Annotated in this window: 42 protein-coding genes; 19 read left to right on the forward strand and 23 right to left on the reverse strand. The window is 67.7% G+C overall.

Annotated features, from left to right (window positions below):
- The 5 genes from B2Y21_RS14850 to B2Y21_RS14870 all read right to left on the reverse strand — a co-directional run.
- Positions 1–746 (reverse strand): phosphatase PAP2 family protein (locus tag B2Y21_RS14850; RefSeq protein WP_292060637.1); only part of this gene is annotated, 746 nt, incomplete at its 3' end.
- A gap of 2 nt (positions 747–748) precedes the next feature.
- Positions 749–1252 (reverse strand): hypothetical protein, encoded by a 504-nt coding sequence (locus B2Y21_RS14855; protein WP_292060596.1) that lies wholly within the window; start codon positions 1250–1252, stop codon positions 749–751.
- A gap of 71 nt (positions 1253–1323) precedes the next feature.
- Positions 1324–1644 (reverse strand): ribonuclease, encoded by a 321-nt coding sequence (locus tag B2Y21_RS14860; protein WP_292060597.1) that lies wholly within the window; start codon positions 1642–1644, stop codon positions 1324–1326.
- Positions 1645–1813: 169 nt separating this feature from the next.
- Positions 1814–2866: a 1,9-bis(guanidino)-5-aza-nonane synthase gene (locus B2Y21_RS14865; RefSeq protein ID WP_292060598.1), complete on the reverse strand. Its 1053-nt coding sequence runs from the start codon at positions 2864–2866 to the stop codon at positions 1814–1816.
- A 126-nt stretch (positions 2867–2992) separates the two neighbouring features.
- Positions 2993–4255, reverse strand: a complete 1263-nt coding sequence (locus tag B2Y21_RS14870; RefSeq protein ID WP_200168578.1) for a type III PLP-dependent enzyme — start codon at positions 4253–4255, stop codon at positions 2993–2995.
- A gap of 275 nt (positions 4256–4530) precedes the next feature.
- Between B2Y21_RS14870 and phnC the strand changes: the two genes are divergently transcribed.
- The 4 genes from phnC to B2Y21_RS14890 all read left to right on the forward strand — a co-directional run bounded on the left by phnC (position 4531) and on the right by B2Y21_RS14890 (position 8314).
- Positions 4531–5325 carry a phosphonate ABC transporter ATP-binding protein gene (gene phnC / locus B2Y21_RS14875; protein ID WP_125902035.1) on the forward strand — a complete coding sequence of 265 codons (795 nt, stop codon included), beginning with the start codon at positions 4531–4533 and terminating at the stop codon, positions 5323–5325.
- Positions 5322–6326 carry a phosphate/phosphite/phosphonate ABC transporter substrate-binding protein gene (gene phnD / locus B2Y21_RS14880; protein WP_292060600.1) on the forward strand — a complete coding sequence of 335 codons (1005 nt, stop codon included), beginning with the start codon at positions 5322–5324 and terminating at the stop codon, positions 6324–6326. Before phnC ends, phnD begins: the two co-directional genes overlap by 4 nt.
- A 65-nt stretch (positions 6327–6391) precedes the next feature.
- Positions 6392–7135: a phosphonate ABC transporter, permease protein PhnE gene (phnE, locus tag B2Y21_RS14885; protein WP_292060638.1), complete on the forward strand. Its 744-nt coding sequence runs from the start codon at positions 6392–6394 to the stop codon at positions 7133–7135.
- 105 nt (positions 7136–7240) lie between these two features.
- On the forward strand, positions 7241–8314 hold the full coding sequence (locus B2Y21_RS14890) for a substrate-binding domain-containing protein (RefSeq protein ID WP_292060602.1): 1074 nt from the start codon (positions 7241–7243) through the stop codon (positions 8312–8314).
- A 90-nt stretch (positions 8315–8404) separates the two neighbouring features.
- On the opposite strand, the gene B2Y21_RS14895 is transcribed toward B2Y21_RS14890, so the two are convergent.
- Positions 8405–9490, reverse strand: a complete 1086-nt coding sequence (locus B2Y21_RS14895) for a glycosyltransferase family 4 protein (RefSeq protein WP_292060604.1) — start codon at positions 9488–9490, stop codon at positions 8405–8407.
- A 264-nt stretch (positions 9491–9754) separates the two neighbouring features.
- Between B2Y21_RS14895 and putA the strand changes: the two genes are divergently transcribed.
- The 3 genes from putA (at position 9755) to B2Y21_RS14910 (ending at position 15383) form a co-directional block, all read left to right on the forward strand.
- Complete coding sequence (putA, locus tag B2Y21_RS14900) at positions 9755–12865, forward strand: bifunctional proline dehydrogenase/L-glutamate gamma-semialdehyde dehydrogenase PutA (protein WP_292060605.1); 3111 nt, start codon at positions 9755–9757, stop codon at positions 12863–12865.
- A 259-nt stretch (positions 12866–13124) separates the two neighbouring features.
- Positions 13125–14045, forward strand: coding sequence for a class I SAM-dependent methyltransferase (locus B2Y21_RS14905; protein WP_292060607.1), 921 nt, complete (start codon positions 13125–13127; stop codon positions 14043–14045).
- Positions 14046–14165: 120 nt separating this feature from the next.
- Positions 14166–15383: a tetratricopeptide repeat protein gene (locus tag B2Y21_RS14910; protein WP_292060608.1), complete on the forward strand. Its 1218-nt coding sequence runs from the start codon at positions 14166–14168 to the stop codon at positions 15381–15383.
- A gap of 9 nt (positions 15384–15392) precedes the next feature.
- On the opposite strand, the gene B2Y21_RS14915 is transcribed toward B2Y21_RS14910, so the two are convergent.
- On the reverse strand, positions 15393–16316 hold the full coding sequence (locus B2Y21_RS14915) for a hydroxymethylglutaryl-CoA lyase (protein WP_292060609.1): 924 nt from the start codon (positions 16314–16316) through the stop codon (positions 15393–15395).
- The gene (locus tag B2Y21_RS14920) at positions 16313–18019 is read right to left on the reverse strand and encodes an ArnT family glycosyltransferase (RefSeq protein WP_292060610.1); all 1707 of its coding nucleotides are present in this window, start codon (positions 18017–18019) and stop codon (positions 16313–16315) included. Before B2Y21_RS14920 ends, B2Y21_RS14915 begins: the two co-directional genes overlap by 4 nt.
- A 104-nt stretch (positions 18020–18123) precedes the next feature.
- On the opposite strand from B2Y21_RS14920, the gene B2Y21_RS14925 reads away from it, so the two are divergent.
- Positions 18124–18861, forward strand: coding sequence for a glycosyltransferase family 2 protein (locus tag B2Y21_RS14925; protein WP_292060612.1), 738 nt, complete (start codon positions 18124–18126; stop codon positions 18859–18861).
- Positions 18862–19059: 198 nt separating this feature from the next.
- Here the strand turns inward: B2Y21_RS14925 and B2Y21_RS14930 are convergent, their stop codons facing one another.
- From B2Y21_RS14930 to trhA, 3 genes are all read right to left on the reverse strand, one after another.
- Positions 19060–19425 carry a hypothetical protein gene (locus tag B2Y21_RS14930; protein WP_292060613.1) on the reverse strand — a complete coding sequence of 122 codons (366 nt, stop codon included), beginning with the start codon at positions 19423–19425 and terminating at the stop codon, positions 19060–19062.
- Between the two features lie 7 nt (positions 19426–19432).
- Positions 19433–20014, reverse strand: a complete 582-nt coding sequence (gene phaR, locus B2Y21_RS14935; RefSeq protein WP_292060639.1) for a polyhydroxyalkanoate synthesis repressor PhaR — start codon at positions 20012–20014, stop codon at positions 19433–19435.
- A 121-nt stretch (positions 20015–20135) separates the two neighbouring features.
- Positions 20136–20831 carry a PAQR family membrane homeostasis protein TrhA gene (gene trhA, locus B2Y21_RS14940; RefSeq protein WP_200168554.1) on the reverse strand — a complete coding sequence of 232 codons (696 nt, stop codon included), beginning with the start codon at positions 20829–20831 and terminating at the stop codon, positions 20136–20138.
- A gap of 165 nt (positions 20832–20996) precedes the next feature.
- Here trhA and B2Y21_RS14945 point away from each other — a divergent pair, with 165 nt between their 5' ends.
- Positions 20997–22169, forward strand: a complete 1173-nt coding sequence (locus B2Y21_RS14945) for an acetyl-CoA C-acetyltransferase (protein ID WP_292060614.1) — start codon at positions 20997–20999, stop codon at positions 22167–22169.
- Positions 22170–22387: 218 nt separating this feature from the next.
- Here B2Y21_RS14945 and B2Y21_RS14950 read toward each other — a convergent pair whose 3' ends face one another.
- The 5 genes from B2Y21_RS14950 to B2Y21_RS14970 form a co-directional block, all read right to left on the reverse strand.
- Complete coding sequence (locus tag B2Y21_RS14950; RefSeq protein WP_292060615.1) at positions 22388–24679, reverse strand: S8 family peptidase; 2292 nt, start codon at positions 24677–24679, stop codon at positions 22388–22390.
- A gap of 79 nt (positions 24680–24758) precedes the next feature.
- The gene (gene dapD, locus B2Y21_RS14955) at positions 24759–25628 is read right to left on the reverse strand and encodes a 2,3,4,5-tetrahydropyridine-2,6-dicarboxylate N-succinyltransferase (protein WP_292060616.1); all 870 of its coding nucleotides are present in this window, start codon (positions 25626–25628) and stop codon (positions 24759–24761) included.
- Positions 25625–26338 carry a pyrimidine 5'-nucleotidase gene (locus B2Y21_RS14960; RefSeq protein WP_292060618.1) on the reverse strand — a complete coding sequence of 238 codons (714 nt, stop codon included), beginning with the start codon at positions 26336–26338 and terminating at the stop codon, positions 25625–25627. Before B2Y21_RS14960 ends, dapD begins: the two co-directional genes overlap by 4 nt.
- Positions 26335–27264 carry an acetylglutamate kinase gene (argB, locus tag B2Y21_RS14965; RefSeq protein ID WP_292060619.1) on the reverse strand — a complete coding sequence of 310 codons (930 nt, stop codon included), beginning with the start codon at positions 27262–27264 and terminating at the stop codon, positions 26335–26337. Before argB ends, B2Y21_RS14960 begins: the two co-directional genes overlap by 4 nt.
- A gap of 73 nt (positions 27265–27337) precedes the next feature.
- Positions 27338–28162: a sulfotransferase family protein gene (locus B2Y21_RS14970; RefSeq protein ID WP_292060621.1), complete on the reverse strand. Its 825-nt coding sequence runs from the start codon at positions 28160–28162 to the stop codon at positions 27338–27340.
- A gap of 96 nt (positions 28163–28258) precedes the next feature.
- On the opposite strand from B2Y21_RS14970, the gene B2Y21_RS14975 reads away from it, so the two are divergent.
- Positions 28259–30475: an AGE family epimerase/isomerase gene (locus B2Y21_RS14975; protein WP_292060622.1), complete on the forward strand. Its 2217-nt coding sequence runs from the start codon at positions 28259–28261 to the stop codon at positions 30473–30475.
- A gap of 53 nt (positions 30476–30528) precedes the next feature.
- On the forward strand, positions 30529–31500 hold the full coding sequence (gene galE / locus B2Y21_RS14980) for a UDP-glucose 4-epimerase GalE (protein ID WP_292060641.1): 972 nt from the start codon (positions 30529–30531) through the stop codon (positions 31498–31500).
- 18 nt (positions 31501–31518) lie between these two features.
- On the opposite strand, the gene B2Y21_RS14985 is transcribed toward galE, so the two are convergent.
- The 4 genes from B2Y21_RS14985 to B2Y21_RS15000 form a co-directional block, all read right to left on the reverse strand.
- On the reverse strand, positions 31519–32454 hold the full coding sequence (locus B2Y21_RS14985) for a DUF4214 domain-containing protein (RefSeq protein ID WP_292060623.1): 936 nt from the start codon (positions 32452–32454) through the stop codon (positions 31519–31521).
- Positions 32455–32575: 121 nt separating this feature from the next.
- A complete protein-coding gene (locus B2Y21_RS14990) occupies positions 32576–33241 on the reverse strand; it encodes a hypothetical protein (RefSeq protein WP_292060624.1) in 666 nt (221 codons plus the stop codon).
- A complete protein-coding gene (locus B2Y21_RS14995; protein ID WP_292060625.1) occupies positions 33241–34362 on the reverse strand; it encodes a glycosyltransferase family 4 protein in 1122 nt (373 codons plus the stop codon). The genes B2Y21_RS14990 and B2Y21_RS14995 overlap by 1 nt, the downstream gene beginning before the upstream one ends.
- Positions 34359–36161: a glycosyltransferase gene (locus tag B2Y21_RS15000; RefSeq protein WP_292060626.1), complete on the reverse strand. Its 1803-nt coding sequence runs from the start codon at positions 36159–36161 to the stop codon at positions 34359–34361. Before B2Y21_RS15000 ends, B2Y21_RS14995 begins: the two co-directional genes overlap by 4 nt.
- Positions 36162–36408: 247 nt before the next feature.
- Here B2Y21_RS15000 and B2Y21_RS15005 point away from each other — a divergent pair, with 247 nt between their 5' ends.
- Genes B2Y21_RS15005 through rfbA form a run of 3 tightly spaced genes read left to right on the forward strand, consistent with a single transcriptional unit; the run spans position 36409 to position 40675 of the window.
- On the forward strand, positions 36409–38913 hold the full coding sequence (locus tag B2Y21_RS15005) for a glycosyltransferase family 2 protein (RefSeq protein ID WP_292060627.1): 2505 nt from the start codon (positions 36409–36411) through the stop codon (positions 38911–38913).
- Positions 38913–39800, forward strand: a complete 888-nt coding sequence (gene rfbD / locus B2Y21_RS15010; protein ID WP_292060628.1) for a dTDP-4-dehydrorhamnose reductase — start codon at positions 38913–38915, stop codon at positions 39798–39800. Before B2Y21_RS15005 ends, rfbD begins: the two co-directional genes overlap by 1 nt.
- Positions 39797–40675, forward strand: a complete 879-nt coding sequence (rfbA, locus tag B2Y21_RS15015) for a glucose-1-phosphate thymidylyltransferase RfbA (protein WP_292060629.1) — start codon at positions 39797–39799, stop codon at positions 40673–40675. Before rfbD ends, rfbA begins: the two co-directional genes overlap by 4 nt.
- On the opposite strand, the gene B2Y21_RS15020 is transcribed toward rfbA, so the two are convergent.
- A complete protein-coding gene (locus B2Y21_RS15020) occupies positions 40672–41469 on the reverse strand; it encodes a hypothetical protein (RefSeq protein ID WP_292060630.1) in 798 nt (265 codons plus the stop codon). The two genes, rfbA and B2Y21_RS15020, sit on opposite strands and share 4 nt — an antisense overlap.
- Before the next feature lie 365 nt (positions 41470–41834).
- Between B2Y21_RS15020 and B2Y21_RS15025 the strand changes: the two genes are divergently transcribed.
- The 4 genes from B2Y21_RS15025 to B2Y21_RS15040 all read left to right on the forward strand — a co-directional run bounded on the left by B2Y21_RS15025 (position 41835) and on the right by B2Y21_RS15040 (position 46936).
- Positions 41835–43352 carry a hypothetical protein gene (locus B2Y21_RS15025; protein WP_292060631.1) on the forward strand — a complete coding sequence of 506 codons (1518 nt, stop codon included), beginning with the start codon at positions 41835–41837 and terminating at the stop codon, positions 43350–43352.
- A gap of 167 nt (positions 43353–43519) precedes the next feature.
- Positions 43520–45286, forward strand: coding sequence for a GspE/PulE family protein (locus tag B2Y21_RS15030; RefSeq protein WP_292060632.1), 1767 nt, complete (start codon positions 43520–43522; stop codon positions 45284–45286).
- A gap of 10 nt (positions 45287–45296) precedes the next feature.
- Positions 45297–46505 carry a type II secretion system F family protein gene (locus B2Y21_RS15035; protein WP_292060633.1) on the forward strand — a complete coding sequence of 403 codons (1209 nt, stop codon included), beginning with the start codon at positions 45297–45299 and terminating at the stop codon, positions 46503–46505.
- The gene (locus tag B2Y21_RS15040; protein WP_292060634.1) at positions 46505–46936 is read left to right on the forward strand and encodes a type IV pilus modification PilV family protein; all 432 of its coding nucleotides are present in this window, start codon (positions 46505–46507) and stop codon (positions 46934–46936) included. The genes B2Y21_RS15035 and B2Y21_RS15040 overlap by 1 nt, the downstream gene beginning before the upstream one ends.
- Positions 46937–46940: 4 nt before the next feature.
- On the opposite strand, the gene B2Y21_RS15045 is transcribed toward B2Y21_RS15040, so the two are convergent.
- Positions 46941–49280 carry a secretin N-terminal domain-containing protein gene (locus B2Y21_RS15045; RefSeq protein ID WP_292060635.1) on the reverse strand — a complete coding sequence of 780 codons (2340 nt, stop codon included), beginning with the start codon at positions 49278–49280 and terminating at the stop codon, positions 46941–46943.
- A gap of 17 nt (positions 49281–49297) precedes the next feature.
- Positions 49298–49408, reverse strand: a complete 111-nt coding sequence (locus B2Y21_RS15970) for a SctD/MshK family protein (protein WP_422653070.1) — start codon at positions 49406–49408, stop codon at positions 49298–49300.
- A 69-nt stretch (positions 49409–49477) separates the two neighbouring features.
- Here B2Y21_RS15970 and B2Y21_RS15050 point away from each other — a divergent pair.
- Positions 49478–49647 (forward strand): aldehyde dehydrogenase family protein (locus tag B2Y21_RS15050; RefSeq protein WP_292060642.1); only part of this gene is annotated, 170 nt, incomplete at its 3' end.

The following is a 49647-nucleotide window of genomic DNA, read 5'->3' on the forward strand; positions in this document are numbered from 1 at the left end:
GTACGCAAGGCGGCCAGTTCGGCGCGCGCGGCGGCCAGGTCGATGGCGAAGGCCGGCTGAGCGGCGGCGGCGAAGACGGCGCGGCCCAGATCCTCGCCCGCAGCGACATCGCTGGGGTAATGCATGCCGCAGACTAGGCGGCTCTGGCCGATCTCATGGGCCATGCGACGGGCTTCGTCGGCATGCGCAGGGTCCAGGGCGGCGAACGCTTCGCCATAGATGACGGCCACGGTCGAACTGCCGGAAGGATAGGAGGCGCTGCGGCGTCCGGCCTCGGTCAGGCGCTGGCAGGCCTGACGGGTCGGGTCGTCGCCGACGGGGCGGGCGCGGAAGGCGCGCGCCTTGACGGATTCGGCGGCCGTGTCCGCATCGTGGAACAGGCGCTGCATCAGCCGGGTCAACTCCGGCGCGGCTTCAGGCTCCAGCCGCACGCCCAGGGCGCAGTTGAAATGCTGCAGCGCCAGCGGCGGGCGCAATTCGGCATGGGCGGTGGCCAGCAGCCACCGGTCGGTGTCTTCCAGCGCCGCCATGCGCGTCGAGCGCGCCTTGTCCGTCTGATCGACGCTCGAGCCGAGCGCGGGCGGTGGAGGCAGGGCGGCGGCCAGCGCTTCCAGCGCAGGGGCGTCCAGATAGCCGGATGGGGCTGTGGCGGCTCGGGCCGCTTCCGGACGCAGGGCCGCGGGAGTGCCGGCGCAGGCGCTCAGCAGCAGAGTCGCGGCGGCGGTCGCACTGAGCGCCGGGCGCATGATCACGCCCCGTTGCTCCAGCTCAACTGAACCGAGGTCAGACCGTCTTCGCCGGGCGCGGCCACGACCTGCAGGCTGGCGCCCTTTTCCGTGCGGGCGGAGGCGCCATAGGCGCGGGCCTCGCCCTGGTTCATGGCCATGATGGGGGACAGGCCCGCCTTTTCGGCGCGCTGACGATAGAAGTCGATCACGGCGTCGGGCGTGGCGTCGGTCGTGAAGGTGACGATGCCGCCGGGGCCGTCGGGGCCGGACGCAGTGACAGGCGCGGCGTCCGCCTGGGCGCCGGGATAGAGGGCGGCGAAGGTCGGCGCGCCGTCAATGGCCGTCGCGGGCGTTTCGGGCGTCGGCGCGTTCGCAGGAGCCGCCGCCGGCGGCGCGGCGTAGGCGCTCGGCTCGGTTGACGCTACGGAAGGCGATTCGGCTTCGGGCGCGGCCTGACTGCGGTCATCGCACGCCGCCAAGCCGACGCTCAGCGCCAAGACGACGGTTGCCACGCTACGCTTCATTCAGCCTACGTCCTTAATCCCTATGCGACTATTCGCACCGTGGCCTATCCGTGCGGCGGCAGCAAGGCGGTTCAACCGGTAGGGGCGTCCACGTCGTCGCCGGGCTGGCCCGTCGACTTGCGCGCCTGTTCCGGTCCGCCGGACGGACGGGTTCGGGTTTCGGCCATTTCGCGGCCCTGGCGGGCGATGTCGGCGTTGATGACGTCCTGGTCCGGGTCGATCTCCGAGCCGGAAGCCGAGCCGCCCCGCAACGAGCCGGCGCGGGTGTCTGAGCCGGAATCCGTGCCCTCCAGAGCCTTCTTCAGAGCGTCTTCGACGTGACCCAGATCGGGTTTCTCGCCCATGGCGGCGGCCTCGCGGGCGTCTTCGTTCTCGGCGGCGGGATCGGTCATGGATGGTCTCCTTGCTCGTGCAAGACAAGCGGGCCGCTGGGCCGGAGGTTCCCATATTCGCGTGGGCCGCCGTCGAGCGGCCTAAAGAAAAGGGCCGGCGGATCGCTCCGCCGGCCCTCGTCTTTCAGCACGGGATCCAGAAGGCGTCGCCTTCCGATCCGAGCGGGTCTTACTTGCCGAACAGCTTGTTCCAGCGGCGCGGCTGGCGCTTCTTCCACGTTTCGCGGTGATAGGCGTCCGAACCGATCAGCGGCACGACGGTCGTGGCTTCGGCGAAGACCATCTGTTCGTAGGTGGTCTGGACCTTGCCCCACGAGGCGGCTTCCTGCAGCGTCGACGACGAGCAGGCGCCGTCGCGCACGTCGGCGACCGTGATCTGGACCGCATACTTGTGCATGTCGGCCTCGACGCCGAGGATCTCGGCGCAGACGACGGTGTCCTGGGCGAAGTTCTTCGGCACGCCGCCGCCGACCATGAACAGGCCCGTGACGCCCGCCGCGATCTTGATGTCGGTCAGTTCGCGGAAGTCGGCGATCGCGTCCAGCATCATGTAGGGCTTGCCCTCGGCCATGCGCTCCTTCTGGTGCTTGACCAGGCCGAAGCCGGCCGAGGAGTCGACGAAGGCCGGGCAGAAGATCGGCGCGCCTTCTTCATAGGCGGTCTGGATCAGCGAACCGGGCTTCTTGGCGTTGCCTTCCGACAGCCACTTGCCCATTTCCCAGATGAACTCGCGCGAGGAATAGCCGCGCGGCTCCAGGCGGCTGGCGATCTCATAGATGGCGTGGTCGCAGGCCTGCAGTTCTTCTTCGTCGATGTAGGTGTCGTAGATGCGGTCGATGTAGTGCGAGCGCAGGATGTTGTCGTCCACCTCGCCGGCGGCCTGATAGTGCTTGAAGCCAAGGGCCTCGAAGAAGTCCATGTCGACGATGGAGGCGCCGGTGGCGACCACGGCGTCGACCATGCCGAACTTCACCATGTCGCGATAGACGTCCATGCAGCCGCCGGCCGAGGTCGAACCGGCCAGGATCAGCCACGGCGAGCAGGCCTGGTCTTCCAGGGCCATGTTGAAGATGTCGGCCGCGCGGGCGGTGTCGCGCGAGGAGAACGACATCTTGCGCATGGAATCGATGATCGGGCGCGCGTCGAAGCTGGTGATGTCGATGTGCTCGACGGTCGTGGCCAGGAGCTCCGCCTTGGCGTTGGAACGAACCGGTGCGTTCATCTCTCGGGTTTCCCTTTGGTTTGAGCGCCCGTCGTCAATAAGGAACAGCGGCCCGGACGGAGCGACGGGCCGCTGCTTGTACCAAAGCCTTGAGACATTTTTCAGTTCAAGGCGTGATGCGATGGATCAGCGCTTGCGCTTGCGCTGACCGGCCTTGCCCTTGGGACGCGACAGGCGGACGACCTTGCGGGCGTTCTCCTCGGCCGTGGTGCGCACGGTCGGGATGGAGCGCGGCGCCAGGCCGTACATCGAGCCCATGGGGGCGTCCTCGACGGCGGCGATCTCGTGTTCGCCATAGCCGTTGAAGCCGGTCGACATGGCGACGCCATAGGCGCCCATCATGCCGATCTCGATGAAGTCGCCTTCCTGGACATCGGCCGGCAGCCAGAACGGGCCCGGCATGTGGTCGATGCTGTCGCAGGTCGGACCATAGAAGCGATAGGGCTTCAACTCCGACGACGACTCTCCGTCCCGGACCAGCTTGGTCGGGAAGGGCCAGCGCGAATGGGTGGCGTCGAATAGCGAGCCGTACGACCCGTCGTTCAGATAAAGGGCGTCGCCCTTGCGCAGGTCCACGCGGCACAGCACCGACGAGGCCTCAGCCACCAGCGCCCGGCCGGGCTCGCACCACAGCTCGGTCGTTTCCGACACCGGCATCTCGTTGAAGCCGCGATGGATGGCGTCGGCGTATTCGCTCAGGTCCGGCGGGACCATGCCCGGATAGACCGAAGGGAAGCCGCCGCCGACGTCGACGATGTCGACGAAGACGCCCGCCTTTTTGATGGCGCGGCCGACCTGGGTCATCGCCGCCTCATAGGCCGAGGGGCGCATGCATTGCGAACCGACGTGGAAGCTGACGCCCATCTGACCGTCCTTGACCGCATGGCGCGTGGCCTGCAGCAGGGCGGGGGCCTGGTCCGGCGTGACGCCGAACTTGCCCGACAGGGAATAGGCGGCGCCGTCCGCCGACACGCCCATGCGGACGATCAGGTTCAGGTCGTCGGCGTTGTCGGTGACGTCGAGGATCTTCTGCAGTTCGTCATGGCTGTCGAGCACGAAGGTGCGCACGCCGTGGTCGGCGTAGGCGGTCTTGATCGCGCCGCGGCTCTTGACCGGGTGCATGAAGGCCAGACGCGCGTTCGGGCTGACCGATCGAACCAGTTCGATCTCGGCCAGGGAGGCGACGTCGAAGGCGTTGACGCCGTTCTCGACCAGAACCTCGATGATCCAACGCGAAGGGTTCGCCTTCACCGCATAGAAGACGTCGGCTTTTAGATTATCCTGGAACCACTGCGCCGCTACGGCAACGGAGCGGGGACGCACGAGTGCGACCGGACGCTCCGGGGACCGCTGACGGACCAGGTCCAGGGGAAGCTGGTACGTGTGCAATTCACGTAACCCCCTGATGATTGTTAAACCCAGACCCGGCGTTAGCGGCGCAAGATAGGACCTACGGGGTCCGCCGGAACGCGCGATATGGGGGCATTGGCCTGTCATGTAAAGTGGAAATTTCATGGCGGGGTTGCACGGCCCGCGCGCCGCAGCGCTTCGCTGAATCGGCGTCGCACTGGACGAAATCGACGCAGACATGCCATTAAGACTTGCCCTTGCGCCCGTCTCGCGTCATGCGGCGCCCCCTTTGTCGCAACCTCATCCATGGGTTCATGAGTTCTTCAACAGCCGCCGTCGCGTCCGTTCGCGACGTCTCGAAGACCTACGGGGCCAGAAAGGCGCTCGACGGCGTGTCCGTCGAGGTCGGCGCCGGTGAAATGGTCGCCCTGATCGGTCCCTCCGGTTCGGGCAAGTCCACCCTGCTGCGTTCGATCACGGGTCTGCACCCCATCGATCCCGGCGGGACCATCACTGTCTTCGGCGAGGTCGTTCAGCAGAACGGCCGCGTCACGGGCGCTGTGCGCCGCGCGCGCAGCCGCCTGGGCATGATCTTCCAGCAATTCAATCTGGTGGGACGGCTGAGCCTGTTCTCCAACGTCATGCTGGGCGCCCTGGGGCGCCTGCCGTCGTGGCGCGGCCTGTTCGGCGTCTGGCCGGGCGCGGACAAGGACAGGGCTATGGCGGCCCTGCACCGCGTCGGCGTGTCCGACTACGCCGCCCAGCGCGCCAACACCCTGTCGGGCGGTCAGCAGCAGCGCGGCGCCATCGCCCGCGCCATCGTCCAGGGCGCCCAGGCCATCCTGGCCGACGAGCCGGTGGCCTCGCTGGACCCGGTGTCGGCCCGCAAGGTCATGGAGCTGCTGGTCGAGCTGAACCAGCGCGACGGCATGGGCGTCATCGTCACCCTGCACCAGGTGGACTACGCCATCCGCTATTGCGACCGCGTCGTCGCCCTGCAGAAGGGCAAGGTCGTCTATGACGGTCCGTCCACGGGCCTGGACACGCAGCGCCTGATCGAAATCTACGGTCCCGAGTACGAGGACGCGTTCTGGGAAGCCAAGGCATGACCCGCATCGCCATCAATCGCCGCCTGCTGGGCGCCGCCGCCATCGCCGCCATGACCCTGGGCCTCGTCGCCTGCGGTGGCGACCAGAAGACGTCGGGCGCCGCCCCGACCGAACTGACCTTCTCCATCCTGTCGGCGGAAGGCCAGGCCTCGGCCGGCCCGCTGTGGCAGCCGCTGCTGGACGACATGTCCAAGGCGATCGGCGTGCCGGTGAAGCCCTATTTCGGCTCGAACTATACGGTGCTGGTCGAGGCCATGCGCGGCAACCACACCCAGGTCGGCTGGTTCTCGGCCAAGCCTGAGGTCGAGGCCATCGACCGCGCCAACGCCGAGGTCATCGCCCGCACCGTCAACCGTGAAGGGCTGGACTCCTATCAGTCGACCCTGATCGTCAAGAAGGGCTCGGGCATCACGCTGGACAAGGTGCTGGCCTGCGGCAAGCAGTACAATTTCGGCATCGGCGACGCTCAGTCGACCTCGGGCACGCTGGCGCCCATGACCTTCCTGTTCAACGCGCGCGGCGTCGTGCCGTCGCAGTGCTTCAAGACCGTGCGCTCGGCCAACCATCAGGCCAACGCCTTCGGCGTGGCCACCGGCGTGATCGACGTGGCGACCTCCAACAGCGTCAACCTGGTCTTCATGCGCCGCGAGAACGCCCAGCTGGCCGATCAGATCGAAGAGATCTGGACCTCGCCGCCGGTGCCCGAGAGCGGCATCGTCGTGCGCGAGGATCTGGACCCGGCCCTGAAGGAAAAGATCCGCGGCTTCTTCCTGACCTACGGCCAGGGCGAAGGCCCCGAGGCCGAGCGCCAGCGCAAGGTGCTGGCGGGCCTGGAGTATTCGCGCTTCGCCCCGGCCGATGATTCCTATCTCAACCCGATCCGCGAGATGATCGCCGACCAGAAGCGCGGCGAAGCCGAAGCCAAGGGCGACAAGGCCGGCGTCGCCGCCGCCGAAGCCGAGCTTCAGCGCCTGCGCAGCCTGCGTGAGGTCCAACCTTGACCGCAGCTCCGCTTCCGACGTCGCCGGTTCCGGCCGCGCCGCAAAAGTCCGCCGTTTCCTGGGCGATGGACGTTCTGGTCTGGGGCGGCGTGATCGCCGTCCTGCTGTACAGCGTCGACGCCGTCGACCTGGGCAACATCTCGCGCCTGTTCTCGGGCAACGACAGCATGAAGATGTTCGTCCACGACCTGCTGCGGCCGGACTTCTCCGACTGGAAGATGTTCGTCGCCAAGATGTGGGAGACGGTCCAGATCGCCCTGTGGGGCACCTTCCTGGCCGTGCTGTTCGGCATTCCGCTGGGCCTGGCCGCCGCCCGCAACATGGCGCCCGCCTGGGTGGTGACGCCGGTGCGCTGGCTGATGAACCTGCTGCGCTCGGTGCCGGACCTGGTGATCGGCCTGCTGTTCGTCACCGCCGTGGGCCTGGGCCCGCTGGCCGGCGTCCTGGCCATCACGCTGAACACGGCCGGCGTCCTGGCCAAGCTGTTCTCCGAAGCGGTCGAGTCGATCGACAAGGGTCCGGTCGAAGGCGTGCGCGCCACCGGCGCCTCCAAGCTGCACGAGATCGTCTGGGGTGTGATTCCTCAGGTGGCCCCGCTGTGGACCTCCTTCGCCCTCTACCGTTTCGAATCGAACAGCCGCTCGGCCACCGTGCTGGGCCTGATCGGGGCGGGCGGCATCGGCCAGGTGCTGTTCGACAGCATGAACGCCTTCAACTTCAAGGCTGTGTCCGCCATCGTTATCATCGTGGTCGTCGCCGTGACCCTGATCGACACCCTGTCCCAGGTCATGCGCAAGCGCCTGCTCTGACGACGTATCGGGCAGGTTTGCCCTGACTGTCACAAAGGTCTGGCCGGACCGTCACAAACTCCTGCTTATAAGCGTCGCACACTGACGACTGGAGAAGGTCCGGCCATGATCCGTACACTGAAGTTCACGGCCTGCGCGGCCGCCGTCCTGGCCCTGGCGGCCTGCGGCAACAACGAGGGCGGCGCCCCCGGTTCGCAGAAGGCCCGCACGGGCATCTGGGCCGCCGGCTCCTCGACCGTCTTCCCCTTCGCCACCCGCGTGGCCGAGACCTTCGCCCGCAACGGCGGCGGCGGTTCGGCCCCCCGCGTCGAATCCCTGGGCACCGGCGGCGGCATCCAGGCCTTCTGCTCGGGCGTCGGCCCTTCGACCCCGGACATCGCCAACGCCTCGCGTCCGATGAAGCAGAGCGAGTTCGACCGCTGCGTCGAGAACGGCGTCACCGACATCGTCGAGATCAAGATCGGCTATGACGGCATCGTCGTCGCCACCGCCCGTACGGGCCAGAGCTTCAACCTCGAGCTGAACGACCTCTATGAGGCCCTGGCCAAGGAAACGCCGGGCGCTGACGGCCAACTGGGCGCCAACGCCGCCAAGACCTGGAACGAGGTCAACAAGGCCCTGCCGGCCACCCGCATCCAGGTCTACGGCCCGCCGCCGACCTCGGGCACGCGCGACGCCTTCCTGGAGCTGGGCATGGCGCCGGGCGCCAAGCTGATCCCGGCTGTCGCCGCCATCGAGAAGCAGGACAAGACCCGCTTCGAAACCGTGGCCCACACCCTGCGCGAAGACGGCGCCTGGATCGACTCGGGCGAGAACGACAACGCCATCGTCCAGACCCTGACCCGCACGCCGGGCTCGCTGGGCGTGTTCGGCTTCTCCTTCCTCGAGCAGAACATGGACACGGTGAAGGCCGAGACCATCGACGGCGTGGCCCCCTCGGTCGCCACCATCGCCGACGGCTCCTATCCGCTGGCCCGCAGCCTCTACATCTACGTCAAGAAGGCCCACATCGGCGTGACGCCGGGCCTCGAACAGTTCGTTCAGGAGTTCATGTCCGAAGGCGCCGCCGGTCGCGGCGGCTATCTGCAGGACCGCGGCCTGGTGCCGCTGGTCGCCGACGAACTGGCCGCCGAACGTGCCAAGGCCTCGGCCATGACCTCGATGGCCCGCCCGAACTAAGCGTCGAGCAGACCTGAAATGTGAAACGCCCCGGACCTGGTCCGGGGCGTTTTTTCTTGTCGTTTCCGTACTTAACCCGGCGGGGCGCGATCAGGCCGCCGCGCGGCGTCTCAGGCGCGCCACCCGGCGCAGACGGCGCCAGAAGCGGCCGCGCGCGGGTTCAGGATAGGGCTGCAGGTTCTCGATGAACTGCTCGGCCGAGGCGCGCCAGCTGAACTTCTCCGCATAGGCGCGGACGTCCTTGCGATCCAGCTCCAGGCACTTCAGGCAGGCGGTCTTCAGGTCGTCGTCGATGAAGCCCGCGCCCGAGCCGGGGATGATGTCGATGGGGCCATGCGCCGGATAGGCGGCGACCGGCGTGCCCGTGCCCATGGCTTCCAGGATCACCAGACCGAAGGTGTCTGTCCAGCTGGGGAAGACGAAGACGTCGGCGTCGGCGAAGCAGCGCGCCAGATCCTCGCCGAACTTGGCGCCGAGGAATTTCGCGTCGGGGTATTTTTCCTCAAGCTCGGCGCGGGCGGGGCCGTCGCCGACGATGATCTTGGTGCCGGGCAGGTCCAGGCCGAGGAAGGTCTCGATGTTCTTCTCGACCGCCACCCGGCCGACGTTGAGGAAGAAGGGGCGAGGCCAGTTCTCGCCGCCCATCTCCTTGTAGATCGGCTCCAGATCGGGGCGGAACAGCTCGGTGTCGACGCCGCGCGTCCAGGGCGAGACGTTCTTGAAGCCATGCTCGACCAGTTCGTCGCGCAGGGTCGGGGTGGCCACCATCAGCCGGCCCGACGGCTTGTGGAACCACTTCATATAGGCGTAGCCGACCTGCACCGGGATCGGGAAACGGGCCGAGACGTATTCCGGGAATTTGGTGTGATAGCTGGTCGTGAACGGCAGCTTCCACTCCACGCAGATGCGCCGCGTGGCGATGCCCAGGGGGCCTTCGGTGGCGATGTGGACGGCTTCGGGCTCGAAGGCGCGCAGGCGTTCGCGAATCTCTTCCTCGGCGCCCAGGGCCAGGCGGATCTCGGGATAGGTCGGGCAGGGGATGGTCTTGAACTGGCTGGGTTCGATGACCTCGACCTCATGGCCCATGGCGCGGCATTCGGCCACGGTGCGGGTCAGGGTGCGGACGACGCCGTTGACCTGAGGCTCCCAGGCGTCGGTGACCAGAACAATGCGCATGAAGTCGATAGGGCCTTGAGCCGTTTCGCGAAGGCGAAACTTCTAGACGCTCCGCATGACGAAGGCGAGACGGCATGATAGAGCAGGGTGTGAACAGGCTTCACCTCTTCGCGAACGGCCATGTTGAGCCGCACCTCATTTTTGGGTGAGCGAATTATCAGAAGATTCTGCGATCACCCGAATTCTGTGCGGCTTTCACCGTCATGATGTGATGCACATTCGGCTTGTAACGTCATATATGCGGAAATTCACAGGATGGATTTCATGACGCCGACCGATCTTCGCCATTGGGATGAGCTGGACCGGAACAAGTACCGGGACGAACGTGAGGTGGTGGCCGAACTGCTGGCCTCCGAACCGCTGACGCCTGACGGTCGTGCGGCGGTCCTGAGTGATGCGGTCGGTCTGGTCGAAAGCGCCCGCAAGAGCCAGAAGCGCCAGGGCGTGGTCGAAAGCTTCCTGCAGGAATTCAGCCTGGGCACCCGCGAAGGTCTGGCCCTGATGTGCTTGGCCGAGGCCCTGCTGCGTACGCCGGACGCGGGCACCCGCGACCGCCTGATCGCCGAGAAGATCGGTTCGGCCGACTGGGCCAGCCACATGGGGCAGTCGGACAGCCTGTTCGTCAACGCCTCGACCTGGGGCCTGATGCTGACCGGCAAGCTGGTCGATGTCGACGATGAGGCGCGCAGCGACCTGCCGAACTTCCTCAAGCGCCTGGTCGGGCGTCTGGGCGAGCCGGTCATCCGCCAGGCCGTCGCCACCGCCGTGAAAATCATGGGCGAGCAGTTCGTCGTCGGCCGCACCATCGAGAGCGCGCTGAAGCGGTCGGACCGCGAGGAATGGCTGTGCAGCTTCGATATGCTGGGCGAGGGCGCCCGCACCGCCGCCGACGCCGAACGCTATGAAAAGATCTACGCCGACGCCATCGAGGCCGTAGGCAAGACCGCCAAGGGCGAAGGCCCCGAGCGCGGCCACGGCGTCTCGGTCAAGCTGTCGGCCCTGTCGCCGCGCTATCAGGCGGTGCAGGAAGACCGGGTGTGGGAAGAGCTGTATCCTCGCATCCTGCGTCTGGCGCTGATCGCGGCCAAATACGACATCAACTACACCATCGACGCCGAAGAGGCCGACCGTCTGGCCCTGTCGCTGAAGCTGCTGGAGCGGCTGGCGCGCGAACCGGCGCTGGGCGACTGGCAGGGTCTGGGCCTCGCCGTTCAGGCCTATCAGAAGCGCACGACCGAGACGGTGGCCAAGCTGGCCGAACTGGCCAAGTCCTCGGGCCGCCGCCTGATGGTGCGCCTGGTCAAGGGCGCCTATTGGGACACCGAGATCAAGCTGGCCCAGGTCAACGGCCGCACCGACTATCCGGTCTTCACCACCAAGCCGGCGACCGACCTGAACTATCTGGTCTGCGCCAAGGCCCTGATCGAGGCCTCGCCCTACATCTTCTCGCAGTTCGCCACCCACAACGCCCACACCCTGGCCGCCGTGCACCGCATGGCCGCCGATCGCGGCGTGACCATCGAGTTCCAGCGCCTGCACGGCATGGGCGAGGCCCTCTATGACGGCGCCAAGGCCGAGTGGGGCGACGTGGTCGTGCGCGCCTACGCCCCCGTCGGCGGCCACGAAGAACTGCTGCCCTATCTGGTGCGCCGCCTGCTGGAGAACGGCGCTAACTCCTCCTTCGTCCACGCCCTGCTGGACGAGCGCGTGCCTGCGGCCGACGTGGCCGCCGATCCCATCACCTCGGTCGAGGCCCAGCCCGACCGCCATCCGAAGATCCCTGTACCCATGAACATCTACGGTGACCGCCAGAACTCCCTCGGCCGCGACTATTCGCAGGCTTCCGACCGCGAGCGTCATGCGGCGGCTCTGGAGCGCGTCGACAGCGAGAAGCTGACCGCCGGCCCGATCATCGGCGGCAAGCTGCGCGCCGGCGTGAACGCCCAGGACGTCACCAATCCCTACGACCGCACCCGCATCCTGGGTCATGTGTCGGAAGCCTCGGTCGAGGACGTCGACGCCGCCGTCAACGCCGCCGCCAACGCCCAGTTCGCCTGGGACCGTTTGGGCGGCGCGGGCCGCGCACCCGTCCTGCGCGCCATGGCCGACGCCCTGGAAGCCGATCTGGACCGTCTGGTCGCCCTTCTGTCGCGTGAAGCGGGCAAGACGCTGAACGACGGCGTGGCCGAGGTGCGCGAAGCCGCCGACTTCTGCCGCTACTACGCCCTGCTGGCCGAGCGCGACTTCGGCGGCCGCCAGACCCTGAAGGGCCCGACCGGCGAGACGAACGAATTGGTCCTGCACGGTCGCGGCGTCTTCGCCTGCATCAGCCCGTGGAACTTCCCGCTGGCCATCTTCACCGGCCAGATCGCGGCTGCCCTGGCCGCCGGCAACGCCGTGGTGGCCAAGCCCGCCGAGCAGACGCCGCTGATCGCCGCTGAAGCCGTGCGCCTCTACTACAAGGCCGGTCTGAACCCTGACCTGCTGGCTCTGGTCCCCGGTCGCGGCGAGACCGTCGGCGTGGCCCTGACCGGCCATCCGGGCATCGACGGCGTGGCCTTCACCGGCGGCACCGACACCGCCTCGGCGATCAACCGCGGCCTAGCCGCGCGTCCGGGCGCCATCATCCCCTTCATCGCTGAGACGGGCGGCCTGAACGGCATGTTCGTCGACACCACGGCGCTGAAGGAACAGATCATCGACGACGTCATCCTGTCGGCCTTCGGTTCGGCCGGGCAGCGTTGCTCGGCCCTGCGCGTCCTCTATGCGCCCAAGGATTCGGCCGACGCCCTGATCGAGGGCCTGAAGGGCGCCCTGGCGGCCCAGGTGCTGGGCGACCCGACGGACGCCAAGACCGACATCGGCCCGGTGATCGACGCCGAAAGCCGCGCCAACCTGGAAGCCCACGTCGAGCGCCTGTCCAAGGAAGCCAAGATCATCGCCCGCGCCGAACTGCCGGCCGGCGCCGACAAGGGCGACCTGTTCGCCCCGACCATCGCCGAGATCCCGACCCCGGACTTCCTGGAGCGCGAAGTCTTCGGCCCGATCCTGCACGTCTACCGCTATGAGCCGAAGGATCTGGAAAAGGTCGCGGGCAAGCTGGCGGCGCGCGGCTTCGGCCTGACGCTGGGCGTCCATAGCCGCATCGACGCCTTCGCCAAGGAAGTGATGGAACTGGTCCCGGCGGGCAACGTCTACGTCAACCGCTCGATCATCGGCGCGGTGGTCGGCGTGCAACCGTTCGGCGGCGAAGGCCTCAGCGGCACCGGCCCCAAGGCGGGCGGCCCCAACAGCCTGATCCGCTACGCCGCCGAAAAGGCCATCAGCATCAACATCGCCGCCCAGGGCGGCGATCCGGCGCTGCTGAACCTGTAAAGATGATCGCTGCAGCGTGCTCTCGTCAGTGCGCTGCAGCGGTTTCACGCCCCGGCGCGGGGGCTGAAGTTTTCATTCAGAACAACGCTTCACAAGTGTCGGTCTATGCTTTCCTCTGCGTGCTGTTTGCCATGCGTTCGTTGAACGCGGTGTGAAGTAACGAGGGGAAGCCGGAATGAGTGATTTTGTGAAGCGGGCGGGTCACTTCTTCCGACAGATCAATCGGCTTCCGGGGCGGACGACGCAGCTGGAGCGAAAGGTGGACCGCCTGCTGAAGCATGTCGTGGAGATGCGGCGGGAAAACCTTCTGTTGCTCGATACACTGTCGTTTCCTGCACGGGAACAATGGCTTGGCCAGCCGCCGCTCATCGCTGGCGAACCCGGGCAGATGGTCTTCGCCTCAGCCGCCATGTGCCGGCAAGACAGCTTTCGCCAGCCCTATTTTTCCTACTGGACGGCGCGGCTCGGAGATTCCCTGCGGTATCACCGCAAACTCTGGGAGTTCGTCTTCATCGCCCAGGCCTTGTGGGAACGCGGCGTCGTCATCTCTGGGCGTCGAGGGCTGGGCTTCGGCGTCGGGATTGAACCCCTGTCGGCCTTTTTTGCGTCTCAGGATGTAAGGGTCACGGCGACGGACCTGATGTTCGAAGGCGCAGCGAGTCTGGGTTGGACCGATACGAACCAGCATGCCGCCGGCAAGGAGGCGCTTCGCAAGCCTGCCATCTGTCCCGACGACCTGTTTGATCGCAATGTCGAGTTCCGCGAGTGCGACATGAACACCGTGCCGGACGATCTGACGGGGTATGATTTCTGCTGGTCGGCCTGCGCTCTCGAGCATCTGGGCTCCATCGAGAAGGGCCTGGCCTTCATCGAGCGCTCGGTCCAGTGCCTGAAACCTGGCGGCTGGGCGATTCATACGACCGAGTTCAACGTCACGTCGAACTTCGAGACGGTGGATCACATGGAAACCGTGCTGTTCCGTCGCCGCGACCTGGAAGCGTTGGCCGAGCGTCTGCGGGCGCAGGGCCATTTCGTCGCCCCGATAGACTGGAATCCGGGAGCGGAGCCCCTGGACCGTTACTACGATATCGCGCCTTACAAGGAGCAGCCGCACCTCAAGATGGCGCTGAGCGGTTTCGGCGCCACCTCCATAGGCTTCATCGTTCAGCGCGGTCGCTAATCCTGCTGTGAAGCCGCTGCTGTTTCCTTAGGGCGAGGCTGTCGCCAGACGCTGATCGCTGTGCGCGCAATCTTCGCGGACGCCCAAATTCGGTCTAAGGAGTCCGGTCAAGGAGACCGAATGCTTGACCTCTTCCGCAGCGACAACGTCGTTGTCCGCAGCGTGCCCGCCTCGGACGTCAGCCGTTGGGTCGTGACCTTTGATAACTACGGTATCGGTCATGGCTTCGATCGCCCAGGGTTCGGTCAAGAATTCCTCCGCGGCGCGGGAATCTCCGCCATTCATGTGCTGGGCGCGCGCGAGGATTGGTATCAGTACCCAGAGATGGCGGCGGCGATGGCGAGCGTGCGTCAAGCCGTGGCTGGCGCTGATCGAGTCATGACCTATGGCTCCAGCATGGGCGGCTACGCCGCCTTGCGTTTTGCCGACGCCGCGGGCGCCAACGCCGCCCTGGCGCTGTCGCCCCAGTATTCGATCGATCCCAGGAAGGCTCCCTTCGAGAAGCGCTGGATCCAGGACAGCCGCCGCATCCGCTGGCTGCCTGAAATCGATGGTCGGCTGACCTGTGCGGCGCGTCCTGTCGTGGTGTTCGATCCGACGGCGGAGGATGGGCGGCATATCGCCCTCATCCAGAAGGATATCGCGATCACGGCGATCAGCCTGCCCTATGTCTCGCATCCGGCGACGACCTATCTGGGAGAGGTGGGGCTGCTCAAGTCGCTGGTCTTGCAAACCTTGTCGGGCGAGTTGGACGGACCGGCCTTTAATCGTGAAGGACGTTTGGCGCGGCGCCGAAGCAGCCTGTATATTTCCAACCTCGCCCAATCACAGCCCAGCCATCGACAGGGGCTGGCGCTGTCCCTGGCGCGCCTGTCGGTCGAGAAGGCGCCCGGCAATCCGCTGACGGGGGTGGCTCTCGCGCGTATCCTGTCGCGAGCCGGCGAACACGACCAGGCGGTCGCCGAGATGGAGCGCGTGACGGTCCTGACGAGGGGCGATCCGAACTATCTCGTTCATTTTGTGAACGCCCTGATGGCGGCGAACCGGCCGGCCGAGGCCCTGTCGACCGCACGAGAGGTGGTCAACGCCTGGCCGCATATGGCGCATCTGCATGCGTGGGAAAGCGCGGTGCTGTGGGCCGCCGGCGAGTATGACGCCGCTGTCGAGGCGACGACGCGGGCGATCACGCTCGATCCTCAGGACAAGAAGTATCCTCGGCTGTTGAAGAACTATCGCCAGAAGATGGCTGGGACGCGGGTGCAGCCTTCGGGGCCTTGGCGTTGGATCAGGCGGTGGTCCGCAAGCCTGGCGCGCGCCCGACCACAGTCGGCGCCGTAGCGGTTCTGATCAACCGGCTCCGCGCGGCCAACCGCCCGCGCGGCTGAGGGCGCTGGGGTTGGGCTTGCCGATCTGGGCGCCGATCCAGCGGGCCGCAGCGATCAGGGCGTCCAGGTCGTAGCCGGTCGAATAGCCCGCGCGCTCCAGCATGTAGACCAGATCCTCGGTGGCGATGTTGCCGGTCGCGCCGGGTGCGAAGGGGCAGCCGCCGATGCCGCCGACCGAGGCGTCCAGCACGTCGACGCCGGCTTCCACGCCCGCATAGGCGTTGGCCAGGCCCGTATTGCGGGTGTCGTGGAAGTGCAGGCGCAGCGTGGCGTCCGGCGCGGCCTGGCGGGCGGCCTCGACCTTCTTCGTCACGCTCCACGGATCGCCGACGCCGATGGTGTCGGCCAGGGCGATCTCCTCGACGCCCAGGGCGGCGATGCGGGCGACCAGGTCGCTGACCTGCTGCACAGGGACTTCGCCGTCGAACGGGCAGCCCCAGACGCAGGACAGGGTGGCTGACAGCCTGGGCGTCGCGCCGGGCGCGCCTTCTGCGTTGGCGCGACCCGCCACGATCTCGGACAGCATCTGCACCTGCTGATCGACGCTGAGGCCCTGGTTCTTCAGGCCGAAGCCGTCGGTGACGGACATGGCGACGTTGACCTCGTCTACCGCCGTGCCCAGGGCGCGGTCATAGCCCTTGCCGTTCAAAACGAGGCCGATGCGGCTGCGCCCTTCAGTGCGGGGCAGGGCGGTCATGACCTCTTCGGCCCCTGCCATCTGAGGCACGTATTTGGGGTGGACGAAGCTGACGGCTTCGATGCGCCTGGCCCCGGCCGCTTCAAGGCGTTGCACGAAGTCAGCGCGGACGGCCGGCTCCAGCACCGTCTTTTCGTTCTGAAGGCCGTCGCGCGGGCCGACCTCGACGATCTGGATGAAGCGGTTCATCGGCGGGTGCTCACTTGGTTCGGGCTTCTCTGGCTCAGGCTTCTCTGGCCCGATCCGGCGGGCGCATAGACGGTCAGGCGCACGTCGTCGCCCGAGGAATAGTTGTGGCCGCTGACCACGCCGACGGCGCGTCCTGCGGCGCCCAGATCGGCCAGGGCGCGGCGGAAGGCCTCGTCGTCGCGGGCCTCGACGATGGCGGGGCGGCCCTCGGCCAGGGCGCGCGCGGCGCCGGCGCCGTCGGTCAACTGGGTGTCCTTGCCGGTCAGGAAGACGAAGCTGGGCTCATGGAAGGTGGTGATGGCCACCGGCCCCGGATAGCGGCCCTGGGCGGGGTTCAGCTCGGCCGAGTCCAACGTCTGCACCAGGCGCGGCGCGATCGACAGCGGGCGCAGTTGGCGGATGGTTCCGGCCAGGCCCGCGTGCGCCAGAATGCCGAAGACGATGGCGATCAGCACCCCGGTGATCGCCGCGCGGTTGACCAGCAGGAAGCCGCCCACGGCGGCGGCCATGACCGCGAAGACGATGGTGACCGTGGCCCAGGTCTGGGCGGTCGAGCGGCCGAACTCGGTCAGGCCGTAGACGGTGATCAGGCAGATGACCACGGCGGCGAATAGGCCCAGCAGCGCGCCGGTCACGCGCGAGACCTTGCCGATCGGCTGGGTCAAGGCGGCGGCGGCCAGCAGGGCGATCGCCCCGAAGGTGGGCAGGGTGTAGTGCCACAGCTTGGTCGGGGCCAGCTCGAACATCAGCCAGGCCGGGACCAGCCAGCAGATGGCGAAGCGGATCGCGGGCTCGGCCCGGCGATGCCAGCCGGTCGACAGGGCGGCGGGCAGCATCAGGGTGACGGGGAACAGCAGCAGCGGCGACAGCAGCACATACATGCCGGGGAAGCCGCCGTGGCTTTCGTGCGCGCCCGCGATCTTGGGCGCCAGGTCGCCGCCTATGGCCTCGCGCCAGAAGCCGCCGTCGGTGGCGATGGTGATGGCGATGGCCCACGGCCCGACCAGTAGGGCCACCAGCGGCAGCCCCCAGCCCCAGCCCAGCTGGCCCAGCCACTTGATGTTCCGGTCCCACAGCGACAGGGCGATGATGGTCAGGGCCACGACCAGCAGGCCGATCGGTCCCTTGATCAGGATGGACAGGCCGATGCCCGCCCAGAACAGCAGCTTGTGCAGCCGGTCCGCCTTCTCGCCCGCCCGCGTGGACATGTAGATGCGCGCAAGCGCCGCCATCGACAGGGTGGTCAGGCCCGCCAGCATGGCGTCGGTCTTGGCGATGCCCGCCTCGGTCGACAGCAGGAAGGTGGCGCCCAGCATGACGCCCGCCAGGAAGCCCGCCCTCTGGCCGAACAGGGCCGCGCCCGCCCAGGCCACGGCCCAGGCCGCCAGCATGGCCCCCAGCAGCGACGGCAGGCGATAGGGCTGGATGTTGCGGTCCTCGACGTCCGAGGTCGCGGCCACGGCGGCCGCCTGCATCCAGTAGATGCCGATGGGCTTCTTCCAGCGCGGATCGTCCTGGAAGCGGATGTCGACGTAATCGCCGCCTTCCAGCATCTGGGCCGTCGCCTGGGCGAAACGGCTCTCGTCCCGATCCAGCGGCGGCAGCAGCATCAGGCTGGGCAGGCCGGCGATCAGGGCCAGCAGGGCCGCAAGGACGGGGCCGCGCCAGCCGGCGATGTAATGATCCAGGTTCGGGCGGTTCATGCCGCTGTCGTATCACGCCGGATGCGGCGCCCGGAAGCTTCAGCTTCTTCACCGGCTGTGGACGCGCCGTTTCGCCGAGGCGCGGCGTGCGCTAAAGAGCGTCGATGATCGACCGCTCCGCTTCTTCGCCCGACATTTCCGTCGTCGTGCCCGTGCATGACGAATCCGGCGCCGCCGTGCCCTTGGCGCGTGAAATCGCCGAGGCTTTCGCCGGGCGGTCCTATGAGATGATCTTCGTCAACGACGCCAGCCGGGATACGACCCTGGTCGAGCTGCAGGCGGCGATGGCCGAACTGCCCGCCCTGCGGGTGCTGTCGCACGGGACCAATGCGGGGCAGAGCCGGGCGGTGCGCACCGGCGTCCTGGCCGCGCGGGCGCCGATCGTCGTCACCCTGGACGGCGACGGCCAGAACCCGCCCGCCGATGCGCCGCGTCTAGCCGACGCCCTGCTGGCCGCGCCGCCCAGCGTCGCCCTGGTCGGCGGGGTGCGCGCCAAGCGTCAGGACACCAACGCCAAGCGCCAGGCGTCGCTGTGGGCCAACCGCATCCGCAAGAAGCTGCTGGGCGACGACGCCGACGACACCGGCTGCGGGCTGAAGGCGTTTCGTCGCGATGTCTTCCTGCGGCTGCCCTACTTCGATCACATCCACCGCTACCTGCCCGCCCTGATGATCCGCGAGGGGTATGAGAATCGCTACCTCGACGTCGATCACCGCCACCGCGAGACGGGCCGGTCGAAATACACCAACTGGGGACGGCTGCGGGCGTCCTTCTCGGACCTGCTGGGCGTGATGTGGCTGAAGTCCCGCTCACGCCGTCCGGGGGACGTCAGCGAGTTCTGAGCACACGCGCTTTCTACCCGCTCTTCCCGGCTTCCGCCGGGATGAGCGGTGGGAATGAGCGCGCCCTAGCTAAACGCCAGAAAGATCACCGCCACCACGGTGACGTCGAGCAGGCGGGCGGCGAGGCTGAAAACGGCGGGCATGGCGCGATCCGAAGGCGGTTGAGCCTTGGCCTACGCAAGTCGGGCGCCAGCCGCGTCAGATCTCGGTCTTGCGCGACCGTCCCGGCGAGGGGCGTCGGTCGTGCCGCCCCGAATACTCCCGGCCCAGATAGGTGGTGCGCGCGGCGTCCAGCACCGGCGCGCCGCCCTTCAGCCCGCGCTTCTGCCCCGACTGACCCAGCACCTGGGCGGCGAAGGCGGCGGGCGGCGGGGGCGGGGTGACGGCAGGCTTTGCCGGGGAGGCGGCAGGATCGGCCGCCTCTTGCGAGGCCTCGGCTTCGGTCGGGACCAGGGCGCGCGCGCGCCGCCGCTCGCGATGGCGGCGGTCGCCTTCGCGGCGGTCGTCCACGACGGGGTCGTTCAGCGGCCCCGACGCGCCGATGGGACGGATTTCATCCGTCACCTCGGCCTCAGCTCTTGGACTGGGCGAGGCGGTCGATCTGAGCCCGCATCTCGTCCATCTGGCGGCGCATCTCGTCCAGCGCCGCGCCTTCCTTGGCCGGTTCAGCCTTGGGTTCGGCGGCGGGTGCTTCGGCCGCTTCGCCTTCCGGGCGGGCGTGAGCGAAGCCGGGGAACATCCGCATGGCGCGCTCGAACATGGCCATGTTCTGGCGCACGGCCTCTTCCATCAGATTGCCGCCGGGCGCGGCGGCGAAGGCGCGCGTGAACTGGCCGCGCAGCTGCTCCTGCTGGCGCGTGAACGTATCCAGCGACATCTCCAGATAGGACGGCAGCACGCCTTGCATGGAGTTGCCGTAGAAGCCGATCAACTGACGCAGGAACTGCACCGGCAGCAGGGCCTCGCCGCGGCTCTCCTCCTCGAAGATGATCTGGGTCAGGATCTGGCGCGTCAGATCGTCATTGGTCTTGGCGTCATAGACGACGAATTCCACGCCCTCGCGCACCATGCGGGCCAGATCGTCCAGCGTCACATAGGCGCTGGTGGCGGTGTTATAGAGCCGCCGGTTCGCATACTTCTTGATGACGACCATGCCGTCACGGGTTTTTCCGCCCTCGGATTTCTTGTCGGCCACGCTTGTTCTCGCGATGTTGCAACGCCCAAGCATCCCGCATTGCGCGCGCGAAGGCGAGTCCCGTCTTTGCCGCGGCGTTTCAGGCCTGGACCAGCACCACGCCGATCAGCACGGCGGCCCAGTGCACGCCCGCGCCGGTGACGACGAAGCCGTGCCAGATGGCCCGGCGGAACTTCACCTTCTGGCTGATGAAGACGAAGACGCCCGCCGTATAGATCAGCCCGCCCGCGACCAGCAGGCCCAGCGCCAGCGGATGCACCGTCTCGATCATCGGCTTCAGCGCGAACACCGCCACCCAGCCGAACAGAACGTAGATCACGCTCCAGAAGGCGTCGGACAGGCGCGGCGCCAGCATCTTCACCCCCGCGCCGACGATGGCCATGGTCCACACCGCCAGGGTGAAGCCCACGGACCAGGCGCCCTCGAACCTGACGGCGGTGAAGGGGGTGTAGCTGCCCGCGATCATCAGGAAGATGGCCGCCTCGTCCAGCCGTCGCAGCACCGGCCGCGCCGCGCACGGGTGGGTCAGGTTGTAGACGGTCGAGGCCGTCAGCATGGCCACCAGACACAGGGCGTAGATCGCCGTCGAAACGGCCGCGCCCACGCCCGCATAGACGCTGGCCAGCACCGCCAGCACCACCCCGCCCGCCGCCGCCAGCGCCAGACCCACGACATGCACCCACAGATCAGCCAACCGCTCGGCCCGCGTCTGATAGTGTTCGATCATGTCCAGATCGTCGGGGGTGCAAATCCGGCGGGCGATAGCTTTCAGCAAGATCACGTCTCCTTCCCCTTCTGAAAGCACGGCGTGGGGCATCGTTCCCGGCGGATGCTGCGGCGCGGCGATGACGTTTTGCTGATTGCTGCATCGCAACAGGTGACGTGCGTCTGCGAATGCGGCACAACCTCGCGCAAAGAATTTCTCCAGGGAGTGAATAAAGTGACTGACGCCGTCATCGTTTCCGCCGCCCGCACGCCGGTCGGCTCTTTCCTCGGCGCCCTGTCGACCCTTCCGGCCTCCAAGCTGGGCGAGGTCGCCATCAAGGCGGCGCTGGAACGCGCGGGCGTCGCGCCCGCTGATGTGGACGAGGTGATCCTGGGCCAGGTGCTGCAGGCGGGCGCGGGCCAGGGCCCGGCGCGTCAGGCCGCTATCGGCGCGGGCCTGGCCAATGAAACCCCGGCCTGGAGCCTGAACCAGCTGTGCGGCTCGGGCCTGCGCGCCGTAGCCCTGGCCTATCAGCAGATCGTGCAGGGCGACGCCAAGGTCGTCGTCGCGGGCGGTCAGGAGAGCATGAGCCAGTCGCCGCACACGGCCCAACTGCGCAACGGCCAGAAGATGGGCGAGCTGGCCTTCAAGGACAGCATGCTTCAGGATGGCCTGATCGACGCCTTCCACGGCTATCACATGGGCCAGACGGCCGAGAACATCGCGAACAAGTGGTCGATCGACCGCGCGTCTCAGGACGCCTTCGCCGTCGCTTCGCAGAACAAGGCCGAGGCCGCCCAGAAGGCTGGCAAGTTCGCCGACGAAATCGTCCCGGTCGTCATCTCGACCCGCAAGGGCGACGTGGTCGTGGATCAGGACGAATACATCCGCCACGGCGCCACGCTCGAGGCGATGGAGAAGCTGAAGCCCGCCTTCGTCAAGGACGGCACGGTGACGGCGGCCAACGCCTCGGGCATCAACGACGGCGCCGCCGCCCTGGTGCTGATGAGCGCCGATGAAGCCAAGGCGCGCGGTCTGGAGCCGCTGGCCCGCATCGCGTCGTGGGCCACGGCGGGCGTCGATCCGGCCATCATGGGCACCGGCCCGATCCCGGCCTCGAAGAAGGCGCTGGAGAAGGCGGGCTGGACCGTCGCCGATCTGGACCTGATCGAATCCAACGAGGCCTTCGCCGCCCAGTCGCTGTGCGTGGTCAAGGAGCTGGGCCTTGACCCGGCCAAGGTCAACGTTAACGGCGGCGCCATCGCCATCGGCCACCCGGTCGGCGCTTCGGGTGCGCGCATCCTGACCACCCTGCTGCACGAGATGAAGCGCTCGGGCGCGAAGAAGGGCCTGGCCACCCTTTGCATCGGCGGCGGCATGGGCGTGGCCCTGTGCGTCGAGCGCTAAGCGCTCCAAGGGCAAGCTGAAACAACAAAGGCCGGCGAGCGATCGCCGGCCTTTTTTCCTGCGCCCCTAATCCCCGCTCATCCCGGCGGACGCCGGGATCCAGTGCTTTGGCCTCAAGCCCTTCGTTTTGAGCTTGGCGGCTCTAAGAACCTTGAAGACTGATGCGCGTCGTTCTCACTGGATCCCGGCGTCCGCCGGGACGAGCGGGAGGTGAGTGTTCAGAACCCCCGCCGCCAGCTGCCCAGCAGGGCGTAGCCGGTCGGGGCGCCCGCGCGGTGCTGCTCCTCGCGGCTCGCCATGGCCTCCAGTTGCAGCCATGAGCCGCCGGGCAGGGCGTGCAGGCTGCGCACGCTGAAGTCGATCTGCCGCCCTGACGGCGCGGCCGAGAAGCGCCGCTCCGAGAAGGTCACCGGGTCGAAATAGTCCAGCGGCGCGTCGGCCAGATAGGCGCTGAACGTCCCGTCCTCGATTCGCAGCGGCTGGGAAATCTCCCACGTCAGACTGCGGCAGCCCAGGGCCTTGGCGAAGGACCACGTCGGACAGGCCGACTGCAACGACGCCCGCCAGGTCGAGCTGAGCGCCGGGGCCGACAGGTGCAGGAACCGCCCCTCAAGCTCGGTGCGGCCGAAACCCGCCTCGCCCGACAGGGTGAGGCCGCGTCCCAGGTCGACGTCCGCCCCGACCGCTGCAAAGCGGGTGCGCGACGGCAGGGCGAAGTCCGACTGCGTCGGCAGATAGGCCCCCAGCGGCCCCATCCGCTCGTCCAGCGCCCCGAGACTGAACGATAGGCCGCCGCTCTCGGCGCGCCAGTCCAGCCCCGCGCGGGCGTAGGTCGAGGCGTCGCGCTCAACCGGACGCAGGGGGGCGCGCCGGTCGCCTGATCCGCTCTCGGCGCTGAAGGTCAGGGCGCCGAACGACATCGCCCCGCGTAGGGCGTGATCCGCCTGGCTCAGGGCCACGAAGCCGTCGCCGGAACCGCTGCGGAACGGCGAGCGCGCCCCGCCCTGACCCTGCCAGGCCGAGAAGGACAGTCGCCCGGCCTGAACGTCGAACAGGGCCTCGCTGCGCGCCTCATCGCCCAGCCAGGGCGCGTCATAGGGGCCGTAGCGCGCCACGACCGGCTCGGGCAGTTCGACCGGCACGGCGGCGGCCAGGGACAGTCGCGTCCCGCCCGGCGTATCCATCGACACCTGCGACTGGCGCATGGGCGTCGGCGTCTCGGGCTGCCAACTGCGGCGCGGCGCCGGACCGTAAGCCAGGCCCAGGTCGACCCGGAACAGCCGCTCATACTCGTCATAGGCGATGGTGCTCAACGCCCCGGTGCGGCCCATCGCGTCCCCGAACGGCCCGCCGACGTGGGCGCCGGGCGCGATGGCGATGTTCATGGGCGCTCCCGTCGACATGGGCGCAGCGGTTGCGCCGATGGGATGGAAGGCGCGGACGATGCTCAGCAGGCCGCGGCCGTAGACGGTGTCCGTGCCTTCATCGCCGACCTCATTGGCCGTTCGCAGAAGGATTTCGACGATCTCCTTGCCTGAAAGGTTGGGGAAAGCCTCTTTCAACAGGGCCATGGCGGCGGCCACCGCAGGCGCAGAGAAGGAGGTTCCGCTGACGCGCCAGCAGGAGGTGTCCTCGCAGTCCACCACGACGTCGGCGCCGGGGGCGGACAGATACCAGTTTTGAGCGACTCCGGCGCGGTTGGAGAAGTCCGCCATCTCGTTCAGGTTGTTATGAGCCCCGACCACGATGATGCCGCCCATGAAGCGCGGGTCGACGGCGTAACGACCGGGCCAGTCGGGATTGGCCTTGCCGTCATTGCCGGACGAGACGGCGAAGATGACCCCCTGACTGATCGCGTTCTGCAGGGCGTTCTCGAACGAGGCGCCCATGGGGTCTTCCCCGCCGAGCGACAGGTTGATGATCCGGGCGCCGTTGCGAACGGCGTAGTCGATCGAATTGGCCAGATCCGAACTGCGGAAGCAGATGTCGTCGTCCACGTCCTGACAGTCGCTGATGTCGGCGCGGATCGATAGGATGGTGCTGTTGAAGGCGATCCCCACCGTGCCGAAGTCATTGTAGGGCGCGGCGATCACGCTGGCGACGCGCGTGCCGTGGCGGTCGGCGCCTTCGCGCTGGTTGCGGCCTGCGATAATGTCCGTCGACAGGGGCGAGATGTTCGTCCCCAGGTCCGGGTGGTTCATCTGGATGCCGCTGTCCACGACGGCCACTGTGACGCCCTTGCCTGTGGCGCCCTGCCGCCAGGCGGCGGCGGCTGTGGCGTTGAAGACGCCGTAGTTCCGATGAAATTCCGCCGAGTTTTCGGAAGGGCTCCCATCCAGCGGCGGAAAGGGCGGCGGGGGAGGAGGAGGCGGTGGCGGCGGGGGAGGCGGCGGCGTCACGATCCCCCCGCCGGCCCCGCCTCCGCCGCCGCCACAGGCGGCCAGGGGGAAGGCCAGCAGGCCCAAGGCCCCGATCGACACCGCCGCCCGACGCCAGCGCAACCGCTTCATCTCTTCCGCCTCCTCCCGAACCCTGAGGCGCATTAGGCCCGTGAGCGATCGGGAAGGCGAGCGAAAAAACGCCGTGTCGTCAGTCGCGCAGCAGTTCGTTGACGCCGGTCTTGGCGCGTGTCTGGGCGTCGACGCGCTTGACGATGACGGCGCAATACAGGCTCGGGCCGCCGTTCGGGTCGGGCAGGGCGCCCGGCACCACGACGGAATAGGCCGGCACCTCGCCGCGGAAGATCTCGCCCGTGGCCCGGTCGACGATCTTGGTCGAGGCCGACAGATAGACGCCCATGGCCAGGACCGCGCCTTCGCGGACGATGACGCCCTCGGCCACCTCGGCGCGGGCGCCGATGAAGCAGCCGTCCTCGATGATGGTCGGATTGGCCTGCAGCGGCTCCAGCACGCCGCCGATGCCTGCGCCGCCCGACAGGTGGACGTTCTTGCCGATCTGGGCGCACGAGCCGACCGTGGCCCAGGCGTCGACCATCGAGCCCTCATCGACATAGGCGCCGATGTTCACGAAGGACGGCATCAGCACCACGTTCTTGCCGACATAGGCGCCGCGACGAACGATCGCGCCCGGCACCGAGCGGAAGCCCGCCGCCTGATAGTCGGCGGCGCTCCAATCGCCGAACTTGTTGGGCACCTTGTCCCAGAAGGGACCGACGGCGACCGGATGATCGGCCGACAGCGGCAGGGTGGGGGCGTGGCCGGCGCGCATGACGACGTTGTCGTTCAGACGGAACGACAGCAGCACCGCCTTCTTCAGCCACTGATGCGTGCTCCACACGCCGTCGGCGCCGCGCGAGGCGACGCGCGCCTGGCCGGAGTCCAGCAGGGCCAGGGCGGTGTCGACGGCGTCTCGCACCTCGCCGCGCGTGGCGGCCGAAACTTCGGCGCGGGCTTCCCAGGCGGCCTCGATGACGGATTCCAGGTGGGTCAGGTCGGTCATTGCGGATCTCCGTCCAGCATGGCGGTGGTCAGGAAGGGGCCGAGGGAGGCGGCCCGGTGTTGGATGTGGTCGCCCTCGGCGGTGAAGGCCTTGGTTCCGACCAGCACGGTGGTCATGCCCAGGTCGCGCGCGGGCTCCAGGTTCTTGGGCGTATCCTCGAAGAAGCAGGCGGTGGCCGGATCGACGCCGAAGCGCGCCAACATCTTGTGGAAGGTGCGCGGGTCCGGCTTGGGGATCAGGTCGGCGTCTTCCAGCGCGAACACCCCGTCGAAGAAGGGCGTCAGCTCCAGCTTGTCCATCACCCGCTGGGCGTGACCGGCCGAGCCGTTGGTGAAGATCAGGCGCGGGCCCTGCAGCCGCTCCAGCGCCGCGTGCAGGCCGGGATCGGGCGCCAGCGCGTCCAGCGGCACGTCATGCACCTCGGCCAGGAAGTGATGCGGGTCGATCTCATAGTGCATCATCAGCCCGGCCAGGGAGGTGCCGTAGTCGTGCAGATAGCCGCGCTGCACCGACAGGGCCTCGGCCGATTCCAGGCCCGAGGTGCGCACGACGTACTGGTTGATGCGCTGCTCCACCTGACGCAGGAACTGCGTCTCCGGCGGGTACAGGGTGTTGTCCAGGTCGAAGACCCAGGACCGCACATGGCGCAGGTCCGCGCCGATCTCGGTAGGCGCGGTTTCAGGCGCCGTGTTCGACGCCGAACCCGTCACTTCCGCCTGACCAGGGTGCCGGCGCCGTGCTCGGTGAACAGCTCGACCAGCATGGCGTGCGGGCGGCGCCCGTCCAGGATGACCACGGCCTCGACGCCCGCGCGGATGGCGGCCATGGCCGTCTCCAGCTTGGGGATCATGCCGCCGGTGGCGACGCCCTCGTCGATCAGGCCCTGCGCCTCGTCCAGCGTCATCTGGCGGATGATCTCGCCGTCGGCGCCCTTGACCCCCGGCACGTCGGTCAGCAGCAGCATCCGCTTGGCGTGCAGGGCGCCTGCGACTGCTCCGGCCACGGTGTCGGCGTTGACGTTGTAGGTCTGGCCGTCCTCGGCCACGCCGATGGGGGCGATGACCGGCACCCAGTCTTCGGTCTCCGAGGCGATCAGGCCCTTGATCAGCTTGGGATCGACCTTGGTCGGTTCGCCGACGAAGCCCAGGTCGACTTCGTGTTCGATCATGCTGTCGGGGTCGCGCTTGGTGCGCTTGGTCTTCTCGACCGTCAGCAGGCCGGCGTCCTTGCCCGACAGGCCGACGCCGCGCACGTCGGCTTCCTTGCCTGCGACGGTGATCCAGTGGGCGATCTCCTTGTTGACCGCGCCGGACAGGACCATCTCGGCCACCGACATGGTGTCCTTGTCCGTCACGCGCAGGCCGTCGACGAAGGCCGACTTCACGCCCGCCTTGTCCAGCATGGCGCTGATCTGCGGGCCGCCGCCGTGGACCACCACGGGGTTCACGCCCATCAGCTTCAGCAGCACCACGTCCGCGGCGAACTGCTTCGCCACGGCGCTCTCGCCCATGGCGTGGCCGCCGTATTTGATGACCACGGTCTCGCGGTCATAGACCTGGATATAGGGCAGGGCCTCGGCGAGCGTCTTCGCCGTTTCCCAGCCGCGTTCCTCGGATTGCCGATCAGTCTCTATCATCGTGCGCGCTCGATAGCCCCAAGGGCGGCGGGAGTCACGCATGAAGGCGTCTGAATCAAAGACGCATCAGGGTTCAGCGCGGGGCGTCCTCGAACACGGCGCAGGCCTGGTCGAAGTCGAAGCGAAGCTCGTCCAGCGCGCGGTGCAGATCGGGGTGCTCGCCATGGCGGGACAACTGCAACAGGCCGTCATGCGCTCGGGCGATGCTGGCCGGGACCGGCGAGGTGTCCGACTGCCGCCGGAGGTCGCTGGACAGGAAGGCGTCGATCTCCGCCAAGACGGCGTCATCGAGATTGAGCGGCGTCGAGGACATCTGGCTGATTTCGGCGAAGTCCGCCCGCCATCCCGTCAGGAAGTCCGGCCACATGACGAACCGTCGGGGCAGACCGCGGGAAGCGTGCTCGGCGTCCAGAACATGACGCATCCACAGACGCAGGGCGTGGCTGCGTCCCATGGTGTTGCGCGACACCAGGGAAGCCGCGACCTCTGACGGCGCGCGGAAGGGGCTGACGATCAGAAGGTCGTACCCGGCTTCGGTGAGCGCCCGACGCCAGAAGGGAAAGAGCCGACAGATGCGCGGATCCTTCAGCACAATGGCGGCCGCGTCGCCGAACTCGTCGTGGATCAGTGCGGCGGCGTCGTTGCGCAGGCCGGGCTCGGCCAGGATCGAACGCCCCGCAAGCGTCAGCCAGTCATGCCAGTTCGACCCTTCCTGAGCGAGCAGTCGGTCGTTGAAGTCGGCGACGGCGCTGCTTTCCCAGAAGCCTTTGGGGTTGTCTTCGGCGGCCGGCATCAGGTGCTTGGGCGCCGTCGCACCCGCCAAGGCCAAGGCGCCCGCGACGGACGAGGTGCCGCTGCGATGCATCCCCAAGACGATCAGGGCCGTTTTCTTCGTCATCTTCGCCAACGCCGTTTGTCTGAAGACTGTCACTAGCGGTTCACGACAGCCTGTCCTAGCCTTCGCATTGGGGGCGCCACGGTCTAATAGGACGCGATGAATCTCTATCCAGTGATCATGTGCGGCGGCTCGGGCACCCGGTTGTGGCCCGCCTCTCGCCCCTCTCGACCCAAGCAGTTCATTCCCCTGGCGGGCAATCGATCACTGTTCCAGGAAACCGCCATGCGCGTAGCGCCGCTCGTCGGCGACGGCGTCATGGTCGTGGTCGCGGGCACGCGTCACCGGGAATGGGTCATAGAGCAGCTGGAGCAGCTGGGTCTGCAGGACCGGACCCATATTCTGCTGGAGCCCGAAGCGCGTGATTCGGCCGCCGCCATGGCCGCCGCCGCCGCCTGGACCCTGGCGCGCGATCCCGAGGCGGTGAACGTCTTCGTCGCCTCCGACCACCACGTGCCGGACCACGAGGCCTTCCGCCAGGCGGTGCGCAAGGGCGCCGCCGCGGCGGGCGCGGGACGAATCGTCACCCTGGGGGTGAAGCCGACCTCGCCTTCGACCGCCTATGGCTACATCAATCCGGAAGGGCCGGGCCTGGCGCCGGTCAAGGCCTTCCGCGAAAAGCCGGATCGCGACAGCGCGGCCGAGTTCATTCGCGACGGCTATCTGTGGAACAGCGGCAACTTCATCGTTTCGGCCGCCACCCTGGTCGAGGAGCTTGAGGCGCGCGCCCCTGGCGTGGCCGATGCGGCCAAGCGCTCCTTGGGCGACCTGGCGCCGGGGCATGTCCAGGTGCTGGGCGACGCCTTCCGCGATGCGCCCAAGATCTCCATCGACTACGCCGTGATGGAGAAGACGTTGCGCGCTTCGGTCCTGGCGGTCGATTTCGCCTGGTCGGACCTGGGCGCCTGGGACGCCATCGCCGAGACCGGCGAGGGCGAGTTCGGCTCGCACATCTTCGAGGATTCCGAAGGCTGCCTGGTTCGTGCGCCGGAAGGCGTGCTGGTCGGCGTCCTGGGGGTCAGCAACCTGGCCATCGTCGCCGAGGATGACGCCATTCTGGTCTGTGATCTGGACCGGGCTCAGGACGTGAAGAGCGTGGTCGAGCGCGTGCGCATGGCGTTCCCTCAACATCTCGATTTCCGCAAGGCCGAGCCTGAGAGCCTGGAAGTCGGCGGTCGTCGCTTCGGCGATTGGCTGAGGCAGTCCGCCCTGCCCTTGTGGGCGACGTTGGGACAGGACGAAGACGGCCGGTTCGCCGAGGCCATCAGCCTGGACGGTCATGTGATGAAGGTCGCGCGTCGTGCGCGGGTTCAGGCGCGGCAGATATGGACCTACGCCGAGGCGGGCCGCCTCGGGTGGAGCGGGCCCTGGCGGCGCGCCGTCCGTCTGGGCGCCGAACGGTTGGCGACCGAGTATCTGCGTGCGGACGGCCTGTGCCGGACATTGCTGACGGCGGACGGCGCGTCGCTGGACGATACCGCCATGCTCTACGATCAGGCGTTCGTGCTTTTGGCGCTGCAATCGGCGCGTGCGCAGGCGACGGATCCGGCGGACATCGAACAGCGCGCCCTTCAGATCCGCGACATTCTGCAATCCCAGCGCTTGTCGGACGGCGGATGGCAGGAGCAGGGAGAGCATCCCTATCAGGCGAACGCCCATATGCACCTGTTGGAAGCCTGCCTGGCCTGGGAAGAAGGCGGCGGCGACGCCGGCTGGGCTGAAATGGCGGATGAGGTGGTGCGCCTGGCGCTCACGCGCTTCATTGATCCGACCGGCGGCTTCCTGCGGGAGTTCTTCGATGCGGCCTGGCGTCCGGCGACCGGCGAAGAGGGCCGTCTCGTCGAGCCGGGGCATCAGTTCGAATGGGCCTGGCTGCTGACGCGGTACGCCCGTCTGCGCGGCGATACGGCTCTGTTGGGCCATGCGCGGCGGCTGTATGATTTCGGCGTCAAGGGCGTCAGCGACAGCCGTGTCGCGCTGGACGCCATCAACGCCGATGGGCGCCCACGGGGCGAACGCGCTCGCCTCTGGCCGCAAACCGAATGGTTGAAGGCCGCGCTGATCCTGGCGGAGACCGCCGAGGACGGCGAACGCCGCCGCTACCTGGCCGATGCGTCCGACGCGCTGCGGGCCTTGTGGCTCTATCTGACGCCGAACGGGGCCTGGCGCGACAAGCGGCTGGGCCGCAAGGGCTTCATGAACGAGGCGGCGCCGGCCAGCTCCTTCTATCACATCATGGGGGCGTTCGGGCAGCTGAGCGCCAGCGCCCGCCGTCTTGGCCTGACGGTCGGCGACACGAGCAAGCCCCTGAGCTGAGCCGAACTGAGCCGTGTTGAGCGGCCGGTCGGCTAATGGAGAGAGCCATGACGATGAACAATGTCCTGGTCACGGGCGGCGCCGGCTATATCGGCAGCCATACCTGCATGCGCCTCGCTGAGGCCGGCTTTCAGCCGGTGGTCTTCGACAATCTGTCGAACGGGCACAGGGAGGCCGTGCAATGGGGACCGCTGGAGGAAGGCGACGTCCGTTCGCCCTCGGACGTTCAGCGTGCCTTGGAGCGGTGGCGGCCGGTCGGCGTGATCCACTTCGCGGCCTTGATCGAGGTCGGCCTGTCGTTCGATCAGGTCAGCGATTTCTACGCCGTGAACGTGGGCGGCGCGCTCAATGTCCTGGCCGCCATGAGCGCGGCGGGCGTGGCGCCTTTCGTCTTCTCCTCGACCTGCGCCACCTATGGCGAGCCGCAGTATCTGCCATTGGACGAGGCCCATCCGCAGCAGCCGATCAATCCCTATGGCCGCACCAAGCTGGCGGTCGAACAGGCGCTGGCGGACCTGGCGCGTTTCGGGACGATCCGCCCGATCATCCTGCGCTACTTCAACGCCGCGGGCGCCGATCCGGAGGGCCGTATCGGCGAGCGGCATGAACCCGAGACTCACGCCCTTCCCCTGGCCATCCAGACGGTGCTGGGGCAAAGGGCGACCTTCTCAATCTTCGGCCAGGACTATGACACGCGTGATGGCACGGCCTTGCGCGACTATGTCCATGTTCTCGATCTGGCGGACGCTCACGTGCTGGCGCTGCAACGCCTGCTGGACGGCGCGCCGGGCGGGGACGCCTTCAATCTGGGCACGGGCGCCGGAACGACGGTGAAGGAGTTGGTCGCGGCGGTGAAGCAGGCCAGCGGCCGTCCGTTGCCGACCGTGCCGCAGCCGCGCCGCCAGGGGGATGCGCCCAGCCTCGTGGCCGACAATGCGGCCGCCGCCCAGACGCTGGGCTGGCGACCGCAATGGGGCCTGGCCGATATGGCTCGGCACGCCTGGAACTGGCACGCGAAAGGCTGAACGCGCGCCGCCTAGAGGTCAGACCAGGGCGGCGGCCAGGGCCTGGCGCTCTTCGTCCGTGAGGATGCGCTTCAGAAGAACCGGCAGGCGGTCCTTGAACTCGGGGCTTTCCATGCAGCTGCGCAGGTCGTCGCGATAGGTGCGGTCCCCATTGCGCAACGCGGCGAGCGAGGACACGCGGCCGCCAGGGTCCGGGTTGCGCCCGAACATCACCTGATAGACGGCTTCGACAAACTCTTCGTTCGCCTCTTCGCGCTCGCCCTGGTGCTCGCGTCGGGGGAGAGCCGACGTATCCAGGCCCGCCGCGGCCAGGCTCTGGTTTACGGCTTCTTCGATCCGCTTGACCCGTAGCCACATCGGGCCAGCGTCGCGCACGATTTGTCGAATGAAGCGAGAGTTCCAGTTGAAGACACCTTCGTCACGCAGAAGCGCCGCTTCGAAACCGTCGATGGCGTTCATCGAGTCGTGAAGGATCGCCTGATCGTCGATCACATCGCCCCAAACCTGCTCGGCGGACAGCACGTCGAGGGGCGGGGCCATGAATTTTTCGAACCACAGATCGACGAGTTTGCGGCCCTTGGCGTGGCCCAGATTGATGGCGAACACGCCGGCGTTGATGTCCCACCAGCGCGGCGGCGTCAGGCCGCTGGGAGCGGCGATCAGGGCGTATTGGTTCCGTTCGGCGAGATAGGCGCCGATGTCGAACGACAGGTCGGCGATGTAGGCGTCCGCATCGACATAGATGATCCAGCCGTCATAGCCGCTCTCGACGTAGGATTTCAGAATCGGGATTCGATTCAGGGAAGCATGCCAGGGCTGGGCGCCGCGCTTGATGCCGTAGAAGCACTCGTAGGCGTGGCCGAATTTTTCGCAATAGGCCTTCAGCGACAGCGAGGATCGGTCGATCAGCGGGCGATATTTCGAGACGTCGGACGTCTGGATGAACGTAATCATGTCGTGGCTTGCGACCCTTTGCTTGGCGAGCGCAGTTCGGCGGGGGAGGGGGGAAACGGCTTCGCCTGATGGCGATAAAGAAGAAGGCTTGGCGGGCTTATGGCGGTGGAGCTGTTAGGCTCTACAGCAAGCCGGTGGTGTCGAACCGGAAGTCCGGATGATAGGGGCCGGGCAGCTGGCCGGCCCATTTCGAACCGAATTCGTCGCTCCACACCAAATCGTCCAGATAGGCGGATATCCGCTTTTCGTCCTCGACGATCTCGCCGTCAGGGTGGGCGGCCGCCTCGTCAGGCCAGCGGCCGAACAGGGTCAGATAGGCCATGTCCCGGAACGACTGGGCACCGTGGCGGCGATAGTGATTCATGGCAAAGGGCAGCAACTGCTCCAGACCGGGGCAGCTGCGCGGTGCGCGGACTTCGCTCAGCAACTCCTCCACGCTCAGCGAGCGGGTGACGCTGGGGGGCGGGGGCATGTCCTCGGCGTCGAGCGACAGCGATTTCAGGATGCGGCCCGAGACGGCGCAGGCGACTTCGACCCGTTCGCCCAGGGCGATGGCCGCGCGCAGGCCATGCAGCTCGAACCCGCACCAGCCGCTGCGCAGGCCTTCCTTGGCTGCGGCCGCAGAGAAGCCGCCGGCGACGGCGAAGCTGATGGGGGTGTCGTTCGCGGACAGGCGCAGAAGGCAGGGGCCGCCTGACTGGGGCGCGGCGTAGCCGAAGACGCGCGCGCCTTCGATCAGCACTTCGGACACAGCCACGGGGGCGTTGGAATAATGGGGGCTGGTCATCACTGCTCCTTCACCCAGCGCGCGATTTCCGCATAGCAACGCTCCCAGCCGTGGGGGGCTGTGCGCTGCAGGAGGTCGGGGATCGACTGCCCGGCCGAGCGCGTCTGAACGGCGCGAAGTTCGGCGGTCCGCAGCGCTTGGGCGAACTCGAACGGTTCGGTCGGGTCGAAGAAGACGCATTGCTCGGGGAAGACTTCCGGCATGCTCGAGCTGTTGGAGCAGACCGTCACCTTGCCCAGGGCGCCGGCTTCCAGAACCGGCAGGCCGAAGCCCTCGAAGAAGGACGGATAGATGCAGAAGGCGCTGTTCAGCATCAGCGCCGTGCGCTCTTCATTCGAGATGAAGCCGGTGAACAGGATGCGGTCGGCGGCGACCCCCGCGCCATCCAGGCGCTTCATCAGCCGGGTCTTCTCGTCCAGCCAGCCGTCACGGCCGACGAAGACGACCTTATATCGCGAGGCGAAGCCCGGATCGGTCATCAGATAGTCGAAGATCAGGCTGCCGTTCTTGCGCGGCTCCAGGGTGCCGATGACCACGACATAGGGTTCGACCGACAGTTCGGGGCGCAGTTGCAGGGCCCCGGCGCTGAGCTCGTTCGGTTCGAACTCGCAGCCCAGGCGGATGACGGACATCTCCGAGCGCGGCTTGCCGAAATAGGCCTCGACGTCGGTCAGGGTCGCACGCGACACGCAGAACAGATGTTCAGACGTCTCCACGTCGGATCGAATCCGGTTGGCGAAGTGGAAGATGTTCTCGGCGTTGTGGAACTGCGGCGTCACGACCGGGCTGAGGTCGTGGATGATGGCGGCTTCCTTGCCGAAGTAGCGGCGCACCGGCTTGATGTTCGGGAAGACGGCGACCATTTCGGCCGCCTCGGCCTGCGGGATCGGCGCCACGTCCCAGACCAGTTGCGACAGGGCGTCCAGCCCGCCCGCGCCGGAGCGCTGACGCAGGAATTTCACCACCAGGTCGCGCGGCAGGGGCACGGTCTCGTGGGTGAAGACCCAGTCGATGCTCTGGTCTTCCAGGGCGTGGCGGACCAGGGCGGCCACGACGTTGGGAATGCCGGTCCAGTGCTCTTCGAACAGGGCGCCGACATCGAGGACTGCCTTACGCGTCATGCCTGGCCTCCCTGGGCCTTGAGCTGTTCAACCGTGCTCCAGAAGCGCTCGGCGAAGGGCGCGAGACCGAACTGGTTGCGAACCTCCTCGAAGGCCGCCGAAGACCTGTGGGCGTAATCGGCGTCTTCCAGCGCCACGGCCCGCTCCAGCGAGGCGCGGACGTCTTCTGCGGCGACGTAGTTGGTGTCCGTCCCGAACATCCGGTAGCGGGCGGCCAGGCGGATATCCAGCGGGCGCGGTTCGGACGGAATGACGACGGCGTCGTTTTCGGAAATATAGTCGCTCATGGCGGTGTGATTGACCGTCACCGGCACCACGCCCCGGCCCATGGCCTCGATCAGCGGCAGGTTCTGTCCCTCGGCGTAGGAGGTGCAGACATAGTAGGTCGCCGCGTCATAGAGACGGTTCAGCTCATTGCGCGTCAGCACCGAGTCGGTCAGCCAGATACGGTCGCTGACCATGGGCGGGATCAGGCGGCCGGCGTCCGAAACCTGTTCTTCCATCAGGATGCGGTTGGCCAGGCGCTTGGCGCGGTGCGGCGTCGTCATCTTCAGCAGCAGAAGTGCGTTCGGGCGCTGCTCCAGGAAGCGCATGAACCCGGTTAGCATGGGCTCGATCTGCTTGCGGTAGTCGTGGACGTTGAAGACGCTGAGGAAGATCTCCGGCCGCTCCTCTCCGTCCAGCGACGACAGGATGGCGGGCAGGGAGATGGCCTTGTTGCGCGCCGCGTGGTCCAGCATGGGCTGAAGGCGCGGCAGGATGCTCAGCGGCTCCCAGTTGATCCCGGCCAGATCGCGGCCGATGCGTTCCAGTTCGCGCAGGTCGGGGCGGTGCGAACGCGGGCGACGGGCCAGGTTCGACAGGACCGGCGAGGGCACACGCGTGGCCGGCTTGGTGATCTGGGCGGCGACGGCGGCCGTCGCGTGATGCGAGGTGACCCACAGCTCGTCCGCGACGTCCAGCATCTGGGCCTGGTCGGCGAAGGCGTGGTGGCTGAAGGCTTCGGTCGGCAGGCGCAGCCGGTCGAACTCCCAGGCGAAGCAGTTGATGTTGTAGGCGCCCTTCAGCACCCGCATCCGCTCGGGCGGATAGAAGCCCAGGTGGATGTTGATCTCGGCGCCCGACCGGTCGCGGATGTCCGAGATGTACTCCGGCTTGTCGATCACCGTGTAATCGACCTCCATCTCCTCGAAGGCCTGGATGAAGCCGCGCATGGCGAAGGAGTAGGAATAGTCGGCGGCGCCCAGACCGGCCGAGGCCGCTTCCTTGTCGCCCTCGTGAACCTGGCCGCCGGGCACCGAGAGGAAGACCCGCAGGGGCGCCTTGGGCGCGCTGGGGTTGGCGCCGCGGAAAACGGCGGTGTTGTCGATCCGCCGGAACAGCTTCAGCTGCAGCGCGATCTCGTCGGCGGCGGGATGGCCAAGAGCGGCGGCCGTCTCGAACTCGCGCGCGGCGGTGTCGAAATCACCGCGGATCTTGGCCAGGTGGCCGAGTTGCAGAGCCGCCTCGGCGCTGTTCCCGTCCAGTTCCCGAGCCTTGGCGTAGGCTTCCGCCGCGCGGGCGTGGAAGCCGGCTTCCTTCAGCGCATGGCCGTACTGGATCCAGACGCCGGGCTTGGCGGGCTCCATCGCGCAGATCTGGCGCCGGTAGAGCACGTCCAGCGCCCAGTCCCGCTGAGTGCGGGCCTTTTCGGCCTGACGTTTCAAGTCCTGTGTTGAGCGGCGACGGCCGGTCAGGGGAGCGCTCAGCTCCGCGAGACTCCGGGCGATGCCCTGAGGCATCGGTATCTTGTCACTCATCAACGGCTCCCGAAGCGTCTGGAAATGCGGCCGGCCGACCCTGCACGCGGCAGACCAAGTCCTGTCCGTATCGTCAAGCCCTGCTGCAGCGAATATATCGACGGTTTATATCGAGGCGAGCCGGGATCGTCGATTCATCTGCAAGACGTAACGCCATGAGCCTGCATCGACGAAGCGACAGGAGCGGTCTAGAGACGGGCAGTCTTACGGGGGTGATGGTTTTATGACGGCAGGGAAAGAGGCGGACGTGCACGCTTGGGGCGAAGAGGATGTCCGCAGCCTGTACCGGTTCGCCCTGCGACGCGAGGCCGAGTCGGAAGAGACCGTCCGTGACATGCGGGCCTGGTCGCCGGACAGGCTGGTGCGCACCTTCTTCACCTCGCCGGAATTTCTGGGGCCCCTGGAAGCCGCCTTCCAAAGGGGCGATCGTCCCTGGGGCGAGGAGGGCGGCGTGCCTGACCAGGCCATCCGGGCCTGGGCGGCGGCGCGACTGCCTTTGTCGGATGAGGGGCAGGCGGCGCTACGCCGGGCGCCGGCGTCATGGGCGCGTGTCTATTGGCTCCTGTTCAGCGATCTGGAGTTCGGCCAGGTCGTCAGCGCAGACCTGATCGGCGGCCCTCAAGGGGTGGCGCGGCTGGAGGCCGCCGCTGCGGTGGACGGTCGCGTCGAACAGGTGGACGGACATATGGTCCGGGGCTGGGCGGTTCGCCTGGATCATCTCGAAGAACCGGCGGTCGTGGAGGTCTGGTCGGACGGCGCCTTCTACAGCGCGGTGACGGCCGACCTGTTTCGGCGCGACATTCAGGATCGGCTCGGCGGCGATGGACGGGCCGGCTTCCAGCTTAATCTGCCTGCGGGCGTAAGCCGCGGCCACGGCGGCGGGATCGAGATTCAGGTTCAGGGCGTCGTCATCGGGCGCGTTCAGCTGCACCGTGATGAACTGGCGTTGGACGACATGGCGGCCGCCGCGCGGGAACTGGCGGAGGTCCGCGCCCTGCTCGAGCGGCTCGAGGCGCGGATGCCCTGGGTCGAGGCCAGCCTGGCTCAGCCCCTGTCCAACTATGAGGCCTATGCGGCGAGCTGGCGCGATACCGGTCTGGACGCCGCCGCGTCATCGCGTCGCAGTCTCGCGGTGGTCGACGCCGTCGGCGCTTCGCCGCGCGAACTTGACGACACGGTCCGCAGCCTGATGGCGCAAACCGTGCCGCCGGACGCATTGTCGATCGCCCTGGTCGTCGACAGCGGTCAGGCCGCCTTCGCAGAGGATCTGCGTAACCGCTGCGCCTGGCAGGGGCTGGGAGGGGTGTCGGTCCATGCCGTCGAGGCGACGTCTGCGGCCAGGCGCATCATGGCGGCGGTGGAGCAGGTCGGAGCGCGCGGCGAGGACTGCCTGCTGATCCGTGCGGGCGACGAGCTGGCACCGGGCGCCCTGCGCCGGATCAACGCTCGCATGGATCGCAACGCCAGGGTGCAGGCGGTCTATTTCGACGAGGACCGTTTCCTGGACGGCGAGCAGGAAAAGGATCCGGCCCTGCGCCGCCGCGCCGATCCGCTGCTCAAGCCGGGTTTTGATCGCGATCTGCTGCTTCAGACGCCCTATGTCGGCCGGTGCGCGGCCTTCCGCACCGACGCCCTGCGCCGTCACGGCCTTGATGAAGCCGCGGGCGATGATTTCGCGGCCGAGCTCATGCTTCGCATCGACGCCGGCGGCGGCGCGATCGACCATGTCGGCCGGGTGCTGCTGACCCGCTGGAGCTCGACGCCGTCGGCTGCGTCGTGGCGGTCGGCGGTCGAGGCGCATGCGCGCGCCGAGGGCGCGGCGGTTCTGGATCACGAAGACGAACTGGGCGCTCAGGTTCCAGGGGCTGTCCGCCTGCGTCGCCGCGCCGATGCGGCCAAGGCCTGCATCATCATCGCCACCAAGGACGCCCTCGATCTGCTGCGGCCCTGCGTCGAGAGCATTCAGGCGAACCGCGCGGCCAACGCCACGCCCCATGAATTGCTGATCATCGACCATCAGAGCCAGGACCCGCAGACCCAGGCCTATCTGGCGGACCTTGAGGCGGCCGGAGAGGCGCGCGTCATGCCGTACGAAGGGGAGTTCAACTGGGCGCTGATGAACAACCTCGCCGCGGCCCAGACCGACGCCGAGGTGCTGGTCTTCCTCAACAACGACACCGTGGTCCGCACCCGCGACTGGCTGGATGAGCTGGTCAGCCAGGCCCAGCGTCCCGAGGTCGGCGTCGTCGGCTGTCGCCTGCTCTATGAAGACGGCACCATCCAGCACGCAGGCTTTGTGGCGCGCGATGAGGTCTACTCCTTCCTGATCCACGAGGGCGTGGGCGACAGCGGCGACGACGGCGGCTACCTGGGCCGCCATGCCCTGTTGCACGCTTGCGTCGCGGTGACGGGGGCCTGCATCGCGGTTCGCGCCGAGGCGTTCCGCGCCCTGGGCGGGTTCGATTCCGCCAGCTTCCCGGTCGAGGGCAATGACGTGGACCTGTGCCTGCGCGCCCAGGCCGAGGGGCTGAAAGTCCTCTACGACCCCTATGCGACGCTCTACCATCTGGAGTCCAAGTCGCGCGGCTTCAACACCGATCCCGTGCGCCAGGCCCGCGCCGAGGCGGCGTCGCGTCTGCTGTGGAATCGCTGGGGCCAGCGGTTCAGCCGCGACCCCGGCTTCAATCCGCATTTCGACCGGCTGTCGCGGCCCTTCTCGCGGCTGCGGCCGCCGCCGTCCTACGCGGGCTGATGACGGGGCCGGTCCTGATCCTCGGCGCCGGCGGCCAGGTCGGCCGCGCGACCCTCGCCGCCCTGGCGCGCGCGGGGCGGTCTGTCGTGGGCCTGAACCGAAGCGAACTGGACATCACCGACCCGGCCGCCGTTGAGGCGGCCTTCGCGCGCATCCGCCCCGCCGCGGCGATCAATGCGGCGGCCTATACGGCGGTGGATCGGGCCGAAGCCGAGCCCGAGGCGGCCGAGGCCGCCAACGCCCGCGCTCCGGGTCTCATCGCCGCCGCCGCCCGCCGCCATGACGCCGCCCTGATCCATCTGTCGACGGACTATGTCTTCGACGGCCGCAAGGGCGCGCCCTATGACGAGGCCGACCCGACCGCGCCCCTGTCCGCCTATGGCCAAGGCAAGCGAGCGGGGGAGGAGGCGGTCCTGCGGTCGGGCGTGCGGGGTCTGGTCGTGCGGACCTCCTGGCTGCTGTCGACGGACGGTTTCGTCGACGCCATCCTGTCGCGCGCCCAGGCCGGGGAGGCCTTGCAGGTCGTCCAGGATCAGACGGGCCGCCCCACCCTGGTCGACGACCTGGCCGAGGCGCTCGCCGTCCTGGCCCAGGCGGAACACCTGCCCGAGCCCGCCCGAATCTATCACTATGCGGGGGCGGCCGACGCGACCTGGTTCGAGGGGGCCGACGTCCTGCTGGACGCCTTGAGCGCCCGCACCGGCGCCGCGCGCCCCGCCACGACCGGCATCGCCACGGCGGCCTGGAAGGCGCCGGCGCCCCGCCCCCCGGACGCCCGGCTCGACAGCCGTCGGATCGCGGCTGATTTCGGCGTGCGGAGCCGTGACTGGCGAGACGCCGCGCCGGGACTGGTCGAGGCTTGGTTGAAGAAGGATCAAAGCCGATGAAGGGCATCATTCTGGCCGGAGGCGCCGGCTCGCGCCTGCATCCCATGACCACGGCCGTGTCGAAGCAGTTGATGCCGGTCTACGACAAGCCGCTGATCTACTATCCGCTGACCACCCTGATGCTGGCGGGCATCCGCGAGATCCTGGTCATCACCACCCCGCGCGATCAGGCGGCCTTCCAGGCCCTGCTGGGCGACGGCGGCCAGTGGGGGATCAGCCTGACCTTCGCGGTTCAGGACCAGCCGCGCGGCCTGGCCGACGCCTATCGCCTGGGGGCGGATTTCGTGGACGGCCGTCCCTCGGCCCTGATCCTCGGCGACAACATCTTCTACGGCCACGGCGCAGGCCGGGCGTTCGGCGACGCGGCCGCCGCCCTGGACAAGGCCTGCGGCGCCAGGGTCTTCGCCTATCGCGTGGCCGATCCCGCCCGCTACGGCGTGGTCGAACTGGACGGCGAGGGGCGCCCTGTCTCCATCGAGGAAAAGCCCCGAACCCCCCGCTCGCCCTGGGCGGTGACGGGCCTCTACTTCTACGACGGCCAGGCGCCCGAGATCGCCGCCAGGCTCAAGCCCTCCGCGCGCGGCGAGCTGGAGATCACCGACCTGAACCGCGCCTATCTGGAGCAGGGCCGCCTGGGGGTCGAGCGTCTGGGGCGCGGCTTCGCCTGGCTGGACACGGGCACGCCCGACAGTCTGCTGGACGCCGCCGCCTTCGTCCGCACCCTCGAACAGCGCCAGGGCTTCAAGATCGCCTGCCCCGAAGAGGTCGCCTGGCGCATGGGCTGGATCGACGCCGCCGCGCTTCAGCGCCTGGCCGAGGGCTTCGGCGCCGCCGACTACGGCGCCTATCTGCGGGGGCTTCTGACGGCGGGTTAGAGCGGCTGCCCGCGATAGCGGATCGCCAGCGGCACCGTCAGCGTCATCTCGTGCGAGACGCCGTGCTCCCACAGTCCGTCCTCGCCCCAACAGTCGCCGTGGTCGGCGCACATCAGGATCGTCGCCCCGTGGAAACGCTCGATCAGGGCGGCGATCTCGCGATCGACATATTCGACGCAGGCGATCTGGCGCCGCCGACATTCGGCTGACCGGTCCTCGGTCTGGAAGGGGACGCACGGGTTGTCGTCCCGCGACCACGGCGCGCCTTCATAGTGGTAGGGCACATGGGTCTCGCCGATATTGGCGAAGACGAAGACCGGCTGCTCGCCGGCCTCGGCCAACTGCTCCTCGATCCAGCGGACCTGCGGCTTCACCCCCTGATGGCCGACGAACTGAAAGGCGTCGAAGCCGCGCCTCAGCGCCGCCGACACCGCCGTCTCTGGATCGAACCAGCCCATGGCGGCCGTGCCGATGGTGCGATGCCCGGCGTTGCGGAACCCGTCCACGATGTTGTCGCCCGCCAGCAGGAAGCCGGGCGGCGCCGCCCCTGGGTGCCCGGCGTAGTTCAACCGAAACAGCCGCGCGAACTTGGGGTTGAAGAAGGGGGTCTGTTCCTCGGCCACGCCGGGCGTGAAGCCGACGAACATGGCGGCGTGCGAGCCATAGGTGAAGTGCGAGGGCGCCTTGGCGCGACGGACCGGCGCAATGCCGTTCAGCGCCGGCGCATCAGCGGCCGTGAAGGCGTCGTGACGGCACGAGTCCAGGGAAAGAAACAGGACGCTGTCGGGGTTCATCTTCGTTCAAAAGGCGCGGCGAACGCTGTAGGGAGCGCTCTGTCTCCACGGCTTTGGCCTGTCGCGCCACGCCGTGCAAGGCCCGACCGCTGACGGTCCGGGCGGCGAAGGCTTTCATGCAACAAAATTGTGTCTTAGCTTGACAGTAATCGGCTGACAAACCAGATATCTTCGAACGACGATACCGAATCGGAAGAATCGTCGAAAAAGACTCGCTGAACGAAAGTCAATTTCGAATTTCCAAATAAGCGCTTAATGCAATTGGAAAAATAGCGACAAAAGAGCCGCGATATCTCTCTTGACCCCTCAAAGAATGCCGGGATACAAGATCAAAGCCATGGACGCAGCCATTCCTCTCGGGGGGTGTGAACTGTGGCCGAGAGGCGTTCACAAAACGGCGCCGTCCACTGACAAGTTTCTTTGGGGAACCAACCAAAATGACTAAGAAGCTTCTTCTCACCGCCGCCGCCCTGGGTGCGATGGCCTTCGCCGGCGCTGCGAGCGCTGGCGTCCTGTCGGCCGGCTCGACTGTTTCGGGCGTGCCGGTGACCGCTGCAGCTCCGGCGATCCCGGGCGGCGCGCCTGCCGTGACGGCAGCGACCTACACGGTCGCTTCGGAATACGCTTTCCCGGCCGCTGGCCTGAAGACGGACATCGTCAACGCTGGTGCGAACGCTTTCGTGTTCAATCGCCTGACCAATGAAATCAACGTCGATAAGGACGCTTCGGGTCTGACCTTCGTTGTCACCTATGACCTGACGGGCCCGGCCAAGTTCGAGAACGTTTCGGGCGCTGCTGTGAACCTGGGCACTCTGGTTGGCACGGTCACCCCGGTGCTGAGCAACGGCGGCAAGACCCTGAAGGCCTTTGTGACGGTTTCGGGTAACGGCGCTAACACTGTGAAGATTGACAGCGTTCGTCTGGCCAACTTCGACCTCGCCGTGACCGGTAAGGAAGCCGTCAAGGTCAACTACACCCTGCAACAAGTCATTGCTGGGCAGAACGTTGATCTCGACTCGTCTAACGCGACGAACATCGTTACTTTCGGGACGATCTTCGATAGCTTCTTTGCCGTTGAAGATGCTTCGGTCTTGGCCGCGCTGGATGATTTCGAGATCTTTAACGACACGAAGGGTCTGACCAACGCTAATGTTCCGGCCAGCGGTGCTACGGTGACGACTCTTCCGTGGGAAACGTCGCTGCGCGGTTCGCGTTATATCGACCTGCAAGGTGCTGCTGCTGGCGTCGCCGTCGATGCGGTGATCCGCTCGGCTGAAGTCACCCTGACGGGCCCGCAGGTTAAGACCCTGAAGGCCAAGATCGGCACTGAAGCCCTGCCGGCCGACGCCACCGCAACCAGCGCGACCTATGAGCTGGACGGTGCTGATCTGGACGCCTTCCTGGTTCTGGCGGCTCAAGCTGATACCGCCATCGACGCTGGTTCCTACAAGGTCATCATCAAGCCGACCTATGAAACCAACTGGGCTGGCCCGGCTTCGCTCGAGCGCGACGTCCTGACCGTCGGCCTGGACGGCACCAACCTCTACGCTCCGTGGTTCGCCCTGGACAACGGCGTCGCCAACTCGACGCTGCGTCTGGCCAACAACGGCTCGGCTCCGATCGGTCCGATCGTCGTCTCGCTGAAGGCCAACAACGGCGCGGCTGCCCCGACCGGCACCTACACCATCCCGTCGATCGCTCCGGGCGCCTTCGTCTCGGTGCGTGGCGACCAGCTGAAGGCCGCCTTCGGCACCACGGCCGCCAACGGCGACCTGATGGTCACGGTTCAGAGCCAAGACAGCGGCCTGTCGGCCAAGGTTCGTTCGACCCAGTCGACCGGCCAAGTCTACGAAAACTCGCTGGGCACCGTCAGCGGCAACTAAGTCCAGGTTTATTCCTGAACTGGGGAAGGGAGGGCTTTACGCCCTCCCTTTTCTTTTGCGTGAAGCCGTGATGGCGGTCCGGGTCGCGCCTTTCCCAAGCGGTTGTCGTTCAGGCGGTTCGTCCGGTGGACGGCGTTCGCTTCTCTCGCTACAGCGGACAGGTGACTGTGAGCGCTCCCTCCGTGAACCCTGATCGACCCGCCGCCGCTTCAGCCCCGCGCGCGGGCCGACCACGTCTGGGCGAGCTGCTGGTCGAGCGTGGCCTGATCCGCCCCGCCGATGTCGCCAACGCCCTGTCGCTTCAGGCCCAGAACGGCGGCCTGATCGGGCTGAATCTGGTGCGTCTGGGCGCCCTGTCCGAAGCCCAGCTTCTGGACGTCCTGTCCGAACAACTGAACCTGCCGATTCTCGCCCCCGAGAACGGCCCCGCGCCCGAGCGCATCTCGGCCTTCCTCGACGAAATCGGCTCCCCCTTGGCCTGGTGGGCCGATCGCGAAGCCGTCGCCTGGCGCGAAGAGCCTCAGGACGGCGTGGGCCAGGCCCGCATCGTCTGCGCCGCCGTCCAACCCCTGGACCCGGCCCTGGCCGAACGCATCAACCAGGCGACAGCGGAGCCCGTCGCCTTCTTCCTGGCCCAGCGCTCCCTGATCGAGGCTCTGGCGGAAGACCTGACCCGCGACCACGCCCCGGCGCTGGACCCGACCCTTGGGGGCGCGGGCGCTGACGCGGCCCGCCTGCGCGAACTGGCGCAGGAAGCGCCGGTCATCGACTTCGTCAACGCCGTCTTCGCCGAGGCCCTGACCCGCCGCGCCTCCGACGTGCACGTCGAACCCTATGAGGACCGCTTTCTGGTCCGCATGCGGATCGACGGCGTCCTGACCACGGCGCGCAGCGCGCCGCGCTCCAATTTCGACGCCGTCTGCTCCCGTATCAAACTGCTCAGCGGCATGGACATCGGCGAGCGCCGCCTGCCGCAGGACGGCCGCCAGTCGATTCGCGTCTCGGGCCAGGAGGTCGACCTGCGGGTCTCGACCTTGCCGTGTTCCTGGGGCGAATCCATCGTCCTGCGTCTGCTGGGCAAGACCAGCCGCCTGCCGCAGCTGTCCGAACTGGGCGTCAGCGCCGAACAGGAAGCCGGCTTCCTGCGTCTGGCCGAACATCCCAACGGCGTCTTCCTGATCACCGGCCCGACCGGCTCGGGCAAGACCACCACCATCTACCGCCTTTTGACCCACCTGAACGACGGCGAGCGCAAGATCATCACCGTCGAAGACCCGGTCGAACTGGACCTGCCCGGCGTGATCCAGGTCCGGGTCCGTTCCGAGATCGGCCTGACCTTCGCGGCGGGGCTGCGCTCCATCCTGCGTCAGGATCCGGACGTCATCATGATCGGCGAAATCCGCGATCCGGAGACCGCGCGCATCGCCGTCCAGGCCGCCCTGACCGGCCACATGGTCATCTCGACCGTGCACACCAACACCGCCCTGGCCGCCATCCCGCGCCTGCTGGACCTGGGGATTGAAGACTATCTGCTGGCCGACGTCATGCGCGGGGTGGCCGGACAGCGTCTGATCCGCCGCCTGTGCGACGACTGCGCCCGCCCCTCGACTTCGGTCGAAGCCTCAGTTCATGAACAGACGATTCCCGCGCACCTGCACGGCGTCGTCGCCCGTGAACAGGCGCGCTGGATGGAGCCGGTCGGCTGCGCCAAATGCGGCCACAGTGGGTTCCGCGGCCGTCTGGGCGTCTATGAGCTGGCGCCCATGTCGCCGGCGCTGATCGCAGGCATGCGGGCCTCGGCCGATGAGGACCAACTGACCGCCGCCGCCCGCACCGAGGGCTTCCTCAGCTTCGCCGACGACGCCTTCCTGAAGGCGCGTCGCGGCCAGACCGCCCTGTCCGAGGTCTATCGCATCGCGGGCGCGGGCCAGTGAGGCGCGCCCCATGACCGATCAACTGACCTTCCAGTATGAGGCCGCCGGTCGCGACGGGCGGATGGTCAAGGGGATGATCGGCGCCGCCGACGAGGCGCTGGCCATGCGTCGTCTGGCCGCCGACGGCCTGACCGTCGTGCGCATCCGCCCCGCCGCCGCGCCCAAGGCCGAGGGCCGCGAGCGCGGCCTGAAGACCGGCGAACGGGTGCTGGTGTTGCGCCAGATGGCCCTGATGCTCGAGGCCGGCGTCTCCCTGCTGGAGGCCTTGGATACGGTCGCCCAGGGGATGCAGGCGCGCAAGGGCCGCCGCCAGTTCCAGGCCGCCATCGCCGCCCTGCGACGCGGCGAATCGCTTGGCGACGCCCTGGAAGAGCACGCGCCGGGCTTTCCTGACTATGTCTACGCCATGGCCCGCGTGGGCGAGGCGTCGGGCCGCATCGCCGAGGTGCTGAAGGAGGCCGCCGAGCAGATGGCCTATGAAGACCGGCTGCAGCGCGATTTCGCCAACGCCATGACCTATCCGGCCTTCCTCTGCTTCGCCGGGGTGGCGGCCATCGGCTTCATCTTCACCCAGGTCGTGCCGCGCTTCGGCGCCATGATCGGCGAGGACCGCGAGAACATTCCCGCCATGTCGCGCTGGGTGCTGGAGACCGGCGAGTTCGCCAACGCCAACCTGGGTCTGGTGGGCATTGGCGCGGCGCTGTTGATCGCGGCCATTGTCGTCATCGTCTCCAACAAGGCCGTGCGCGAGCGGGCCTATACGGTCGCCCACGGCCTGCCGGTCGTGGGGGCGGTGATTCAATCGCGCGAGATCGCCTCCTGGGCGCGGCTGACGGCCTTCGCGCTCAACAACGGCGTGCCCCTGCTGTCGGCGGCGGCGCTGGCGCGGGCGGCGGTGCCGATCGGCCCCTTCCGCCAGGGGCTGGATCTGTTGGACAGCGATCTGCGCGCGGGCATGACCCTCGACGCCTCGCTGGGCGCGCACACGGGGCTGGAGGCGATGGACCTCAGCCTGTTGCGGGCGGGCCAGAAGTCGGGGGCCATCGGCGCCATGTTCGGCTTCATGGCCGACAACTACGAAGCACGACTGCGCGACCGGATGAAGCGGATGACCTCCCTGCTGGAGCCGATGGCCATCGCCGTCATCTCCATCGTGGTCGGCTTCGTGGCCCTGTCCCTGGTTCTGGCCCTGTCGAGCGTTTACGAAGGCGTGGTCTGATGCCGCGGCCGCCAAGGGCGAGGCGCGCGGGCTTCAGCCTGATCGAGGCCCTGGTCGCGCTGGCCATCGCCTCCATGACGCTGATGGCCATTTTCGAGCTGCAGATTCAGATGGCGCGCAGCCAGCAGCGGGCGGCTCAGGCGATCGAACAGGTCGCCTCGCAGGAAAACGCCCTGGCCCTGACGCGTCATCTTAATCCGATGGCCCAGCCTCAGGGCCGTATCGAACTGCCCGGCGGCGATGTCGTCGTCTGGGAGGCCGAGCCCAAGAGCGAACGCCGCGTCAACGCCGGCTTCCCGGCGGGCGACGGCGCCTATGAGGTTCAGCTGTATCGCGTCACCGTCGGGGTGGAGCGCCGTCAGGGACGCTCGCCCGCGCCCCTGGTGTTCGACCGCGTGGGGTGGCGACGCCTGACCCCCGTCGAGGACTGAAGGCTCAGTCCTCGACGGGGGTGTTCGCGATCTCTGGGGCGTCATTGGCGGCGCCCGCCGCTGCGGGCTGGGCCTCGACGGCCGGCGCGCGGCGACGCTCCGATGCGCGATTGGGCGCAGGCAGGTCGAAACCGACGCCCCGCACGCCGTGGCCGATGGAGAAGGGCGTCAAGGTGTAGGACCAGCCGCGGCCCGTCCGGAAGGCGGCGTTGATATCGCTAGAGAAGGCGTCGGCCAGGTCCGCCATGTCCTCGTCGCCACGGATTACATGGGGGGTGATCAGCATCACCAGCTCAGTGCGCACGCCACCGACGCTGTTGGTCTGGAAGGCTGAACCGATCAGAGGGATGTCCTTGATGAAGGGCACGCCGGTGTTGGTCTTGGAATAGCTGTTGCTGATGAGGCCCCCCAGGACACCGGTCCAACCGTCCGTAAGAGATATCTGGGTCGTCAGGCTACGATTCAGGATTGGCGGGCTGGCTATGGCGGTGCTTGCTGACTTGCCGACCTCTGATATCTCTTGGCTGATGGTGATGTCGACCCGGTCGCCATAGACTACGGGCTGAAGATCCAGGATCACCCCGGTCTGGCGATACTGGACGCTTTGTAAGACGTCGGTGCCGTCGCCGTTGCCCGTCTGCGTGTTTGTAGCGCGCTGCGAGGTGATGATCGGCACGTCCTGGCCGACTTGGAAGCGCGCCGTGCCGCCGCTGCGAGCGACCAACTGCGGTCGCTGCAGGATGTTGACGCGGTTGTTCGATGCTTGGGCGGCCAGGCTGGCGCGGAAATCCGGGCCCTTGAAGGAGACGACTAGGCCGCCGCCCAATTCAAGGCTCTCCGTCGATCCTGTCAGGACGCCGTCGCCACGACTATCGGTCCCGAACAGGTTGACGCCTAGCGCGGTGTCGTCTGTCAGCGTCACCTCGGCGATCATCACCTCGATCACCACCTGGGGCGCCGGGGTGTCGAGCGTGCTCAGCAGGTTGCGCAACTGGGCGAACTCATTGGCCGTGCCTGTGAAGATGATGCGGTTGCCGATCGGGTCGGTCAGGACGCGGCCGTTCATGAACTGGCCCTGGGCGCCGGGCCCTTGGCCGCTTCCCCCGCCGCCGCTCATCGTATTGCCCTGAGGACGGCCGCCGTCCTGCGCGGGCGGGGCGCCGGGCACGCCGACGGGCGCCTGGGCCTGGGCCATCGTCGGGCTCTGACCCATGGCCAACTGGCCCAGGGACGAAGCATCGGTGTTCTTGACTTGGTAGACGAAGGTCGAGGCCTTGTCCCCGAGCGAGGCCGGCTGATCCAGGGTCTCGACCCAGTAGCGGGCGCGGGCCAGGGCCTCGGGGTCGCGAGCGAAGATCAGCAGTTGGTTCGCCGCAGGGAAGGACAGGATGACGATGGCGCGTCCGGCCAGAGCCTGGCGGGAGACGACGTAGCCCTCGGTCGTCAGCGTCTGTTCCAGCGACGTCGCCAACTGGTCCGTGGCCCAGAAGGAGGGTTCGACCCGCAGCACTTCCGTCCCGGCGAAGCGCGGCTGATCCAGCTCGCGCAGGGCCCGCACGACCTGGGCCACTTCGCGACCCGAGCCGGAGATGATCAGGCTGTTGGTCAGGGGGTCGGGCGTGATCCGCGCACCGCGCAGATTGGGATAGACGTCCTGCAGCAGGCTTTGCAGGGCATTGACCTCGATGGTCTGGACGCTGAAGAACTGAACCACGCGGCCGGCGGCCGTCGGCACGGCGCGAGTGCGCTGGATGTCTGCGCCGGTCGAGGTCTCAGGCGATGCGCCGATGGTGACGAAGCCGCCGTCGATATAGACCTCGATCCCATACTGCTTCAGCGCCTGCTGGGTCAGGCTGAACAGGGCGCGTTTGCTGATGGAGCCGCCGCTGCCCCCGGCCACCACCTCGGTGCGCGAGGCGACGTCGGACGACAGGGTGAAGGGCACTTTCAGCACGCCGCCGAAGACGGTCGCCGCGAACTGAGGAATGGGCTGGGGCGACAGATTGGCGTCGACGGGTTCGTCCGGCAGCAGATTGGCGATCTGCTCCGGCGTGGCGGGCTGGCGCGCGGCGGCCGCGGCTGACGGCGGGCCGGGAATGGCCAGGGTGCTGGTCTGGACGCGAGCGCGGCCGTTGCCGGCGACGCCGCCGATCTGGCCGTCGGCGGAGTCAGATTCGATCGGCGCCTTCGGGCGATCCACCACGGTCTCGAAGTCGGGGAAGGCGGCGCAACCGGCCAGCAGCAGCAGGGGTGCGGCCGCGACGGCGGCGCGCAGGCTCAGGCGTGACAGGCCGTGCATGGCCGGACGCCGAAGGGCGGGACGATCCGCGGTCAGGTTCGACATGCCGTTCTCCTCGATACTCAACCGAACACCCGCACGACGCGCGTTTCGCGTCCCTTGGCCAGGGTGACGGCCTCAGCCGTAATGTCCTTGATGCGCCAGCCGTCGCCGAAGCGGGCGCCTTCCGCCAAGGCGCCGACGCCGCCGCTGTCCGTCGTGACCAGGGCGCGGCGCTGACCGGTTCGGAAAAAGCGGGTAGCGTGGTAGCAGCGCAGGCGGCTAAACACATCAAGAAAGCGACGCTTGAGCTGGGCGGTAACGATGTGTTTGTGGTGCTCGACGACGCAAGTCTGGAGAAAGCGGTGAAGATTGGTGTTCAGGCCCGACTCAACAACGCCGGACAGGTCTGTACTGCCGCGAAACGCTTTAT

It is taken from the genome of Brevundimonas sp. UBA5936, from assembly GCA_002430835.1.
Classification (GTDB): domain Bacteria; phylum Pseudomonadota; class Alphaproteobacteria; order Caulobacterales; family Caulobacteraceae; genus Brevundimonas.

Excerpts from the sequence above, each read along its gene's own strand:
- B2Y21_RS14910 (WP_292060608.1), top strand. The coding sequence starts at position 14,166 with ATGCTTGACCTCTTCCGCAGCGACAACGTCGTTGTCCGCAGCGTGCCC.
- B2Y21_RS15035 (WP_292060633.1), top strand. The coding sequence starts at position 45,297 with ATGACCGATCAACTGACCTTCCAGTATGAGGCCGCCGGTCGCGACGGG.
- B2Y21_RS14925 (WP_292060612.1), top strand. The coding sequence starts at position 18,124 with ATGATCGACCGCTCCGCTTCTTCGCCCGACATTTCCGTCGTCGTGCCC.
- B2Y21_RS14915 (WP_292060609.1), bottom strand. The coding sequence starts at position 16,316 with ATGAACCGCTTCATCCAGATCGTCGAGGTCGGCCCGCGCGACGGCCTT.
- B2Y21_RS14975 (WP_292060622.1), top strand. The coding sequence starts at position 28,259 with ATGAATCTCTATCCAGTGATCATGTGCGGCGGCTCGGGCACCCGGTTG.
- B2Y21_RS14895 (WP_292060604.1), bottom strand. The coding sequence starts at position 9,490 with ATGCGCATTGTTCTGGTCACCGACGCCTGGGAGCCTCAGGTCAACGGC.
- B2Y21_RS14860 (WP_292060597.1), bottom strand. The coding sequence starts at position 1,644 with ATGACCGATCCCGCCGCCGAGAACGAAGACGCCCGCGAGGCCGCCGCC.
- B2Y21_RS14890 (WP_292060602.1), top strand. The coding sequence starts at position 7,241 with ATGATCCGTACACTGAAGTTCACGGCCTGCGCGGCCGCCGTCCTGGCC.
- phaR (WP_292060639.1), bottom strand. The coding sequence starts at position 20,014 with ATGGTCGTCATCAAGAAGTATGCGAACCGGCGGCTCTATAACACCGCC.
- B2Y21_RS15040 (WP_292060634.1), top strand. The coding sequence starts at position 46,505 with ATGCCGCGGCCGCCAAGGGCGAGGCGCGCGGGCTTCAGCCTGATCGAG.
- phnE (WP_292060638.1), top strand. The coding sequence starts at position 6,392 with ATGGACGTTCTGGTCTGGGGCGGCGTGATCGCCGTCCTGCTGTACAGC.
- galE (WP_292060641.1), top strand. The coding sequence starts at position 30,529 with ATGAACAATGTCCTGGTCACGGGCGGCGCCGGCTATATCGGCAGCCAT.
- B2Y21_RS15000 (WP_292060626.1), bottom strand. The coding sequence starts at position 36,161 with ATGAGTGACAAGATACCGATGCCTCAGGGCATCGCCCGGAGTCTCGCG.
- rfbA (WP_292060629.1), top strand. The coding sequence starts at position 39,797 with ATGAAGGGCATCATTCTGGCCGGAGGCGCCGGCTCGCGCCTGCATCCC.
- putA (WP_292060605.1), top strand. The coding sequence starts at position 9,755 with ATGACGCCGACCGATCTTCGCCATTGGGATGAGCTGGACCGGAACAAG.
- B2Y21_RS14920 (WP_292060610.1), bottom strand. The coding sequence starts at position 18,019 with ATGAACCGCCCGAACCTGGATCATTACATCGCCGGCTGGCGCGGCCCC.
- phnC (WP_125902035.1), top strand. The coding sequence starts at position 4,531 with ATGAGTTCTTCAACAGCCGCCGTCGCGTCCGTTCGCGACGTCTCGAAG.
- dapD (WP_292060616.1), bottom strand. The coding sequence starts at position 25,628 with ATGACCGACCTGACCCACCTGGAATCCGTCATCGAGGCCGCCTGGGAA.
- B2Y21_RS14855 (WP_292060596.1), bottom strand. The coding sequence starts at position 1,252 with ATGAAGCGTAGCGTGGCAACCGTCGTCTTGGCGCTGAGCGTCGGCTTG.
- B2Y21_RS14995 (WP_292060625.1), bottom strand. The coding sequence starts at position 34,362 with ATGACGCGTAAGGCAGTCCTCGATGTCGGCGCCCTGTTCGAAGAGCAC.
- B2Y21_RS15045 (WP_292060635.1), bottom strand. The coding sequence starts at position 49,280 with ATGTCGAACCTGACCGCGGATCGTCCCGCCCTTCGGCGTCCGGCCATG.
- B2Y21_RS14990 (WP_292060624.1), bottom strand. The coding sequence starts at position 33,241 with ATGACCAGCCCCCATTATTCCAACGCCCCCGTGGCTGTGTCCGAAGTG.
- B2Y21_RS14970 (WP_292060621.1), bottom strand. The coding sequence starts at position 28,162 with ATGACGAAGAAAACGGCCCTGATCGTCTTGGGGATGCATCGCAGCGGC.
- B2Y21_RS14950 (WP_292060615.1), bottom strand. The coding sequence starts at position 24,679 with ATGAAGCGGTTGCGCTGGCGTCGGGCGGCGGTGTCGATCGGGGCCTTG.
- phnD (WP_292060600.1), top strand. The coding sequence starts at position 5,322 with ATGACCCGCATCGCCATCAATCGCCGCCTGCTGGGCGCCGCCGCCATC.
- argB (WP_292060619.1), bottom strand. The coding sequence starts at position 27,264 with ATGATAGAGACTGATCGGCAATCCGAGGAACGCGGCTGGGAAACGGCG.
- B2Y21_RS14985 (WP_292060623.1), bottom strand. The coding sequence starts at position 32,454 with ATGATTACGTTCATCCAGACGTCCGACGTCTCGAAATATCGCCCGCTG.
- B2Y21_RS14865 (WP_292060598.1), bottom strand. The coding sequence starts at position 2,866 with ATGAACGCACCGGTTCGTTCCAACGCCAAGGCGGAGCTCCTGGCCACG.
- B2Y21_RS15020 (WP_292060630.1), bottom strand. The coding sequence starts at position 41,469 with ATGAACCCCGACAGCGTCCTGTTTCTTTCCCTGGACTCGTGCCGTCAC.
- rfbD (WP_292060628.1), top strand. The coding sequence starts at position 38,913 with ATGACGGGGCCGGTCCTGATCCTCGGCGCCGGCGGCCAGGTCGGCCGC.